The following is a 55,417-nucleotide window of genomic DNA, read 5'->3' as shown; positions in this document are numbered from 1 at the left end:
AGTGAGATGACGGTGAGCACCGGATTGGCGGCGGTGACGGCAAAGGCCACCAGGACCACGGAGAGGATGGCGAGCACCGCCAACAGCGTCCGGTCGACGTTGCGGTCTGCCGCTTTTCCGCCCAGCGTGTTGCCGGCGAAGAGTCCCACGCCGAAGACAATCAGCAGCCATGGCACGGTGGAGGCGGCGAAGCCGGACACCTCGGTCAGCGTGTAGGCGATGTAGGTGAACGCGCCGAACATTCCGCCGAAGCCGAGGATGGTCACCACGATGGACAGCCAAACCTGCCCGCAGCGGAAGGCCCGCAGCTCGGAGCGGAGGCTGCCCGCCTTGTCGGCTTCACCGGCCTGCCGGGGCACCAGGGCAAGGATTCCGGCGAGGGCGGCCACCCCGATAACCGTGATGGCCCAGAACGTAGCCCGCCATCCGGCGGCCTGGCCCAACAGCGTGCCGAACGGAACGCCCAGGACATTGGCGGCGGTGAGTCCGGTGAACATCAGCGCAATGGCACCGGCCTTCTTGCTGGGCGGAACCATGCCCGCGGCCACCACGGCGCCAATTCCGAAAAAGGCACCGTGCGACAGGGCGGCGATGATCCGGCCCAGCATCATGGGCCAATATCCGCCAGCGGTGGCGGAGAGCAGGTTTCCTGCGATGAACAGGACCAGCAGGGCAGCCAGCACCGGCTTGCGTTCAAACCTCGTCACGGCTGCGGTGAGGCCCAGCGCGCCCACCACGACGGCGAGCGCGTAGCCGGAGATGAACCATCCGGCGGAGGCCTCGCTGACGCCGAAATCCGCGGCCACCTGCGGAAGCAGTCCGGCGATGACAAATTCGGTGAGTCCAATTCCGAAGCCGCCGAGGGCGAGGGCTATCAGGCCAACAGGCATGGAAATGCTCCTTCGAATTGCAGGGGTTGGTTGTCCCGTGGAAGGGAAGGCGCCTAAGATAGTTGCAGGCGCGGTATTTATTGTTGCACATGCAAATATACCGCGCAAGCAACTATCTGCGTTCAATGATCGATGGCCGCCCGTTTGGCGCCATTGTGGTGAAGGAGCAACCATGGGCATCAAGGACGACGCCGTTGAGGTACGCGCCCAGGGGTGGCGCACCTTGGCGGCCCTGCATGGCTTGATTGAAGGTGAGCTGGAACGTTCCCTGCAGGCCGAGTCGGGGCTTTCTGTGGTGGAGTACACCGTGCTGGATGCCCTCAGCCGGCAGGACGGGTGGCATATGCGGATGCAGCAACTTGCCCGCGCCACGGCACTCAGCCCCAGCGCCACCACCCGGCTGGTGAACCGGCTGGAGGACCGCGGCCTCCTGACCCGGATCCTGTGCGACGACGACCGCCGCGGCATCTACACCGAGCTGACCGGCAGCGGCATCAACCTGCTTTCTGAGGCCCGGCCGGTCCACGATGCCACCCTGGAGCATGCGCTGGACCAGGCCCAGGCGGTCCCGGAGCTGGCGCCGTTGGTGGACGCCCTGCCCCGGTTGCACGCGCCGGCATAAAGCAGCCCCCGGAAGGATCAGCACGCGGGACGCTGCTTCCTGCGCGGTAACGGACGGGGAGGGTCAGGGAACCTTGGCCGCGGCGTCCGTGGGGTGGCCGGCGGAGACGTTCTTGAAGTAGTGCTCCAGATCCTCCAGGCTCTTGTCCTTGGTCTCCGGCACGTACTTGGCGGCGAAGCCGATGGCACCGATGCCAAAGCCGGCAAACACGAAGAAGGTGTTGGAGATCCCGATGACGGCCAGCAGCTGCGGGAATCCGAAACCGACCAGGAAGTTGACGGTCCACAGCAGGAACGCCGAAGCACCCATCCCCAGCCCCCGGATCTTCAACGGAAAGATTTCCGAGAGCATCAGCCACGTCACCGGTGAAATCGCGCCTTGCTGGAAGGCCAGGAACGTCACGGTCAGGGCCAGGATGGCGAAGCCCCTGTCCGGGCCTTCGGGGAGGATCAGCGAGAAGAGGCCGATCAGCAGCAGCGTCGTCGTGGTGCCAATTTGTCCCGTGATCAGCATCCTGCGCCGGCCCACCTTGCCCAGCAGCCAGATGCCCACGAACGTGGCAAGCACCGAGATGGCGCCGTTGGCGATATTAGCCGTCAAGGCGGCCTCGCGGCCAAAGCCTGACGTGGAGAGGATCTGGGTTCCGTAGTACATGATCGAGTTCACGCCGGTAATCTGCTGGATCACGGCAAGGCCCAGTCCCACGAAGAAGATGCGCCGGAGCCATGGGATGCCGACGTCCTTCCACGAGCCCATCGTGGACTTGCCGTCTTCCAGGGCCATGGCTTTGACTTCTTCGAACTCCCTGGCTGCTTCCTCCTGCGATCGGATCCGCTGCAGCACCCTGAGCGTCTCGCCGAAGCTGCCAGTGGACGCCAGCCACCGGGGGCTCTCCGGCATGAAGTTCATCCCGATCCACAAAGCGATGGCCGGCAGCGTGGCGATCACCAGCATCCAGCGCCAAATGCCGTGCGACCCGCCGAAGGAGTTGCCCAGGCAGGCGTTGAAGGTGAACGCCAGCAGCTGCCCGGTGACGATCATGAGTTCGTTTCGCGTGACAATGCGGCCGCGCCGGTTTCCCGGCGCCACCTCGGCCAGATACACAGGGACCGTAACGGACGCCCCGCCCACGGCGAGCCCCAGGACGAACCGGGCGGCGACCATCACCCCGGTGTTCGGCGAGAAGGTACAGGCAAGGGTGCCCGCCAGGAAGATCACGGCCAGCCCCATGAGCATCAGCCGCCGGCCGTGGCGATCCGCCAAGCGTCCGCCGAACAATGCACCGAAGGCCGCACCGAACAGCAGGGACGACGTGACCAGGCCCTCGGTCAGTGGTGTCAGGCCCAGGTCCTCCTGCATGTACGGCAGTGCCCCGTTGATTACACCGGTGTCATAGCCGAAGAGCAGGCCGCCCAAGGTGGCGATGACGGTGGCAGTCCGCAGTGCCCGCCTGTGGTTGCCCGGCGGGATGGTGGCGTGCTGCAGCCCGTGCGACGCATGCTGGTCAGGAGTGGATTTCACATAAACACTCCATTGTGGACCAGCAGGGATGCGGACACAAAAGAGGGACGGATGGCCGGCCCGTCCCCCTCCTGTCCTACTTGTACAGGTCCGGCTTTGCGGCCAACTTCACGGCCACCTTTTCACCGTTCTTCTGCGCCTCGACGCCCGCTTCGCAGCACGCGGCGGTGGCATAACCGTCCCAGGCGGAGGGGCCGCCGATCCCGCCCTTAAGTGCCGCGTCCACCCACGACTGGATTTCGACGTCGTACGCGGCTCCGAAACGCTCCTCGAACCCTGGCGTGACGTTGCCGCCCCAACGGCCGGCGCTGCGCGTGTAAGGGCCGGTGTCCCCGCCGATGCTGACGATGCCGTCCTCGAAGGTGGCCTGGGTAGCCACTTCGTAGCCGAACTTGGCATTGACGTAGATTTCGACGTCGGCCAGGACCCCTGACTCGGTTTCAATGAGGACGTGCTGGGGATCGTGCTGGCCGTTGGGCGCGGTCCTGGTTGCCTTGCCCAGGCGGACCTGGACGCTGGTGATTTCCTCGCCGGTGAAGTAGCGGATGGCGTCGAATTCGTGGACGACGGAGTCGTTGATGAGCATCTCGTTGGTGAAGCCTTCGGGGGTGGTGGGGTTGCGGTGCTGATGGTGCAGCATCAGCAGCTCACCCAATTCCTGGTTCCGGATGATCGAGCCAAGGGCCGCGTATTCGGCGTCGAAGCGGCGCATGAAGCCCACCTGGATGCGCTGGTGGCCCAAGGCAACCTCGGCCTCGACGATTTTCCAGGATGATTCGGCGTCCGGGGTGAGCGGCTTTTCGCAGAGGATCGGGATGTCCTTGGCGAGCGCTTTGAGCAGGATGTCCTGGTGGAGGAACCCCGGGGTGGCGATCAGCACCGCGTTGACGCCACCGTGAGTGAGGGCTTCCTCGGCGTCGGTGAGGGCAACGGCACCGGGGATGCCTTCGATGGCGGCCTGCGCGCGGGCAAGGTCGACGTCGACGACGGCGGCAACTTCTGCTCCGTGGATGCGCTTGCTGAGGCGCTGGATGTGGTCTGCGCCCATGCGGCCTGCCCCGATAACGGCGACGCGGAGGGATTCAGTCATTGTTCAGTCCTTCTGGTTCTGGAGGGAAGGGAGGCGCTGTCCGCCTGTGCTGGTCCGTCAGCTGACGGTCGTGCGGGAGCCGCAGGACAGCAGGTAGTTTCGGGTGCGCTTGGCGATCGGCATCGGAACGTCGAAGGCCACGGGGTACATGTCCTGCTCCACGATGCCGAAGATGGGCCGGTTCAAGGCTTCCACTGCGTCGATGACCGCACGCAGGTCGGGCAGCCCGTTCGGCGGTTCGGTCATGACTCCTGCGAGGTTCGCCGCGGCCCAGGTCATGTTCTCGTCGTTGACCTTCTTCAGGATCTCCGGGTTGACCTGCTTCAAGTGCAGGTAGCCGATCCGGTCCGGGTAGTTCTTGATCAGTTCCAGGCTTGAGGCGCCACAGTATTCGGCATGGCCGGTGTCCAGGCACAAGTTCAGGTATTTCGGGTCCGTGGCGTTCAGAAGGGTTTCAATGTCCTCCTGGGCTCCCACGTGCGAGTCTGCGTGGGAGTGGAACTGCTGCTGCAGGCCAAAGTCCTCCAGGAGGGTCTTGCCCAGGCGGTCGTGGCCGGCGAACAGGTCGCGCCAACCCTTCTCGCTCAGTGTCCCGCTCTCCACGGCTTCGCCAGTGACGTCGTCGCGCCACATGGCCGGGATGACCACCATATGCTCTCCACCCATGGCGGCGGTCAGTTCAGCGACTTTCCGGGCGGGTTCCCAGGCGGTTTCCCACTGGCCCAGGCCGCGGTGGAACGCGGTGAATACGGTGCCGGCTGTGACCTTGAGGTCACGCTGCTTCAGTTCTTCGGCAAGCCGGATGGGATCGTTGGGCAAGTAGCCATAGGGGCCCAGCTCGATCCATTTGTAGCCTGATTCGGCCACCTCGTCGAGGAAGCGTTCCCACGGGGTCTGCTGGGGATCGTCCGCGAACCAGACGCCCCAGGAGTCCGGTGCCGTGCCGATGATCAGCTTGTTCTCAGTCATGTGCCTGTTCCTTTGGAGGGTTTCGGCAGGTTAAACCACCGGTGGTTGAACCTGCCGAAACCGGATGGGGACTAGTTGGAGGGGAAGTTGTAGGAGGCGCCGGAGGCGTGGTGGGTTTCGGGCCAGCGGGAGGTGACCACTTTGCCGCGGGTGTAGAAAGAGACGCCTTCGGGACCGTACATGTGCTTGTCGCCGAAGAGGGAGGCTTTCCAGCCGCCGAAGGAGTGGTAGGCCACCGGTACCGGAAGGGGCACGTTGATGCCGATCATGCCGACGGTTACCGAGCGCTGGAACGTGCGGGCGGCCGCGCCGGAGGAGGTGAAGATGGCGGTGCCGTTACCGTAGGGGTTGGCGTTGATCAGCTTGATGCCGTCCTCGAGGGTGTCGACGCGGACCACCACCAGGACGGGACCGAAGATTTCCTCCGTGTAGGCGGTCATTTCGGTCTTGACATGGTCGAGGACGGTGGGGCCTACCCAGAAGCCGTTTTCGTGGCCGGGGACCACCAAGTCGCGGCCGTCCACCACCATGGCGGCGCCGGCGGTTTCGGCGTCGGTGACGATCCGGACAATGCGTTCCTTGGAGGCCGGGGTGATGACAGGGCCCATTTCGGCGCCGGGCGCGGTGCCGTTGTTGACCCTCACGGCTTCGGCGCGTTCCTGGACCTTTGCCACCAATGCATCGGCGGCGTCTCCGACGGCGACCGCGACGGAGATGGCCATGCAGCGTTCGCCGGCGGAGCCGAACGCGGCGGCCGCGAGGTGGTCCGCCGCATTGTCCAGGTCGGCGTCGGGCAGGACGATGGCGTGGTTCTTCGCCCCACCCAGCGCCTGGACGCGCTTGCCGTGCCGGGTGGCGGTCTCATGGACGTACTGGGCGATCGGGGTGGAGCCGACAAAGGAGATGCCGTCCACGTCCGGGTGGGTGAGGAGCCCGTCGACAGTTTCCTTGTCGCCGTGCAGGACCTGGAACACGCCGTCCGGCAGCCCGGCTTCCTTCCACAGCTTGGCCAGCAGCAGGGAGGCGGAGGGGTCGCGTTCGGAGGGCTTGAGGATGAAGGCGTTGCCCGTGGCGATCGCCATCGGGGCCATCCACAGCGGCACCATGACGGGGAAGTTGAACGGGGTGATGCCGGCGACCACGCCGAGCGGTTCACGGAAGGAGAAGACGTCGATGCCGGTGGAGACCTGGTCCGAGTAGTCGCCCTTGAGCAGGGTGGGGATCCCGCAGGCGTACTCCACCACTTCCAGGCCACGGCCGATCTCGCCCTTGGCGTCGGAAAGGACCTTGCCGTGCTCGGCGGTGACCAGGGCCGCGAGTTCATCCACATGGGCGGCGACGAGCTCGCGGAACGTGAACAGCACTGCGGTACGCCTGGCCAGGGAGGTCTCGCCCCAGGAATCGGCGGCCTTGCGGGCAGCGGCGACGGCGGTGTCCAAGTCGGCCCGGTTGGCCAGGCGCAGCTCGCCGGTGACCTGGCCGGTGGCCGGGTTGTAGACGTTCGTGGTGCGGTCGCCCTCGCCCGGGGTTTCGGCGCCGTTGATGAAGTGGTTGATCACGGTAGCTTCAGTGGTGGTGGCAGTCATGGAACTCTTCCTTGAGTAGGGGAAAGTGGGTCAGCCGAGCAGTTTGCGCTGGCGTGACTTGTGGTCGGCGTAGGCCCCGTAGGCCTGCGTGGTGGAGTCCAGTTCGGAAACCTGCGCGACCGGAACGTCCCACCAGGACTCGGAGGATGGTGCGTCCAGGAGAGGATCGGACTCGACATGGATCAGGATGGGCCCGCTGCCCTCGGGGGCGGCTTTGGCATCGCGGATGGCCTGCTCCAGTTCGGCGATCACCTTCTCCCCGGGTTCGATCCTGATGACCTTCACGCCCAGGGATTCGGCGTTCAGTGCAAGGTCCACCGGCAGGGTCTCGCCGGTGTCGAAGCTGTGCTGCTCCTCGTCCAGGGCCCGGTAGCGGGTGCCGAAGCGCAGCGAGCCCAGGGATTCGGACAGGGAGCCGATGGAGGCGTATCCATGGTTCTGGATCAGGACCACGATCAGTTTGATGCGTTCGGCGACCGCGGTGACCAGTTCGGTGTGCATCATCAGGTAGGAGCCATCGCCCACCATGACGACGACGTCCCGTACGTCCGCGCGGTCCCCGCCTGCCGCCGTCGCACGCGCCGCTTCGGCGAGCACTGCCCGCTTGACCCCGAGGCCGCCGGGAATTTCGTAGCCCATGCAGGAGTAGGCGTATTCGACGTGGTAGCCGAACGGGTCGCGGACGCGCCACATCTTGTGCAGATCGCCGGGCAGCGACCCTGCAGCGCAGATCACCACATCCGCCGCCTCCATGGCCCGGTTGGTGGCGCCGATGATTTCGTTCTGCGCCGGCAGCGGGGTGTACCGGGTGTCGAACGCCTGATCCACGGTGGCGTCCCAACGCTTCTTCTCCGCCGCGACCTTTTCCGCCAGGTCTGCGCCGGTACGGTAGCCGCCCAGGGCCGCGTTCAGCTTCACCAGCGCCTTGCGGGCGTCCGCGACGATCGGAAGGCTGGTGCCGTGCTTGTAGGCATCGAGCGGGGCGACGTTAATGTTGATGAACTTCACGTCGGGATTCTGGAACGCGGTCCGTGACGCGGTGGTGAAGTCCTCGTAGCGCGTGCCGATGCCAATGATCAGGTCTGCCTCTGCGGCAATGGCGTTCGCCGCGGTGGTGCCGGTGGAGCCGATCGCTCCGAGGGAGTGCTTGTGGTCCCACGGCAGGACGCCGACGCCGGCCTGCGTGTTGCCCACCGGGATGCCCGTCAGCTCGGCGAACTTTGCCAGTTCGTCGTTGGCGTAGGCGTAGAGGACGCCGCCGCCGGCGATGACCAGCGGGCGCTTGGCGGCGCGGATCGCCGCCGCGGCGCGGGCGATGTCGTCGTCCTCGGCCTCGGGGCGGCGGATCCGCCATTCCCGCTCGGCCAGGAATTCCTCCGGGACGTCGAGCGCCTCGGCCTGGACATCCTGCGGCAGCGAAATAGTCACCGCCCCGGTTTCGGCCGGGTCGGTCAGGACCCGCAGCCCGTGGTGGAACGCGGAGAACAGCTGCTCCGGCCGGGAGACCCGGTCGAAGAACTTGGACAGCGGCCGGAACGCGTCGTTGACCGAGAGGTCATAGGCGTACGGCTGTTCGAGCTGCTGCAGCACCGGATCCGCGACCCTGGTGGCGAACGTGTCAGACGGCAGCAGCAGGACCGGCAAACGGTTGGTGGTGGCCAAGGCGGCGCCGGTCAGCAGGTTCGAGGACCCCGGGCCGATCGAGGTGCTGATGGCGAACGTCTGGCGGCGGCGGGTGTGCCGGGCGTAGCCGACAGCTTGGTGGACCTGGGCCTGCTCGTTCCGGCCCTGGTAGTAGGGCATCAGGGACGGGTCCTGCTGCTGGTATTGCTTCAGCGCCTGGCCAACGCCGGCAACGTTGCCGTGGCCGAAGATACCGAAGGTGCCCGGAATGAGCCGCTCCCGGTAGTCCACGCCGCCAACGTTGTCAACGGTGTACTGCTTGGACAGGTATTCGACGACGGCCTGGGCCACCGTCATCCTGCGTGTTCCTGTGGTGCCCATGGGGACTACTCCGATGCTTCCGTGGTGTGGTGCAGCAGCGAGGCGGCGGTGGCGACGGCGCCGGCGACGTCCCCGTCTGCGGGATAGAGAAGGGTGCGGCCCACCGTGAGGCCTTGGACGCCGGGAAGCGCCAGCGCTGCTTCCCAGGTGGCGAAGACCTCATCCTGGGTGCCGTCCGGGTCACCGCCCAGGAGTACCGTGGGCATGGTGGTGGCCGCCATGACGCGTTCCATCTCCGCTACCACCGGCAGCTTCATCCAGGTGTAGGCGCTGGTGGAACCCAGGCCTTCGGCGATCGCAATGGACTTGATCACCGCATTGGTGGACAGGTCGTTGCGGACGCGGCCGTTTTCGCGGACCGAGAGGAAGGGCTCCACCATGGCGATCAGTTTCCGTTCGGCCAGCGAATCGATCGCGTGGGCGGTCGCCTCCAGGGTGGCGACCGTATCCGGGTCGCCCAGGCAGATCCGGGTCAGCATCTTCCCGCCGTCGGCACCAAGGGCCTCCAGCGCCGCGGCCGTGTGGCCGGTGAACCGGTCATCGATCTCGTTGACCAGCCCGGCCAGGCCGCCACGGTTCATCGAGCCGAACACGAGCTTCCCGTCCAGGGCACCCAGCAGCAGGAGGTCGTCCATGATGTCCGGGGAGGCCAGGACACCGTCGACGGCGGGGTTGGCCAACGCGATCTGGAGCCGGTCCAGGAGTTGGCGGCGGTCTGCCATGGCCACCGGATCCGCACCGACGGCAAGGGCGCCGCGGGCCGGGTGGTCGGCCGCGACGATGAAGTTCTGTCGTCCGGACTTCAGGCCCGGGTGGCGGCGGCGGGACTTCGCGGCGCGGGCCACAGCCTCCGGGTCCTCAAGGCGGATGGTGCTCAGGTGCTCATAGCGGCGCGGATCATCATCCAGGGTGCGGTTGGAAGCCATCGGGGTGAGGGTCACAGTGCTGCTCCTTCGGTGGCAAGCTGCGCGGCGGCACCGTCGCCGGGGACCGGCCGGCCGCGTTCGGCCAGCAGCGAGGTGACCTCCTCCGGCGTCGGCATGGCATCTGCGCAGGAGAGCCGGGAGGCGACGATCGCACCTGCGGCGTTGGCGTAGTCCAGGACCTGGGCCAACGGCCAGCCGGAGAGGAGCCCATGGCAGAACGCGCCGCCAAACGAGTCGCCGGCACCCAGGCCGTTCAGCGTCTCCACCGGAACGGGAGCGGACACCACCCGCTCGGTGCGGGTCTTCGCCATCACCCCTTCGGCGCCGAGCTTGACGACGGCGATCTCCACGCCCGCAGCCAGCAGGCGGTCCGCCTGCTCATCAGGAGTCCCCTCCCCCACGGCGACGGCGCACTCCTTGTCGTTGCCGATAGCGACCGTGACATACGGCAGGACTTTGGCGACCTCGGCCCGTGCCTCTTCCTCGGATGGCCAGAACATGGGCCGGTAATCCAGGTCAAGGATGGTGAACTGACCTTCAGCCAAGCGGGTGCGCGGGCGCGCTTCGTGGGCTGCGATGTGCGCTGACCGGGAGGGCTCCTGGCACAGGCCCGTCACGGTGGACCAGAAGATCCCTGCCTGGCGGATGGCGTCCAGGTCCAGCTCTTCAGCCTTGATCTGCAGGTCCGGCGCGGTGGGGAACCGGCCGTAGAAATACAGCGGGAACTCATCGGTTGCCGGCTTGATCGCGCAGAAGGTTACCGCCGTGGGCAAGTCCTTCACCGGGGTCACGAAGGTGTCATCGACGTTGAACTTGCGCAGCTCGCGGTGCAGGTAAACACCGAACGGGTCATCCCCGGTACGGGTAACGACGGCAGTGCGGCGGCCATGGCGGGCGGCGGCAACAGCAACGTTGGACGGTGAACCACCCAAGTACTTGCCGAAGGAATTAACGTCCTCCAAGCCAACCCCGATGTCGTTCGGGTAGATATCAACGCTGATGCGCCCGATCGTAAGAAGCTCGTGGGTCACGGTGATCGCGGACCTTTCTGGTGTGGAACCCGGCCCCTGTGAGGGGCTGGAGTTCCGGGACTGGCAGGCCGTGGCGTGGGCCACAGGCACTACTTTGCCGTAGATCGAATGTCCTGTCAAAAGTTTGTTCTGACATACTTACAACCAACAGCAGACCCGGCCCCCACGACCGGTAGGGGCCGGCAGTCAGTGTTTGGGGACCGCCAGCTCGCCGGTAACGTACTGCGCGCGGCCGAAACCGAACGACCAGTCACCGGCGCCATTTTCCACATAGCCGATGAAGACATCCTCGCCGGCGACCCCCAGTCCGGCGAGCTTTTCCGCCACGGCCGCGAAAAGCCCCTGCTTGGCCTCCTGCGACCGGCCCGCCTGGGTGAAAATCTGGATCATCACCACGCCCCCGCTGCGCTCGAATCCGAGGCCCGCATCCTGGGCAATGATCCAGCCCTGGGGGTGTTCCGTCAGGATGTGGAAGTAGTCCCGCTCCGGAATGCCATACTCGGCCAGGATTGCTTCATGGATCCCTCGGCTCAGCGCCTGCAATTCTTCGGCGGTGCGGCCTTCGTTGACGTCAATGCGGACCAGCGGCATGCTCATTCTCCTTTGCTTGCTTTGTCCTGACATACTAACAAGTGATGCAACAAGGGAACAAACCCTTGCAGGGAACCCGCGATGGTGCCTACAATTAATCAACCGCAAGGTTGATAAACAAAAAAGTTGATTTAAGGAAATGATGTTGATCTCCGATGACGCGGCCTTGGACGTGGCCTTCATGGCCCTGGCAGATCCCGTGCGGAGGCGCCTCATCGCCCGGCTCAGCAGGGGCCCGGCAACAGTGAACGAATTGGCGGAACCGTTCGAGATCTCCAAGCAGGCGGTCTCGAAACACATCCAGGTACTCGAGCAGGCGGAACTGGTGACCCGGACCAGGGACGCACAGCGCCGGCCCGTGCACCTGAACCCGGCCCGGCTTGAGGCGCTGACCGCATGGATTGACCAATACCGGTTGATCCGCGAAGGCCAGTTCCGCAGCCTCGACGCCGTTCTTCGATCAAGCACTGCCCACAGCGGCGGCCACCACAGTGGCGACCAATCCACCCAGGAGTCAAGATGAGCAATTCCCTGAAACTCAGCGTTCCCGAGGGCGTCCCCTTCATCGATTACGAGCGTGAGTTCGATTTCCCGGTCGCGGACGTGTTCCGCGCCCACAAAGAACCGGACCTCATTGTCCAGTGGCTGGGCCCGCGGGGCATGAAGATGGACATTGACCACTACGACTTCCGCACCGGCGGCAGCTACAGCTACCTGCACACCGGACGCGACGGTGTCGCCTACGAGTTCAAGGGCATTTTCCACACGGTCCGCGAGAACGAATTCGCCATCCAGACCTTCGAGTTCGGCGGATATCCGGATGTGGTCAGCCTGGAGTTCATGACGTTCGAGGACCTCGGCAACGGAAGGACCCGACTGCGGGGACATTCCGTCTACCCCAGCCAGGAAGCGCGCGACGGCATGGCCCAGTCCGGCATGGAGGGCGGCCTGTCCGAGGGTTACGAGCGGCTGGAAGAATTGCTGGCCGGGGCAACGGCTCCCGCCTGACGCAAAAGCACCGCCTCATCCAGGACGCGGCCCAGGTTCGCGGGGTCGTGGGCGAACCGGCCCAGGAAGAGTCCGTCCGCGGCTCCCAGCTGCGGCAACAGTCCAGGGCCGGCACTGCCGCCGTACATCACGGGGCAGCCCGGGCCCAGGGCCTCCCGGATCAGCCCGAGGACGGCGTTGACGTGGTGCGGGGCGGCGGGCTCGTCGGCGCCGATGGCCCAAACAGGTTCGTAGGCCAGGACCAGGCGGGGCAGCAGGTCCGTGTCGCCGCCCGTCGCGGCCCGGACCTGCCGCACGCAGAAGTCCGCGGCAGCACCGGCGTCGAGCCTGTCCGGTTCCCCGATGCACAGCAGCGGGGTGAGGGAATGGCCGACGACGGCACGCACCTTGCGGGCCACCACGGCGTCGTCCTCGGCGAACAGCCGGCGGCGCTCGGCATGTCCAACTTCCACCAGGCGGACGCCAAGTTCGGCCAGCATGCCGGGGCTCACTTCCCCGGTGAGCGGCCCGTCCCCCCATGCGCAGTTTTGGGCCCCGAGCAGCACCGGCGAGCCGGCCAGGATCCGCGCGGCCTGTTCCAGTACCGGAAAGGAAGGGATGACGAAGACCCGCACCGGGGAGTCCTGTGCGGCGAGTCCGGGCCTGTCATCCACGATGGAACGCACCTCCGACAGCCAGCGCAGGCTTTCCTGGTAGCCCAGGTACATCTTGGTGCTGACACCGATGTAGAGGGGGCCGTTGCCTGTGCTGCTGCCGGAGGTGCTCATGGTTTCCTTGCGTGTTGGTGGCTGCCGACGTGCTCAGTCGAGCAGGTCATCGGCCTTGTTCTTGAACCGCTTGGTGGCGTACATCATCGCGGCCGCCAGGAACGGCAGCACCCCGAGAGCGTAGACCCCCATGGATCCGGTGGGTGACTGCGTTGCCTCGTTGACTGCGGTCCGCAGGATGGGTGCTACGAAGCCGCCCAGGTTGCCGAGGGAGTTGATCAACCCGATGCCTGCCGCGGCAGCAGACCCGGCGAGGAACGCGGTGGGGTACGACCAGACCACCGGACCGACGGCAAGGAAGCTGCAGACTGCCAGGGTAATGAAGACCATGCCCAGCACCGGCTGGTGGTTGGTCCCCGCCCAGGCTGAGCCGAAGATGCACAGTCCGGTGGAGATGAACAGGATGGTGCCGAACTTCCGCCGCTTCGCCACCGTGTCCGCGGCCTTGCCGATGAAGTAGCAGGAGAAGATGCCGAAGAACCATGGCACGGCGATCAGCAGGCCGACGGCGAGTCCCACCTTCTGCCCGGTGAGGGAGGACACCTGCTGCGGCAGGAAGAAGGTCACACCATAGACCGCGACCTGCAGGCAGAAATAGATCACGGTGAAGTACCAGACGCGGCCGTTGCGCAGGGCGGCGAGGATGCCGCGGGGGCCATGCTCGTCCTTGATGGTGTCCTCCAGGGCCATGACTTCCTTCAGCGCATACTTTTCTTCGCTGCTGAGGAACTTGGCTTTCTCCGGACCATTGATCAGGAAAAAGAACGCCGCGATGCCGGCCAGGACGGCCAGCATGCCTTCGACGAAGAACATGACCTGCCAGCCGCGCAGTCCGGGGACCTGGTCGCCGATGTTGATGAGCCAGCCTGAGAGCGGGTTGCCGATCATCTGGGAGAAGGGCTGGGCCAGGTAGAAGATGGCGAACATCTGCACGCGGACCTTGTTCGGGAACCATTCGGCCAGGTACATGATCACGCCGGGAAACAGGCCCGCCTCGGTGACGCCGAGGAGGAAGCGCAGGATCACGAACGAGGTTTCGCCCTGGACGAAGGCGAAGCATGCCGAGACGATGCCCCAGGTGATGGCGATGCGTGCCAGCCAGACCTTGGCACCGACCTTCTTGAGCAGCAGGTTGCTGGGAATCTCGAAGATCGCGTAGCCGATGAAGAAGATGCCGGCGCCCAGGGCAAAGGCTGCGGCGGACACCCCCTTGTCCGCGCCCAGCGCGGCCTCGGCGAAACCGACGTTGGTTCTGTCCAGGAATGAGACGACGTAGAGGATGACCAGCATCGGCATGAGCCGGCGCGCCGCCTTCAAGATTGCCGATTTCAGGACCGGCCGGGCCAGGAGTTCCTTTGATGTTGCGGTGGTTTCAGACACAGCACTCTCCTTCGAGTGGGTGGCGGTGATGGGCCTGCGGGCCGGCGGCCCGCAGAGCTTGGTGGTGGCGGCACGGTGCCGTCAGTGCATGTACAGGCCGCCGTCCACGTTCAGCGTCTGGCCGGAGATGTACCCGGCGTCCTCACCGATCAGGAAGGAGATGGCTGCCGCAACATCCCGTGTGGTGCCTACCCGGTTCACCACGAGGTCCCTGACCAGTTCATCCTTGCGTTCCTCGCTGAGGGTGCCGCCCATGATGTCGGTGTCGATCGGACCGGGCGAAATCGCGTTGACCGTGATGTCGTACTCACCCAGTTCGCGGGCGGTGGCGCGGGTAAGACCGATCACGCCGGCCTTCGCTACGGAGTACGGGGTCTTGCTGAACGTGCCGCCGCCGCGCTGGGCGGAGACCGAGGAGATGTTCACGATCCGGCCCAGCCGGTTCTTCACCATCGATTCGGCGGCCCGGCGGGTCGCGTAGTGCACGCCGTTCATGTTGATGTTGAGCACCCGATCCCATTCGCCGGCGTCGAGCTCGAGGTAGGGGACCGGGGAGCTGACGCCCGCGATGTTCGCCAGCGCAACCAGCTGCGGAAGCTCGGCCTCGATCTCGTCGATGGCGGCGCGGACCGAGGCTTCGTCGCCGATGTTGGCGCCGGCGCCGTGGGCCTTGACACCGTGCTTTTCGGCCAGTTCCTTGGCCAGGCTCTTGCTGGCGGCGTCGTCAAGGTCGATCACGCCGATGTTCCAGCCGCGTTCGGCGAGGTAGACGGCCGTGGCGCGGCCGATGCCGCGTTCAGAGACTGCGCCGGTAACAATCACGGTGCGGTCTGCGGGGAAAACTGTCATGGAATGTTCCTTCTGGTTCAGGGAGGGGCTAGGACAGCGGGGCCGGGCCCAGGTCCTCGATGAGCTTCTGCATGGCGACGTAGGCCTTGTTCCGGTAGGCAACCAAAGCTGCGGTGCGCTCAGCCGGGACGTCGAGGAAGCCGGAGCCGGTCTTGGTGCCCAGCTGGCCGGCGTCGACCTTTTCCTGCAGGATCTGCGGGGTGGCGAACCGCTCCGGGAAGCCGGTCTGCAGCGACTTGTAGCAGAACGCGTAGACGTCCAGGCCGGCCATGTCTGCGATGGCGAAGGGACCGAAGAACGGCAGCCGGAAGCCGAAGGTGGTACGGACCAGCGTGTCCACGTCCTCGGCCGTGGCGATGCCTTCCTCCACCACCTGGGCGGCTTCGTGGAAGAGGGCGTACTGGAGCCGGTTCAGCACGAAGCCGGTGACATCCTTGACGGTAGCCGTTTCCTTGCCGGTCTCCCCCACGATGGTGCGGGCGGCCTGCACGGTCGCCTCGGAGGTCCCCTCGTGCGGAATGACTTCCACGCCGGGGATGAACGGTGCCGGGTTGGAGAAGTGGACGCCCAGGAAGCGCTCCGGGTTCTCCACCACTTCGGCCAGCTTGGCAATGGAAATAGTGGAGGTGTTGGAGCCAATGATGGCGTCCGGGCGCGCGGCGGCGCTGATCCGGCCCAGGGTGGCGTGCTTGATCTCGAGGACTTCCGGCACGGCCTCCTCGATGTATTCGGCGTCCGCCACCGCCTCCTCGATGTCCTTGGCTGCCCAGAGGTTTTCCTTCAGCAGGTCCGTGGCGTTGGCCGGGAAAAGACCGGCAGCCACGAATTCGTCGGATTCCTTCAGCAGGCGCTCGTAGTTGCCCTGGGCGATCTCGGCGGAGACGTCGGCGAGCGCCACGCGGGCCCCCGCAAGGGCCAGGACCTGGGCGATTCCGCCGCCCATGTAGCCGGAACCGACGACTGCGATATTACGGATGCTCATGTGGTTTCAAGTCCTTCCGACGCGCCCTCATAGGAGCAGATGGCGTCTACTTTGGCCGCGGATGCGGAGTTTTCATCGAAGCGGTAGTTGAGCCACTCGCCCACCAGCTTCTTGGCCAGTTCCAGGCCGATGACGCGCTGGCCCAGGGTCAGCACCTGCGCGTTGTTGGAGAGCACAGACCGCTCCACGGAGTAGCTGTCGTGGGCCGTCACGGCCCGGATGCCCGGTACCTTGTTGGCTGAGATGGCGACGCCCAGGCCGGTTCCGCAGATCAGGAGGGCACGGTCCGCTTCGCCGGCCGCCACCTTGCGGGCGGCGGCGACGGCCAGGTGGGGGTAGGCGGTGGTGTCGTCGGCGCCGACTCCCACATCCTCCACGGAAGCAACCCGGGGGTCAGCCTCCAGCAGTTCCCGCAGGGCGTTCTTGTATTCCACGCCTGCTTCGTCATTGCCGACGACGATGCGCCAGCCGGTTGGGGATTGCTCAGTCATAACGGTTCTCCTTCAGTGGCTTTCGATGGTGGCGGCGTAATCGGCCACCCTGCGGGCGATGAGGCCAAAGGACACAGCACCGGGGTCCGGGTGGCCCAGGCTCTTTTCGGCCAGCGGACGGGCCCTGCCCTTCTTCGGGCTGAGGCCGGCTGTCTCATCAGCGGCTTTTGCTGCCGCCTCCGCTGCCGCACTGAGGCTTGCAGCCAGGCTGCCGCCGTCGTCTATTGCCTTGGCGAAGGTTTCGGCGAACGGAAGCAGCGCATCCACCATGGTCTTGTCCCCGGCTTCCGCCTTGCCCAGGGTGACAATGGAGTCGCGGAGGGCGTTGACGGCCGCGGTCGCGTCGGCGGCCGTGTAGGCGTCCTTGCTGCCCAGCGTCCTGCCGACGGCGGTGACGGCCGCGCCCCAGAGGGCCCCGGAGGTACCCCCGGCCCGCTCGGCCCACTGCTCCCCTGCCGCCGCAAGGACTTCCTCCAGGCCGGCGCCGCCGGCGTGGGATTGCTCCGCGGCGGCTACGGCAGCGTCCACGCCGCGCCGCATGCCGATGCCGTGGTCGCCGTCCCCGGCGATGGCGTCCAGCTTTCCCAGGGCGTCTTCGTGTTCGACGACGACGGCGCGGGCCTCCTTCAGCGCGTCAACCGCGGTGGCTGCCAGGGCGGTTGAGGCCGGGGTGGCGGCCAGCGAAGTGATGGCTGCCGCCTCGGCCAGGGATTCGACGGCCCGGGCCCGGCGGCGTGCCAGGTTGCCCTTCCGGAAGGCCGGCGTGTCAGCGGGGGCGGCCCAGAACTTCTCCAGCTCGGCGTCCAGCCAGAACAGCGTGAGGGACAGGCCGGACATGTCCAGGCTGGTGACCAGCTCACCGCACTCGGGCTCGACGATCTCCAGTCCGGCCTCGGTGAGCAGGGCTTCGATCCTGCCGAACAGCAGGAAGAGTTCGTCGTACTTGACGGTCCCCAGGCCGTTGAGGATGGGTACTACCCGCTGGCTTGCGGTTTCAGGCTTGTCCTTCAGCAGGCCGTCCACCAGCAGCTTGGCCAGTTCACTGGCGGTGGGAAGCGGCTGCTCGGAGATGCCCGGTTCGCCGTGGATACCCAGCCCCACCGACATCATGCCTTCGGGCACGGTGAAGAGGGGCTCTGCTGCTCCGGGAAGGGTGCACCCCGCGAACGCCACGCCCAAGGAGCGGGTGTGGTGGTTCGCCTTGGTGGCAAGCCGCTCCACCTCGTCCAGGTCCAGTCCGGCTTCTGCCGCCGCGCCGGCAACTTTGAAGACCGTGAGGTCGCCGGCGATACCGCGGCGCTTGCCGATTTCTTCGACCGGTGCGCTGGCGATGTCGTCGGTGACCAGCACGGTCCGGGTCTGGATGCCTTCGGCGTTCAGCTTGTCCTGGGCCTGGCCGAAGTGGAGGACGTCGCCGGCATAGTTTCCGTAGCTGAGGAGGACGCCGCCGCCGGTCTGGGCTGCCTTGGCAACGCGGTAGACCTGCCCCGCGGAGGGGGAGGCAAACATGTTGCCGCAGGCGCTTCCGGCGGCGAGCCCGGCCCCCACCAGGCCGGCGAAGGCGGGGTAGTGGCCGGAGCCGCCACCGATGACCACTGCCACCTGGTTCTCGGGAGTTTCGGTGGAACGGACAACACCGCCGTCGACACGCGCCACATACTGGCGGTTGGCGGCCACGAAACCGTCGAGGGCGTCGTCTGCGAACTGCGCTGGATCGTCAAATATCTTTGTCATGATTCCTCGTTGAACCCGTTGGATCGGTTGGGAGCCGGCCGGCTAGCGTGCAGGGACTGCCGCGGGGGTTTGCCGGCCCTGCGCCACCAGGCTGGTGCCCAGGGCATAGCCGTCGCGCTTGGGCAGGACCTGGCGCCGGAGGTAATCCTGGTTGGCGGCGGTGACGCTCAGGCCGTCGCCGCCGTAGTGCTCCGTGCAGATGATGCCCTGGAAGCCGACGGAGATGGCGAACTGGAACGCCTCGCGGTAGCTGATGAGGCCTGATTCCATGGGAGCCGGCATGGCGACGTACTGGTTGCGGGCCTGGTTTTCATCGCGGATGTAGTTCTTGACGTGCCAGTAGTTGGAGTAAGGCAGGGTCTTGTGCACCAGCTCCCGCCAGTCTTCGATGGGGCGGTGCAGGCGGATCAGGTTACCCAGGTCCGGGTTCAGCCCTACGTTGGGCAGGTCGATGTCCTGGACCAGCTGCACGGAGGAATCGCCGGTGCCCAGGTACGTGTCCTCGTACATCTCCAGCGACACCAGGAGGCCAAGTTCGGCGGCGTGCTTGCCCACTTCGCGGATACGGGTGACGGCGTTGTTCCAGCTTTCCTTGTCCCCCACCGGATCTTTGTGGCCCTCGACGGTCCAGAACCACAGCTGCTTCCGCTGCTCGGGGGTAATGGCCTGGTGCAGCCCGATCGAGACAACCTCGCAGCCAAGCTGTGCTGCGGCGTCGAGCGTGCGGTGGGTGTAGGCAAGGTTTTCTTCCCAGTTGCCTTCCTCGATCACGCTGCGGCGGATGGCCGAGATGGAGGGAAGTCCGAGGCCGGCGGCCGTGGCAGCGGCTTTCAGCTCGTCCAGCCGGGCGCTGGAAAGGTCGCCGGGGCGGACCCAGCTGTCGGTGAGGTCGGCATTGGTGAAACCGGCGTCGGCGACTTCTTCGAAGACCTGCTGCCAGTCTCCGGCAGGGGCGTCCTGGACGGCGGTTCCGTCCGGCCGGGTTCCGGGGAACTGCAGCAGGGCAGCGGCGATGGGCCAGTTTTCAGCGGTGTACGGCATTGTCACTCCAGATCATGAATCGCATTTCCTATAGGATCTATGCTGTTCGACGGCATTGTCAAGGGGTCTTGTGAAGGCCAATGGGCCATGAGGTGGCGACCGGGGGCCGCGGGGCCGCCAGGACAGCGCCGGGCGGTGCTGCTAGTTTCGCACTTCGCTGTCGTGTTGCGAGCGCTGCTTGACGCCTTCGATGTGGTCGATCATCTTCTGCCGGGCAAGCTCGGCGTCGCCGGCTTCAAAGGCTTTCAGGATCTCCGTGTGCTCGGCAATGGCGTAGTCGGCGTCCGTGACGCCCAGGCCCCCGAAGAAACGGAAACGCTGCACCTGGCCACCAAGGGCGTTGTACGCGGACAGCAGGAACTGGTTGTTCGCCGATTCGGCGATCATGCGGTGGAAGCGTTCGTCCGCTTCCCAATAAGCGCGGAACTCGGCGAACGATGGGCCGCGGGGCGCCGCTTTGAGGTCCTCGATGGCCTGCTGGAGCCGCCCGGTGAGTTCCTGGTTCGCGTGTTTGCAGGCCATGAAGGCATTGGCCGGTTCGATCACCAGCCGCGCGTCCATCAGGTCTGCAAGCTCTTCCGGAGAGAACAGGGGCGCCACCCGGTATCCGCGCAGGGCCATCCGCCGGACCATACCGGTGGCTTCCAGCCGCGCGAGCGCCTCACGGACCGGGGTCGGGGAAACGTCCAGTTCCCGGGCCATGCCATCAATGCTGACGGGGGTACCGGCTTCCAGCCGGCCGTCCATCAAGGCACCCAGGAGCGCCTCGTAAACGTGGTCGGCGAGGACCTGCCTGCTGACGCCGCCCGAGGCCTGGTTTTTGGTTGCCATGTAGAAATCCTATAGCCGGTGAACTGGCGGGAACGCTGCGGAGCCGGGTGTCCCCGGGCACACCCACGCCGGTGCCGTGCGGCCGCCACGCCGCACGGCACCAGTCCCGGCTGCGCGGTCAGGAGACCTGCAGGCCGCCGTTGATGTCGTAGGTGGCCGCAGTGATGTAACCGGCGTCCTCGCCCAGGAGGAAGGCGATCAGGGCACCCACTTCTTCCCTGGTTCCCACCCGGCCCATCATGATGCCCTCCGACATTTGGGCTTTCCGCTCGTCGGTCAGCGTGCCGCCCATGATGTCCGTGTCGATCGGGCCCGGCGCGATCGCGTTCACGGTGATGTTGTGCTCGCCCACTTCCCGGGCCAGGGCACGGGTGAAGCCCAGGATTCCTGCTTTGGAGGCACTGTATGCCACTTTGGAGTAGGTGCCGCCGCCGCGCTGGGCGGAGATGGAGGAGATGCTGACGATCCTGCCCAGTCCGCGTTCGATCATGCCTTTGAGGACGCGCTGGGACACGATGAACGTGCCGCGCATGTTGATGGCGAAGACCTTGTCCCATTCCGCCACCGTGGTCTCCATGAAGGGGGTGGGCGAACTGATTCCGGCCAGGTTGACCAGTCCCACGATGGGTGGAAGGGCCTGCTCGATCTCCGTGATGGCCCGGTCCACGGATGCTTCGTCCGACACGTCGGCTCCCACGCCGATCGCTTTGACCGCCCGGCTGGAACCGATTTCGGCGGCTGCCGCCTGGGCGTCCTCGGCATTGATATCCAGGATCGCGATGGACCAGCCCTCGCTGGCCAGCCGGTCAGCCGTGGCTCGGCCGATGCCGCGCGCCGACGCCGCACCGGTCAGGACGGCGGTGCGTTCCGCGGGGAAGATGTGCTGTGTGGTCATGGGGGTCTCCTAGTGGGTTTCGGGGGCAGGGACGGTGGCTCCGGCGGCGGAGGCACCTTCGGGCCGCTTGCGTGCGTAGAGGTAGGTGGCGGCGGCGGTCACGGCCAGGCAGGCGGCCAGGAACACCAGGCCGGTCTGGCTGTTCCCCGTGGCGTCCTTGAGGATGCCCACGATGTAGGGGGCCACGAAGCCGCCCAGGTTGCCAAGGGAGTTGACCATGGCAAGGCCCGCTGCGGCCGCAGCGCCGGTGAGGGCGGCCGACGGCATGGCCAGGAAGGGTGCGATCGCCGAGTAGATCCCCATGGCCGCGAGCGTCAGGAAAACCATGGCCAGCACGGCATTGACCGGGAGCAGGTACCCGGCGCCCAGGAGGCCGACGGCGGCGAGCACCATGCTCATGCTGGCGTGCCACACACGGTTGCCGGTGCGGTCCGAGCGCTTGCTCCAGAAGTAGACGAACACGGCTGCGATGGCGTAGGGGATGAAGACGATGAATCCCACCTGGGTGGAGTCGAACGTACCAAGCGCCTTGACGATGGTGGGCAGCCAGAGCCCCAGGCCATAGATGCCGCAGACCAGGCCAAAGTACAGCGCCGAGTAGGCGATGGTGCGCGGGTCCTTCAGGCCGGCCAGGAAGTTGTGGTTGCCGGACTTCTGCTTGTCCGCCAGTTCCGCGGCCATGGTCGTAGAGAGCCATTCGCGCTCCTCCGGCTTGAGCCACTTGGCGTGTTCCGGGCGGTCCGTCATGACGAAGGGCGTGATGATGCCCAGGATGATGGCGGGGATGCCTTCAAGGATGTAGAGCCACTGCCAGCCGTGCAGGCCCGCGACGCCTTCCAGGTTCAGGAGCATGCCGGAGACGGGAGCACCGAGGGCGTTGGAGATGGGCTGGGCCAGGATGAAGATGCCAAGCACAGTCACGCGCTGCGCCGCGGGGAACCACAGGGTCAGGTAGAAGAGGATGGCCGGGAAGAAGCCGGCTTCGGCCGCTCCAAGCAGGAAGCGGATCACGTAGAAGGTGGCTTCGCCGTTGACCAGGAACATGGCCGTGGCGAAGATGCCCCAGCTGATCAGGATGCGGGCAATCCACTTGCGGGCACCGTAGCGGTACATGCCGCCGTTGCTGGGGATTTCCAGCAGGGCGTAGCCCAGGAAGAAGATGCCGGCACCCAGGCCATAGGCAGCCTCGGTGAGGCCGATGTCGCCCTGCATGCCAAGCTTGGCGAAGCCGACGTTGTTCCGGTCGAGGTAGGCGATGAAGTACAGAAGGACGATCAGGGGCATCAGCCGCCGACGGACCTTGCGGAGGGTGGTCTCGCCCAGTTCGCTGAGTGCGGGGGCGGCGGTACGGGAGCTCATCGCTGGCCTCCCGCGGTGGCGTGGGGACCTTTATGAGGGGAATGCGCGCACATAACGACTCCTTTGGCTGGCGGCATTTCGGGGGATTTTGATATCAGATGTCTGATGTCTGACTGCGATTCTAGCCACAGGGAGATGTGGGCGTCAACACATGCGGGAGGCTGCCCGCGGGCGGCAGGGAGAACGGCGTGCAACCCGGGTTTCACCCGGCAGTGCCTAGCGGGCAGTCGCGCCGTTTCGGCTCGAGACGGCGAGGTAGTTCTCGTAGTCCTCGAAGGTCTGGGTGATGTGGGCGTCCATTGTGGAGCGCGCCGTGGCAGGATCGCCCTCGGCGATGGCGGCAAGGACCATTTTGTGGTGGTGGATGGCGTGGCGCTGCACGTCGGGGAAGGCTGAGGTCTCGCGGCGCATGGCATACAACAGGGTGGAAAGCTGGCCCAGCAGGGCGGGGACAAACGGGTTGCCGGACGCGCGCAGCACGGTGTCATGGAACGCGATGTCGGCGACGGTCAGGGCATCGACGTCTCCGGCATTGTGCGCCGCTTCCATCTGCTCCACGCTCTCCCGCAAGGCTGCAAGGTCAGCCGGGCGATGGCGGGAGGCGGCGAGTTCCGCCGCACCTGTCTCCACCATCCGGCGGACCTCGAGCAGGCGAAGGGCCACCTGGTCGGAGGCTACTCCCCTGGAGGCCGCCTGCATGATGGCGTCCATGCCGGTCCAGCGTTCGGGCGGGTTGACGAATGTGCCGAGGCCGCGTTTGACGTACACCACGTTCTGGGCCTTCAGCACTTTCATGGCCTCCCGGGCCGTCAGCCTGCTGACCCCGGATTCCTTGGCGATGTCCGCCTCCGGCGGCAGGGCGTCGTCGGCCTTGATCTCCCCGCTGAGAATGTGCTCAAGGACCTTGTCCACGACGACGTCAACCAGCGTGCGCCGCGCCTCTGCCATCCTGCTCCCCTGCCTGGGCACCGTGGCCCCTCTTGCCATTCAACCCTACTCGACGCAGGGAGTGCGGCGACGTCGGTTACGAGACCCGCTTAAACGCCGAACGCGGGGCCATGCCCGCCCGCCCCATCTGATGGGGCGGGCGGGCATGGCCCCGCGCTGAGTGCAAGTCCCCTAGAGGGCTGCGAAAACCTCGCGCAGCAGCTTGGCGGTCTCGGACGGCGTCTTGCCGACCTTGACGCCGGCGGCCTCGAGGGCTTCCTTCTTGGCCTGGGCGGTACCGGCGGAACCGGAGACGATGGCGCCTGCGTGGCCCATGGTCTTGCCTTCGGGAGCCGTGAATCCGGCCACGTAGCCAACAACCGGCTTGGTGACGTTGGCCTTGATGAAGTCGGCAGCACGCTCTTCGGCGTCGCCGCCGATTTCACCGATCATCACGATGGCCTTGGTCTCGGGGTCAGCCTCGAACGCGGCCAGGGCGTCAATGTGGGTGGTGCCGATGATGGGGTCGCCGCCGATGCCGATGGCGGTGGAGAAGCCCAGGTCGCGCAATTCGTACATCATCTGGTAGGTCAGGGTGCCGGACTTGGAGACCAGGCCGATCGGGCCCTTGCCGGTGATGTTGGCGGGGGTGATGCCCACCAATGCTTCGCCGGGGGTGATGATGCCGGGGCAGTTCGGGCCGATGATGCGGGTGACCTGGTTGCCGTCGGCGTCCACCTTGGACTGGGCCAGCGCCCAGAATTCGGCGGAGTCCTGGACGGGAACGCCTTCGGTGATGACCACGACCAGGCCGATGCCTGCCTCGATGGCTTCGACGACCGCGTTCTTGGTGAAGGCCGGCGGCACGAAGACGATGGAGACGTCGGCGCCGGTTTCAGCCATGGCTTCCTTGACGGTGCCGTAGACGTTGATTTCCTTGTCGCCGTGCAGGACCGTGGTGCCGGCCTTGCGGGCGTTGACGCCGCCAACAATGTTGGTGCCGGCCTTGAGCATCAGGGCGGTGTGCTTGGTGCCTTCGCCGCCGGTGATGCCCTGGACGATGACCTTGGAATCCTTGTTGAGGTAGATAGACATGGTGCGTCCCTTACTTAGCTGCGTTGGCGAGCTCGGCGGCCTTGTCGGCGCCCTCGTCCATGGTGGCGGCCAGGGTTACCAGCGGGTGGTTGGCCTCGGTGAGGATGCGGCGGCCTTCCTCGACGTTGTTGCCGTCAAGGCGGACTACCAGCGGCTTGTTCGCGGAGTGGCCCAGCTCGGCCAGCGCGCCAACGATGCCCTTGGCGACGGCGTCGCAGGCGGTGATGCCGCCGAAGACGTTGACGAACACGGACTTGACCTGCTCGTCGCCCAGGATGACGTCCAGGCCGGCGGCCATGACCTCGGCGGAGGCTCCGCCGCCGATGTCCAGGAAGTTGGCGGGCTTGACGTTGCCGTGGTTTTCGCCGGCATAGGCCACGACGTCGAGGGTGGACATGACCAGGCCTGCACCGTTGCCGATGATGCCTACTTCGCCGTCGAGCTTGACGTAGTTGAGGTCCTGCGCCTTTGCCTTGGCCTCAAGGGGGTCTGCAGCATCCTTGTCCTCGAGCTGCGCGTGCTTGGCGTGCCGGAAGCCGGCGTTCTCGTCGAGGGAGACCTTGCCGTCCAGGGCGACGATGTCGCCGGCGCCGGTCTTGACGAGGGGGTTGACCTCCACCAGGGTGGCGTCTTCCTTCTTGAAGACATCCCAGAGCTTGAGGATCACGGCGGCGACCTTGCCGCGCAGTTCCTCGGCGAAGCCTGCGGCTGCGACGATCTCGTCGGCCTTGGCCTGGTCGATGCCCACGGCGGGGTCGATGGCGATCTTGGCCAGCGCTTCGGGGCGTTCGACGGCGAGCTGCTCGATTTCCATGCCGCCCTCAACCGAGCACATGGCCAGGTAGTTGCGGTTGGCCCGGTCCAGCAGGACGGAGAAGTAGTATTCCTCGGCGATGTCTGCACCCTGGGCGATCATCACCTTGTTAACGGTGTGGCCCTTGATGTCCATGCCCAGGATGTTGGTGGCGTGCTCAAGCGCTTCGTCGGCAGACTTTGCGACCTTGACGCCGCCGGCCTTGCCGCGACCGCCAACCTTGACCTGTGCCTTGACAACAGTCACGCCGCCGATCTTCTCGGCAGCTGCCTTTGCTTCTTCTGGGGTGTACGCCACGATGCCGGCAAGCACGGGTACACCGTGCGCCTCGAACATATCGCGCGCCTGGTATTCAAACAGGTCCACGGTTTAGTGTCCTTCTACGTCGAAGTAGTTTCTGTACAGTCGGACACCATCGGAAGGACGATGACCGGGCTGCGGATTGCACGCACCGGCGGCCTGTCTGGAAACGAGCCACGCGGCGTAATGCTCCATGGGGAACTCTAGTCCTTTGGAGCGGCCGGGCCGTCCCAGAGTACCTCTTATGTGAGTAAGCACACTATTCTATGGGGCGTAGAAAAACCGCGGATTTACGGGGTTTTTGAGGCCCCTGCCTGCGGCGGGGCGGTGCTTTTGTCCGGTCCGGGAATCAGCTCGTAACGTTCAGTTGAAACGAAGAATCCGACGCCGGCGGAGACGTTTCCGCACGCCACACCGCCGTTGTAGGCCGAACAGCGCAGTCCGTTGCGCTCCAGGTTCTGCCCGTCGGCAAGCACGGGCAGCTGCGTCAGCGGTCCTGCCTTGTTTCCCTTGGGTCCGTAGGTTGCCTCGATGGTCGTCACGCCGGAACGGCACTCGCCGTAGCGTGCACTGTCCGGCGCCAGCAGGGCTGTGCCGCCGAGGTAGCCCAGGTGGGTTCCTGCGCAATCGTCCTTGATATCGGCGGCTTTTGGCGCCGGATAGGCGGCCAATTCACAGTGGGCCACGGGGACGATGGGCAGCTTGTTGTTGGCCGCGTTGCTGTAGCTGTTCTGCTCGTACGGCAGGTTCAGGTGCTCTCCACGGGCGGAGGTCAGCGAGCAGGCGACGGTCCGGTCGGCGGTAATGAAGGAGAGGACATCGCCGCCGCTGGAGAACTGCTTCGCGTCGGCCAGCGGCGCGTTCGCCAGCTGCTCCATCGGCGGCCGCGGAGGCGGCGGGACATAGGAAGGGTCGCTGGTTGTCACCGAGCATCCGGTGCCGGCCATCAGGAATAGGGCAGCGAGCATCCCCCACGTAGTCCGTCGCATGGCCTCCATTATGCCCCGCCACCGGAAGACGGGGCGCGCTCAGCTGCCTGCTGTTGCAGGCACCGCGGAGAGCAGGTCCCGGTATCGCCGGGAATGCGCCGCCAGTTGTTCCGGCGTCGCCCCATGCGCCCCGTGCAGGACCACGGGCTCGGCCATGTCCAGCCCGCAGAGGTGTGCGGTGGCCTCCAGGGGCCGCAGCAGCTCGGCCATGGTGAAACGGTTGTGGCCTGCTGGCGAGTACGAGGATTCCGGTCCCCCGGTTGAGGTGACAAGCTGCAGGCGCTTCCCGTGCAGCGCGTCCCCACCGGCGCCGTAGGCAAAACCGCGGGTGAGCACCTGGTCCATCCATTCCTTCAGCAGTCCGGGAACCGAATACCAGTGCCAGGGAAACTGCAGCACGATGGTGTCGTTTTCCCGCAGGTACCGCTGTTCCAGCTCGGCGTCCACGCGACGGTCAGGGTAGAGGGACGCCAGGTCCCGGACTGTGACACCATCAAGGTCCCCGATGGAGGCGGCGAGATGGGCGGTGACCCGGGATCCTGCCAAATCGGGGTGGGCAACAATGACAAGGGTGCGTTGGTTGGTCATGGAGAGTCCGTATGTCCTTCCGGTGCAGCTTCGGGTTCCGGCGCCAGGGGCCTAGTCATTGGTCAGGACGACGCGGAAGCGCGCCCGGCCGGACATCATCCGGTTGAAGCCCTCGGCTGCCTGCACGAGCGGGTAGGTTTCGATCATGGGGCGCACCCCGGTCATCGCCGCGAAGCGAAGCGCGTCCTCGGAGTCTTTCGCCGTCCCGGAGGCATGCCCGGCGATCGAGCGGCTGCCGCCCACGAGGAGGCCGGCGTCAACCGGGACTGGTTCGTGCGGGACGCCAAGGACCACGAGCCGGCCACGGGCCGCGAGCCCCGGAACGGCGGCAGACATCGCATGGGCGTCGGTGACGGCGGCGAGGACGACGGCGGCACCGCCGAGGCCCCTCAGTTCCGCGGCGACGTCGGAACTGAGGCTGTCAACGTAGTGGTGGGCGCCGAGGTCACGGGCAAAGGGTTCCTTTTCGGCGCCGCGCGCAATGGCGACGGTTTCGAATCCCATCCTGGCCGCGAACTGGACACCGAGGTGTCCCAGGCCACCCAATCCAAGGACGGCAACGAGGTCTCCCGGTCGGGCACCGCTGTGGCGCAATCCGTTGAAGGTGGTGACGCCTGCGCACATCAACGGAGCAGCTTCAGCAAGCGTGAGTGCGTCGGGGACGGCAGCGAGGGCATCAGCCGGGGCGAGGACGTACTCCGCATAGCCACCATCGGCAGTCAGCCCGGTGATTTTTCCGGCCTCGCAGGAGATGAAATCCCCACGCCGGCATGGGTCGCACTGGAAGCACGCCCCGCCGAACCATCCGACGCCCACGCGCTGGCCGGGCGCCCACCGGGTCACACCGTCGCCCACCAGCTCGACGGTTCCGGCGACCTCGTGGCCGGGGATGCGCGGGTAGGAAGATGCCATACCTGCTCCGGGCATGGCATCACTGTGGCAGATGCCGCTGGCTGCAACCTTGATGAGTACATGTCCGTGGGGAACTTCCGGGCGATCGGTTTCAGCGAGCTGCAGGCTCGCGCCCGGAGCGGTGATGTGGACGGCTTTCATGGTGGTTGTCCTGTCAGCGGACGATCTTGAAGTTGAAGGCAGGCGTTCCGAGTGCGCCCCACAGGCGGAGCCAGACGGGCAGCAGCATTTCGGTTCCGCGCGCCGTGGTGATGTCGCCGAGGTCGATGACGTCCTGGTGGCCGAAGTCCTTCAGGAGTCCGGTGACCACGGCCTTGGCTTCGGCGTCGTTGCCGGAGACGAAGACGGATCCGGGGTCGGACAGCTGTCCGGGATAGGCCATCAGGTCCGCGTTCATGGTGTTGAGGGCCTTGACGACGCGGGCCGCGGGGAAGGCCCGCTGGATTTGCTCGGCCAGGGAATCGGTATCCTTGACGAAGAGGGTGGGAGGCATGCCGTTGCTGAAGTCGAGCGGGTTGGCGATGTCCAGGACCACCGCGCCGTCGAGGTTTTCCGGGCCGACCTGCTCCAGCACCTCGAGCGATGCACCGCCGTTGGTTGCGTTGATGATCAGCCCTGCGCCTTCCGCCGCATCCGAGAACCGTGCCACCTTGATGGCCGGGTTCTCAGCGGCCCAGGTCCCAAAGGCCGGGTTGCCCATGGCGTCAGCTGCGGTCCGGGACATGGCGGCCGCGGGGTCGCGGGTGCCGATGGTGACGGAATGGCCGAGCTCCGCGAGGCGTGCGGCAATGGTCCGGCCAACCATTCCGGTTCCAAGTACTGCTGTCTTCATGGTGTTCTCCTGGTGATGGCGGGGCCGCCATTCAATGTGACGGATCGTTCCCAAGTTTGTGACGGATCGTTCCGTCTGTCAAACTGGGTCAGTCGGTATCGGAGCACACTGGAGGAGAATTGTGGCGCGCAGGACGGCTGAGGAAAACCGGCGCAATGTACTTGGGGTGGCCACGCGGCTGTTCTACGCCCACGGCATACGGGCCGTGGGCATGGACACCGTGGTCAAGGAGTGCGGGGTGGGCAACGCGACCGTCTACCGCCAGTTCCCCACCAAGGACGCCCTGGCCACGGCTTATGTCCAGGGCCGGGCAGACGCCTGGTTCGAGCGCATGCGTGAGGCCGCCGGCGGGCAAGGATCTCCGCAGGACAAACTCATTGCCGTGTTCGACATACTGGCCTCCGACTGCGCCGGAAGCAGCTACCGGGGGTGCCCCATGCTGAACACCAACACGGAGTTCCCCGACGGCGTGCACCCGGCCCACCTCGCCGCGGTCGCCCACAAGCAGCAGGTCCGCGACTGGTTCCACACCCTGGCGGCCGAGGCGGGGGCCGAGGAACCTGACCGGCTCGCCGAAGAACTCCTCATTGTCCTCAACGGCGCCTACGCCACGGCCGCGGTCCTGGACGGCGCGGTGTATGGGTCGCGTGCGGTGGAAATGGCCCGCCGCCTGGTGGCCGAGTCCTGCCCGGCCCGCAGTTAACGCCGCAACGGTGGATGCTCTTGGCGGGAGCCCGCGCGTCCGCCCGCTCGTCCGCCCCTAGGCGTCGAGCTTGGTCAACGGCGCGTAGCGCAGCAGCAGGCGCTTCTCGCCGACGTCGAACTTGACCTTCGCGACCGTCTTGTCCCCCGCCCCTTCGAGCGCCAGCACCGTACCGTTTCCGAAGCTGGTGTGGTTGACCTTGTCCCCCACGCTGACGGCAATGATTTCCTTCTGCGGTTGCACCCGGGTCTTGGCAAGGAACGCCGGAACGTCGGCATTGAATCCGGCGGAAGAATCCGCCGCCGCTCCGCGGGAGGTGCCGGCGCCCCAGAAGGACCCGCTGTAACGGCCGGACCCGATGGAACCTCCGCCGGCCCACGACTGCCGGCTGGTGCCCTCACGTTTCCACTCAAGGAGCTCTGCGGGAATCTCCTCGAGGAACTGGCTGGCTGGGTTGTACTGGCTCTGGCCCCACATGCTGCGGACCTCGGAGCGGGTCACGTACAGCCGCTTGCGGGCACGGGTGAGTCCCACGTACGCAAGCCGGCGTTCCTCTGCCAGTTCCTTGGGATCGGTGGCGGATCGCTGGTGCGGGAACAATCCATGTTCCATGCCAGTGAGGAACACCACCGGGAATTCCAGGCCCTTGGCCGTGTGCAGGGTCATCAGCGTGACCACGCCGAGACGCTTCGCCTCGGCCACGGCGGCATCGATGTCCGCGCCGGGGGCGTCCGGGATTTGATCGGCGTCGGCCACCAGCGAGACTTGCTCCAGGAACGCGGCCAGGCTGCCTTCCGGGTTCTCCTGTTCATATTCGCGGACCACGGCAACCAGTTCCGCCAGGTTTTCCACGCGGGATTCGTCCTGGGGATCGGTGCTGGAGCGCAGAGCGGCCAGGTATCCGGTCTGTTCCAGGACAGCTTCGAGTGCGGCGGCGGCGCCGGACCCCACCGCAACTTCGGCGAGGTCGTCCAGCATCTTCACGAAGCCCAGGACGGCATTGACGGACCGGGTGGCCATCCCGGGTGCCTGGTCGGCGCGGCGGGCGGCTGCCATGAAGGAGGTCCGCTCACGCTCGGCCAGCGCTGCCACCGCACCTTCGGCGCGGTCGCCGATGCCGCGTTTTGGCTCGTTCAGCACCCGGCGGAGATTGACGTCGTCGTCCGGGTTGACCAGGACCCGAAGGTAAGCCAGGGCGTCCTTGATTTCCTTGCGTTCGTAGAAGCGCGTGCCGCCCACCACCTTGTAGGGCAAGCCCACGCGCACCAGCACATCCTCAATGGAGCGGGACTGGGCATTGGTCCGGTAGAAGATGGCAACATCACCGGGCCGCAGGTTGTCTTCGTCCTGGAGCCGGTCGATCTCCTTGGCGATGAACTGCGCTTCGTCGTGCTCGTTCTCGCCCACGTATCCGATGATTTTGTGGCCTTCGCCCTCGGCCGTCCAGAGCCGCTTTTCGGGCCGGTTGGGGTTGCGCGAGATCACCGAGTTGGCGGCGCTCAGGATGTTTTGCGTGGAGCGGTAGTTTTGCTCCAGCTTGATGGTCCGGGCTTCCGGGTAGTCCTTTTCGAATTCCACGATGTTGCGGATGTCGGCGCCGCGGAAGGCGTAGATGGACTGGTCGGAATCGCCCACCACGGTCAGTTCCGAGGCGCCCGGCCCTTCGCCCACAATTTCGCGCACTAGCGCGTACTGGGCGTGGTTGGTGTCCTGGTATTCGTCCACCAGGACGTGGCGGAACCGGCGGCGGTAGGACTCTGCCAAGGCCGGGAAGGCACGGAACATGTAGACGGTTTCGGCGATGAGGTCGTCAAAGTCCATCGCGTTGGCCTGCCGGAGGCGCTGGGTATAACCCTTGTAGACGTCCGCAACGGCGTGCTCGAACGGATCGTTGTAGTTGGCCTCGGAGGCAAAGGAGTCGGCGTCGATGAGCTCGTTCTTCAGCGCGGAGATCTTGTGCTGTATGGCCTTGGGCGCAAACTTCTTGGGGTCCAGGTCAAGGGACTTGGAGACCTGGGTAACCAGCCGCAGGGAGTCGGCGGAGTCGTAAATGGAGAAGTTCGATTTCAGCCCGACGTTGGCCGCCTCCTGCCGCAGGATGCGCACGCAGGACGAGTGGAACGTGGAGATCCACATGATCTTGGCGCGTCCGCCCACCAGCGCTTCGATGCGCTCCCGCATTTCGGCGGCCGCTTTGTTGGTGAAGGTAATGGCCAGGATTTCGCCGTGGTGGGCTCGGCCGGTGGCAATCAGGTAGGCGATCCGGTTACTGAGCACGCGGGTCTTGCCGGATCCTGCACCGGCGACGATCAGCAGCGCCGGGCCTGAGTGCTTGACTGCCTCTTCCTGCTGCGGGTTCAACCCCTCCAGCAAGGCTGCGGCATCCGGGCGGTGGCCCCGGGAATGCCCTTCCGGTGCCTGTCCTGCGCGCACGCCTCCCCCGCCCCCGGGGACCGCAACGGCGCCTTCGGAGGGCGACTTGGTGCGGGCGGTGGTGGCAGGAGCGGCCTTGAACGGCCCGTCAGAGTATGGGTCAAACAACATATCCATGATGCCTACAAGTCTAGGCGGTGGGACTGACACCGCCTTCCAGGCTGTGGATTACTGGCTGTGTGCCCGCGGTGGTGCTACGCCACCGAGCCTGACAGGAGGGCCGCACGCAGCTCCCGGACCGCCGTCGTTCCTCCTGCGATGAACCACTCCAGCCCGTTGACGTGGACGGTGTCCACGGCCCCGCCGGCTGCAAGAACGATCGCCTTGCCCGGCAGCCAGTCCCACTCCGGGCAGCTGTGCTGGAACCAGCACCCCAACTGGCCGTCCGCCACCCGGCCAAGGTCGCAGGAACCCGAGCCCAGCATGCGGAGGGACGCTGCGGACGTTGCCGCGGCGTGCCACGGCATGGCGCACAGGGGATCCATCAGCCACGTGGGGTGGATGTAGGTGGCGGCGCCGAGTTCGGCCACGGGAGTGGTGTTCCGCTTGCCGCTGTCGTCGGCGAAGACGGTGAGCGCTTCGCCGTTACGGGTGGCGGGCCGGTCCCGTCCGCCGAGCCAGAGTTTGTCCTCCTCTGGCTGGAAGACGGCGCCGAGCAACACGTCGGCGGAATCCTTGAGCGCTATGGCTGAACACCAGTAAGTGGAGCCATGCAGGAAGTTGTAGGTGCCGTCCACGGGGTCGATCACCCAGGTCCGGCCGCTCGCTCCCTGGACGGACGCGCCCTCCTCGCCCAGGATGCCGTCGTCCGGCCGGCAGCGCCGCAATTGCTCCAGCACGTAGGCCTCCGCGGCGTGGTCGGCCGCAGTCACCACGTCCGAGACGGAGGTCTTCTGTTCCGGTTCCAGGCCGGCCATGCGCATGAGGAGCGCCAGCTGTCCTGCTTCACGGACCAGCGCCGCCGCCAGCTCGTAGTCGTCCAATGCGGGGTCAAGAACAGCTGCGCTGTGTCGGCCAGTGGTCATGGGTTCAGTTTATGGGGCGGGATAATGGTGCCATGGCCAAAACCCCTGCCCAGCGGATCAAGAAGCACGGCGCCAACGCGGTTGTGCCGCAGCATCACCTGCCACCGGTGGTCAACCCCTCCACCGCGCGCACGCCGGAGAAGGCGCAAGGCAACAGCAACCTCATTGTCATTGCCGGCGTGGTGGCCAGCCTGTTCCTGTTCTGGTACCTGCACCTGCTGACCCTGACCCAGATGACGCAGCTCTCCCAGGAGATGGCCATGCCGGATTCTCTGGTGGGCGGCTTCGATGCCGGCTACATCGGCCGGCTGCAGGCGGTCATGAACGGCGACGCCCTGGGCCAGCTGAGCTACGTCCACAAGACTGCCGGGACGCTCTTCCCGCTGATTTTTGGCTTTACCTGGCTTCTCCTCATCGGGACCAACGTGGCGCGGAAGGCGCTCCGCTGGGCGCTCTGGGCTTTGCCCATGATGTTCGTGGTGGTCCGGTTGGGCGGCAACGTGGCCATTGACGCCATGATGGCTTCCAGCGGACCCGACGCCGGCCAGGTCGCCTTGGCGTCCGGCCTCACCGTTGCCGGCTGGGTACTTCTGGTGCTGAGCCTCTTGGCCGGGGCCGCGGCGGTGTTCCTCAACAGGCGGCAACGGAAAGGGCGTTAGGCAGCTGTTGCCCTGGCGCGCGCCGCTGCCCGCCGTTCCTTCCGGTGCCGCCGCACGCGCTGCGCAATGACCAACCCGGCGGCGGCCATCCCCACCGTGACCGGATAGCCCATCAGCCGTTCCAGCGTGCCGGGCTCGGGCACCTCCATGCGGGTAAGGCCGCCGGTCGCCACGGCCGCCAGCGACACGCCTCCGCAGACCAGCAGGAACCACGCCATGCCGGTCTGCCGCCGCCACAGGATGCCCAGGACCAGCAGGGCACACCCGCCGGCCAGGAAGTAGGTTATGGCCCCCACGTAATGCAAGGGTGAGCCGGCGTCTTCCGGGACCAGGCCCACCACCACGGTCCCTGCCCCCGCGGCCCCGGTCAGCACCCGCACCCACACGGCGGCCAGCAGCGGCCTCCTGTGTGCATGGTCAACCCGGGCACCATGCCGTGCCGCGACGCACAGCAACCCCGAGCTCAGCAGCACCGCACCCAGCAGCAGTCCAAGGCCCTGGAGGACGAACGAGCCGTTCATCAGCCAGTTCAGCGGCGAGCACACCTGCCGCCCGGCATGGACGCCGCAGTGCAGCGCACCAAGGTCGCTGATGTAGCCGGTCCTGAGGTCATACGGACGCGGGCCGGCCCAGGCAAGGGCCACCACCGCCTCGGCGAGGAAGTACTGCAGCACGCTCAGCACGGACCAGGCGCCGATGTAGTGCCGGGTGGACGCGGTGTCCGGCAGGTAGGCGGCAGCGGGAGTGGCAGTCGGGGCTGGACTCATGGTTTGAGCGTAGTACGGCCCGGCACCTTGTATGCTTGTAACCGTGTTCGGACCAGCCGGCCCCGCCGGTTGCCGAATGCCCGCCCTCGTAGCTCAGTGGATAGAGCACGGCTCTCCTAAAGCCGGTGTCGTTGGTTCGATTCCAATCGAGGGCACTTGAACTCCAGTTCCCCGCAGTCCGTCCTTCGCGCCTACCTCCTGGGCAGCCCGGCGGACGGTCCCTCCGCACCGGAGCGGCCGGGACGCTGGCGGGTGGAGCGCGATCTGCTGGACAGGTCGGACGGCACCCGCGGAACCTTTACCGGCGTCGTGCTCTACACCCCAACGGACGACGACGGCCTGGCCCTTCGCGAGGAAGGCACCATGCGCTGGCCTGCTTTCACCGGCCCCGCCTCACGGGAGTACGTGCTGAAGGCGTCCCCGCGGAAGGACGCCCTGGACATGTTCTTCCCGGACGGCCGCCCGTTCCACCGGATGAGCTTTACCCCGGATGCCAGCCATGACGCGCACTGGTGCGACCCCGATACCTACCGCGTGACCTACACCTGCCAATCACCTGACCGGTTCAGCTACAGCTGGGACGTTACCGGTCCCCGTAAGGACCTGCTGCTGGTCTCGCACTTGGAAAGGATTCCCGCATGAAGGACAGGATCGTGGTGTCCGCCGTCTGTGTGTTCGATGACGCCGGGCGGCTCCTGACCGTCCGGAAACGCGGCACGGCCATGTTCATGCACCCCGGCGGCAAACCGGAGCCGGGTGAAACCGCCGTTCAAGCCGCAGCCCGCGAGCTGGCCGAGGAGGTGGGGATCGTGGTCCCGCCGCAGGAGCTGGAACTAATGGGGGTCTGGGTGGCCGATGCCGCCAACGAGGCCGCCACCGACATCGAGGCAACCGTTTTCCTCGCCCCGGGTACCTGGCAGGCCAACCCGGCCGCGGAGATCGCCGAGATCCGTTGGCTGGACTACGCCGGGAGGGACGGCGCATCCCTCCCGGCGGACCTCGCACCGCTGCTCACGGACCACATCCTCCCCGTGCTGGCCGCGCGGCCGCTCCGCCGCTAGAACTCAGGGACGGCTTCCTCCGCGACGGCGGTGGCTTCGGCGAACTGGGTCCGGTAGAGCTCCGAGTAGCGGCCGCCCGCGGCCAGGAGCTCGGTATGGGTTCCGCGTTCGACAATCCGGCCGTCTTCCACCACCAGGATGGCGTCGGCGGCACGCACGGTGGAGAGCCGGTGGGCAATCACGACGGCGGTCCGGCCCTCGAGCGCGGCGCCCAGGGCCGCCTGGACGGCGGCTTCATTCGTCGAGTCCAGTGCTGCGGTGGCCTCGTCCAGGATGACCACCCGCGGCTGGGCGATCAGCAGGCGCGCGATGGTCAACCGCTGGCGTTCACCACCTGAGAGCCGGTAGCCCCGCTCCCCCACCACGGTGTCCAGTCCGTCCGGCAGGGACCGGATCATGCCTTCAAGCCGCGCCTGCCGGAGCACGTCCCACATGTCCTTCTCGGTGGCGTCCGGCCGGGCCAGGCGCAGGTTGGAGGCGATGGACTCGTGGAACAGGTGCCCGTCCTGGGTCACCATGCCCAAGGTGTCGCGCAGGGAATCGAAGGTGGTGTCCCGCACGTCCAGGCCAGACCCCGGCCTGGTACCGCCCAGCCGCACCGCGCCCGAATCGACGTCGTACAGCCGTGACAGCAGCTGGGCGATCGTGGACTTGCCCGCCCCGGAGGAGCCCACCAGTGCCACCGTCTGGCCAGGCTCCACCCGGAAACTGATGCCGTGCAGCACTTCCTCGCCGCCGCGGGTGTCCAGCGTTGAGACTTCTTCGAGCGATGCAAGGGAGACCTTGTCCGCCGACGGGTATGCGAAGCGGACGTTGTCGAATTCGACCGACACAGGACCGGCAGGCACGGGCACGGCGTCCGGTTTCTGCTGGATGAGCGGCATCAGGTCAAGGATTTCAAACACGCGTTCAAAGCTCACCAGCGCACTCATGACCTCCACCCGGGCGTTGGACAGCGCCGTAAGCGGGGCGTAGAGCCTGGTCAGGAGCAGCGCCAGGACCACCACGTCACCGGGCGCCAGTTGTCCGCCAAGGGCAAGCCAGCCGCCCAGGCCGTACACCAGGGCCAGCGCCAGTGCGGACACCAGGGTCAGGGCCGTGACGAACGTGAACTGCAGCATGGCCATCCGGACGCCGATGTCGCGTACGCGGCCGGCCCGGGCGGCAAACTCCCGGGACTCTTCGTCCGGGCGGCCGAACAGCTTGACCAAGGTGGCACCCGGTGCGGAGAACCGCTCCGTCATCTGGGTGCCCATGGCGGCGTTGTGAGCTGCGGCTTCGCGGCGCAGGTCTGCCAGTTTGGAGCCCATGCGCCGGGCCGGGATCAGGAAGATCGGCAGCAGCACCATGGCGAGGACGGTCACCAGCCAGGACCGGTTGAGCATTACGGCCAGCGTCAGGATCAGCGCCACCGAGTTGCTCACGACGCCGGAGAGGGTTCCGGCGAAAGCGGACTGTGCCCCGATGACGTCATTGTTGAGGCGGCTGACCAGGGCTCCCGTCCGGGTGCGGGTGAAGAAGGCAATGGGCATCCGCTGCACGTGGTCGAAGACCCGGGTGCGCAGGTCAACGATGACGCCTTCGCCGATGGTCGAGGACAGCCAGCGGGTCAACAGGCCCACCCCGGCCTCCGCGACGGCGACGATGGCGATCAGGACCGCCAGCCAGATCACCGTGCCGGCGGCGGCCTTGGCGATGATGGCGTCAACCACCTGGCCGGCGAGTACCGGGGTTGCGACGGCAAGGATCGCCGCGACGATGGAGGACAGCACAAAGGCGATGAGCTTGCCCTTGTGCGGGGCGGCGAAGGCCAGCACCCGTTTCAGGGTTTCCTTGGAGAACGGCTTCGAGCCGCTCTTGGCGGTGCTGATGTTATAGAGCGAGCTCCAGGCCACGCGGTCCATGCTCATGGTTATTTCTCCTGGCTTGCAGTGTGGTGGAGCTCCTGGACCTTGCCGTCTTCCAGGTGCCACCGTGAGTCGAGCCGAACATTTTCGAGCAGCCTGCGGTCGTGGGTGACCAGCAACAGGGCGCCGTCGTAGCTTTCCAGGGCCTCTTCCAGTTGCTCAATGGCGGGCAGGTCCAGGTGGTTGGTGGGTTCGTCCAGGACCAGCAGGTTCACCCCGCGGGCCTGGAGCAGCGCCAAAGCTGCCCGGGTCCGTTCTCCGGGCGACAGGGAATCCACGCTCCGGGACGTGTGGTCCGCCTTGAGGCCGAACTTGGCCAGGAGGGTGCGGACGTCGGCGCTGTTCCAATCGGCCAGGACGGCCTCCACGGCGTCGCCCAGGGGCCGGGCACCGTCAAGCAGCCCGCGGGCCTGGTCGATTTCGCCGACGGCGACGGAGGCACCCATGGAGGCTTCGCCGTCGTCCGGTTCCTGGGTGCCCAGCAGCAGCCGCAACAGGGTCGACTTCCCGGCGCCGTTGGGCCCGGTAATCCCGATGCGTTCCCCGCCGTTGAGCTGGAGGTTCACCGGGCCCAGCGTGAAGTCCCCCTGGCGGGCCACCACCCCGCGCAACGTGGCGACGACGGCGCTGGAGCGGGGTGCCTGGCCGATGCTGAACTGGAGCTGCCACTCCTTGCGGGGCTCCTCCACCACGTCCAGCCGGGCGATGCGGGACTCCATTTGCCGGACCTTTTGGGCCTGCTTCTCCGAGGACTCCGTGCTGGCGGCGCGGCGGATCTTGTCGTTGTCCGGGCTCTTCTTCATGGCGTTCCGGACGCCTTGGGAGCTCCACTCGCGCTGGGTCCGTGCACGGGACACCAGGTCTGCCTTGGTGGCGGCAAAGTCCTCGTACTTCTCGCGGGCGTGCCGGCGGGCCACCGCGCGTTCCTCGAGGAAGGCGTCGTAGCCGCCGTCATAAACGGCCACGCTGTTCTGGGCAAGGTCCAGCTCGACCACGCGCGTCACACAGCGGGCCAGGAACTCACGGTCGTGGCTGACCAGCACCACGCCGCCGCGAAGCCCCTGGACGAAGTTTTCCAGGGTGGCCAAACCGGCGAGGTCCAGATCGTTCGTGGGCTCATCGAGCAGCACCACGTCGAACCGGCTCAGCAGCAGCGCGGCAAGGGCGACCCGGGCGGCCTGGCCGCCGGACAGTCCGGTCATCAGCGCATCCGGGCCGGCGTCCAGTCCGAGGTCGGCGAGCGCAGCCGGAATGCGGTCATCGAGGTCCGCAGCGCCGGAGGCCATCCAGCGGTCGAAGGCCCGTGAGTAGGCATCGTCGGCCCCGGGTTCGCCGGAACCCAGGCCCTCCGCGGTGGTTTCCATCTGCAGGGTCGCTTCCGCGCAGCCGGTCCGGCGGGCAATGTAGCCGGCCACGGTCTCCCCGGAGAGGCGTTCGTGCTCCTGCGGCAGCCAGCCAACGAAGGCGTCGGCCGGGGCCAGGCTGATTGAACCGTCCTGCGGCTGGTCCACGCCGGCGAGGAGGCGCAACAGGGTGGACTTCCCGGCGCCGTTTGCTCCCACCACCCCGACGACGTCGCCCGGGGCGACCGTCAGCGAAAGCCCGGAGAAGAGCACACGGTGGCCGTGGCCGCCGGAAACATCCTTGGCAACGAGGGTTGCAGTCATTGATTCGTCCTTTCGCCACTGCCCGGGCAGCCAATATGCGGCCGGCGCAGCAGCGGTTACGGGGCCGCGGTGCCGCTGGGGCTGCAGGACATAGAAGAACCCGCTGGTCCGGACTTGGGGGGTGTACGGACCAACGGGCTCGACCATCAACTATAGACGAATGTGGGGCGCGGGCAAAATCCGCGGCACGGGTCCGGGCCGGCCGGCACGGTAAAGTTATCCACACCACCATACGTTCTGCAGAGGGCTTTCCATGACCATTCCCGCCAAGGCGTTTCAACGCTGGCTGCAAAGCATCGCACCCGATGCCAGCACTGCGGACGTCTGCCGGGTTTCCGGGATCAAGCGCACCACCCTCGCCCAGCAGCTGGTCCGGGGAAAGGTGGCCGTCCACACCGTGGTCAGCATCAGCCGCGCCTATCACGCGAATCCGGTCGCTTCGCTGGCCGTCTTCGACGATTACCGCGTCCTGGCCGGCCCACCCCACCCGCCGACGAAGTGTGAGCTGGTAAGCCAGATTTCCACGCCCGATCTCCTGCGGGCCCTCCTGTCCCGGTCCGCCATGGACCCTGCCCCGGGATCTGCCGCACCCGCCCTGGGCCCGGCCCCGCACGCCACTTCGGTGAAGAACTGGGTTGATGCGATCGACGACGGCGAGGTCCGGCAGCGGGTGTCGGCCAGCACCGGGGTGGCTCCGCAAAACTATTCAGCCCAGCTGACGGCCAACCGGCTCTCCCCCGAACTCGCCATGGCCACCGCCGTGGCGGCGGGGGTGGGCCCCGTGGGCGGCCTGGTGGCGACGGGACTTGTCACCGAGGAGGAAGCCGGCTGGCCCGCGGGGGCCCGGCAGGCCGCACTGGACAGCCTCTCCGACGGTGAACTCACCGTGCTCGCGGGAGACCGGCTGCAGGCCCTGGGCAAAGTGCTGCGCCGGCATGAACATGACCAGGCGCAAACGGAAAAAATATGGGAGAACCTGGGATGATCGAGACTCTCCAGTGGAGCACGCTGGCCATTTGCGGCCTCGTCGCCGCAGCACGCATTCCCAGTGCCCTCCGCGGCGAAAACCGTTCCTTGTTCGGCATCTTCGCTCTGATGACGCTTGCCATCCTCTTGAGCATCCAAGGCCCTTACCTCGTCATCGACCAGGCGATGGGCGGAATCAACCTGGCCAACCTGCTGCTGCGCTTCGTCGTCTTCGGCGCCATCTTCTTCCTGGGCATCCGCGTCTCCAGGGGCTTCGGGGCGGACGGCGCCTACCGGCTGATCACGGGAAAGACCGGGCTCATGGTCCTGCTCACCATCTCCGCCGTAATGGTTGCCCTGTTCCTGCTGATGGACACGTCGGGCTCCTCCGCCGGCTTGATGGCCATTTCCGCCAAGGGCGGACGCAACTCCGCCGTCGTCGAGTATTACGGCGCCGCCGGCCGGGCGTACCCCGCGTTCGTTGCACTCGCCCTGGTTCCGCCGATGGTGCGCGCAGTGCGGGAACGCCTGCCCCTCCTGGTGCGGATTGCCGCCGGATTGCTGGCACTGGGCGGGGCAGCCGTTGCGCTGACCCTGCTCTTTCCCTTGATCCCGCCGTCGATGAGCGCGGCGGAATTCATCATCAATTACTCGGCAGTCCTCTGCTACGTCGTCGGCCTGGCCCTGATCTGGACAGCCCGGATCGTCAACCGGCATTCGGGGTCCCGAAAGACATCTACCGAAATGTGACCTTTTCCGCTTTCACAAAATCATTAGCGTGTGACACAATCATGAATGTGTGAAGGCGGGCGGACCAGGCGCTTTTGAACGGGGATAAATTCTGAATCGCCGGGCTGTCCAAGATGCCTTCGCACACATTGGGGGGATGAGTGGTGGCGGATCGTTGGGGACCGCCCCCACTCAGCCTGTTTAAGGGCTCTGTACCGGGCCGTGCAGGTGCTATTGCCGGGTGAAGCGCAGGGTGACCAGCTGGAACGGCCGCAGGCTGAGCCCGGCCCCGCTCGCGTCCGGATCAACTCCCGGCGCGTCACCTGCCCGCTCCAGCAGGTCGGTGGCCACCACTCCACTAACCGGGAAATTGGCGGTGATACGCCCGGCTGAGCGCTGGCCCAGGGACTCATAGAGCCGCACCACCACATCGCCGGAGCCGTCCTGCGCACACTTGACCGCTTCGACCACCAACGCAGGATTGCTGACCGTGAACAAAGGCTCCACCGGCGCCGCACCGCGAACCAGCCGGGGCGCCAGGTTGGTCCGGTACCCCTCCTCGATGGCGTCCGCAATGCCGGCCCCCGGGCGGATGGACACGGTCAATTCGTGGCGGCCGCGGTCGGCGTCGGGGTCGGGGAACTTGGGTGCCCGCAACAGGGACAAACGCACCGTCGTGGTGGTTCCCCCGTCGGTGTCCCTGACGCTCCTGCCCACATCATGGCCGTACGTGGAAGAGTTCGAAACTGCCACCCCATAGCCGGGCTCGCCAACGTGGATCCACCGGTGGGCGCAGATTTCGAACTTGGCGGCCTCCCAGGAAGTGTTGGTGTGGGTGGGCCGGAAGACATGGCCGAACTGGGTTTCCGCTGCGGACCGATCGGCCCTCACATCCAGGGCGAAGCCCAGCTTGAGCAGCTTCTCCCGCTCCTGCCAGTCGACGGTGGTGGTGATTTCCAGTGAGGGGCTCCCGGGCGCAAGGGTGATGCGCTGCGTGAGCGGCGAGGCGCCTGCCAGCCGGTCCACGACGACGACGGCGGCCGCCCCGTCGGTGGACAGCCGGACCGATTCCGCGTGCCGCAAAGGTGTGACGTTCCGGCGGTAGAACTCGTCGATGTCCCAGGCATCCCATTCGTTGGGCGTGTCCCGGTGCAGCTCCAGCAGGTTGCCGCGCTGGCCGGGGGCGATGGCCTCCCGGCCGGTGGCATGGTCGCGGAGGGAGACCAGCAGCCCGTCGGCGTCCACCACTGCGCGGATGATGCCGTTGTCCAGGATGCAGCAGTCGCCGTCCCGGGTGGCCTGTACGGCGTCCGTCGCGGCCGCGGGCGTGGCCGCGGCGAGCGCCGGAACACCCTGCCGCGCGTGCGGAGCCGCGTTGAGCAGGAACTCCTGTTCGCCCGCACCCAGCATGGCTGATCCCGCCTGGCCAATGATTGCTTCGAGGGCGGTGTCGATGGCCCGGTAGTTCCGCTCGGCATCCTGGTGCACCCAGGCAATGGAGCTGCCCGGCAGGATGTCGTGGAACTGCTGCAGGAGCACCAAGTGCCAAAGCCGCCGGAGTTCAGCGGCGGGGTACTCGTAGTCGCCGCCGGTACGGACCGAAGCCGTGGCGCACCACAGCTCCGCCTCGCGCAGCAGGTGCTCACTGCGCCGGTTGCCTTTCTTGGTGCGCGCCTGGCTGGTGTAGGTGCCGCGGTGCAGTTCCAGGTACATCTCGCCCACCCAGACGGGCAGCCCCTGGTAGTCCTCCTCGGCCTGCCGGAAGAAGCTCTCCGCCGACCCGATCCGCACCTTGGGCGAACCTTCAAGGTCCCGGGTGCGGGCCGCGGCAGCCAGCATCTCCCGCGTGGGACCGCCGCCGCCGTCGCCGTAGCCAAACGGCACCAGGGACACGGTGCCGCGTCCGTGGTCCCGGTAGTTGCGTTCTGCGTGGGCCAGGTCGCGGCCGCTGAGGTCCGAGTTATAGGTGTCCACCGGCGGGAAGTGGGTGAACAGCCGGGTGCCGTCGATCCCCTCCCAGTTGAAGGTGTGGTGGGGCATCCTGTTGGTCTGGTTCCAGGAGATCTTCTGCGTGAGGAACCAGCGGCTGCCTGCCGCTTTGACGATCTGGGGAAGCGCCGCGCTGTACCCGAACGAGTCCGGCAGCCAGGCTTCCCTGCACTCGATGCCGAACTCGGAAAGGAAGAAGCCCTTGCCCTCCACGAACTGCCGGGCCATCGCTTCGCCGCCGGGCATATTGGTATCCGATTCCACCCACATGCCGCCGACCGGAACGAACTGGCCGGCGCGCACCTTCTCGCGGATCCGCCCGAACAATTCCGGGTAGTACTCCTTGATCCAGGCCAGTTGCTGCGCGGAGGAACAGGAGAAGACAAAGTCCGGGTTCTCGTCCATCAGGGCCACGACGTTGGAGAACGTCCTGGCGCACTTGCGGATGGTTTCGCGGACGGGCCAGAGCCACGCCGAGTCAATGTGCGCGTGCCCGGTGGCCACCAGCTGGTGGGCGGAGGCGTACGCTGGCCGGCGCATGACCTCGGCGAGGGCCTCACGCCCTGCCGCCGCAGTCCCGGCGACGTTGTCCGGGTCCATGACGTCCATCATGCGTTCCAGCGCCCTGAGGATCTCGTGGCGGCGCGGCAGTTCCAAGGGCAGCTGTTCCATCAGGCCGGACAGGGTCCAGATGTCCTGCTGGAGTTCCCACACGCACTGGTTCAGTTCGGCGATGGCGATGGTCCCGAGCCGGTACTGCGGCGCTCCGCCGGCTGTTGCCTTGTCGCCGAGCGGAGTGGCCGCGAAGGTCCAGCCCTGCGCCATGTCGGGGTTCGCAGCGGCCTCCACGTAGAAGTCCACGGCCATGCCGCTGCCCAGGAGCTTCAGCGGGATGTGCTGGTTGCGGGGTGAGATTGCCTTGATGATGGACCCGTCTGAACGCCAGGCGATTCCCTCGCACTGGAATCCGGGCGCCTCCGTGGTGAACCCGAGGTCAACCATCACCTCCACGGTGGTGTCCGGGCCGCCGCCCCACGATTCCGGCACCCCGCCCTGAAGCCGCAGCCAGGTGGTCCCCCACGGCTTGCCCCAGGGCGCGCCGTGTTCCTGCGGCTGGAACTGCTGCCGCATCGCTTCCAGCGCGGGGACCGGCTCGCCGGGAACTTCCCAGCTGCTCAGGGCAAGCGGAACCGTCCTGCTGTAGACGGCCGGGGTGATGCGCTCGCGCACAAACCTTGCCAGGCGGACTTCCGTGATCCTGCGGTCGTCATGCAATATTGGTCCTCTTTAAGCTTGGAACTGGATCATTGTGTCCATTCGATGGACAAATCTACCCGTTGGCTTCGCGGCATCCAACCCCTCGAGCCGGACGTTCACCCCTGAGCCTGCGGGACGGCGGCTTCCGGTCGCAGGATCCGGGTTTCACCGGAGTAGACGTTGAAGCTCGAGCCCCGGCTGAAGCCCGCCACGGTCAGCCCGTTGGCCTCGGCCAGCTCCACGGCAAGGCTCGACGGTGCGCTGACGGCGGCCAGGACGGGTATCCCGGCGAGGGATGCCTTCTGCACCAGTTCGAAGGACGCCCGTCCGGACACCTGCAGGATTGTGCCGGTCAGCGGCAGGAGGCCTTCGCGCAATGCCCACCCCACCACCTTGTCCACGGCGTTGTGCCGCCCCACGTCCTCGCGCAGGCACAGGAGGCGCGGCTCGCCGTCGTCCCCAATCCTGAAGAGGCCCGCGGCATGCACTCCGCCGGTATTGTCAAAGAGGCGCTGGGATTTCCGCAGCAGCCCGGGCAGCGACGCCAGGACCTCCGCATCGACTCTCAGCGGATCCGACTGCGGGCTGAAGTGCGAGGACTTTTGGACCGCATCGATGGAGTCGGTTCCGCAGATGCCGCAGGAGCTTGAGGTGTAGACCTTACGCCCGGTATCCGGAACCTCGACGTCGGGCCGCAGCTGGGCCTCCACCACGTTGAACGTCTGGACGCCGTCCTCGTCCTCGCCGGCACAGAATCGCAGCGATACCAGTTGCTCCGGAGCCCAGATGACGCCCTCGGACACCAGGAATCCGGCCACGAGGTCAAAGTCGTCCCCGGGAGTCCGCATGGTCACCGAGTAGGAAAGCCTGCCGAGCCGGATTTCCAGCGGCTCCTCCACCGCGAGGACGTCTTCGCGGTGGCGGACCGGGTACTCCAGGGCGCCCGGCGATCCATCCAGTACGAATTTGTGCACCTTTCGGCGCTGGGTTACGCGTCCCATGTTCCAGCCTGCCTCGTCATGACTCCATCATGGCACTTTCGGCGCCCGGCTCAGTCCAGCAGCGCGCTCCAGTCGACGGGGCCGCTGAGTGCGGGCTTGCCCTTGGGCTGCCCGGTCCGTCCGGCGGTTCGGGGCTTGGGCTTGGCCGCCGCGTCCGCGGGGGGCGGGAGGGGCGGCCCCCAGGGCAGTGCGAAGGCCGGCACCGGCTCCCCCAGTTGCACGCCGTGCGGCGGTACCACCAGGACGCCGTCGGCGGCAGCCAGTCCCCGCATCATTCCCGGTCCTGTGTGCTGGGCCGGCGACGCCATGCCGTACAGCAGCCGGAACGGCATCAGCCGGGTGCGCCCCGGGTCCGGTTCGATCATGGTGCCGCACGGCACCTCCTGGACGGCGGGCATGGCGGCGTGGCCCAGCGCTGCGAGGAGTGGTGCGCCCACAGTGGACAATGCCATCATGGCCGCGAGCGGGTTGCCCGGGAGGCCCAGGACAAAGCGGCCGTCCGGAAGTTCGGCAAGGACGGCGGGGTGCCCCGGACGCATGGCCACGCCGTCGATGACCAGCCGGCCGCCAAGTTCAGCCACGGCCCGGCGGAAGTGGTCGGTCCCGGAGCGCCCGGTTCCTCCGGTGGTAATGACGACGTCGGCCGGCAGGTCCGGCGCGTCCGGCACCTCCGGCACAACGTCTTCGAGCGCCGCAAGCCATTCCTCGTAGGAGTCGCCGATTCGCTGCTGGCCGCCCGGTATGCCACCCAGCATCGCTACGACGTCCTGCAGCTGGGGCCCAAAGGTATCCCGCACCTTGCCCGGATCGGGGGTTCCTGAGTCCACCACCTCGGAGCCTGTCAGGACGAGGCGCACCACGGGCTTTCCCTGAACCTGGAGTTCATCGTGTCCGGCCAGTGCGGCCAGTGCCAGGTGTGCGGGGTTGAGGTCCACGCCGGCTTTGACCAGGACGTCCCCTTCCAGGGCCTCTTCGCCCGCTTTCCTGATGTGCTCACCGGCGCGAGGTTCCCCCGGGCGCGCCTTTCCTCCGGCCATCAGCAGCGGGAGTCCCTCGTCGTCCGTGGCCAGGACCGCATTCTCGGTCCTCAGGACCGCTTTGCCTCCGGCCGGGATCAGGCCTCCCGTAACGATGATGCTTGCTTGGTGCGGGGCAAGGCGGTTCCCGGGGTCCACCGGAATCCAGGGGCCGCTGCCGTTGACCGCCCAGCCGTCCATGGCTGAGGACGCATAGTGCGGCATGTCCTGGAGTGCCAGGATGTCCTGGTCGAGCCTGCGGCCGAGGGCCATGCGCAGCGGCACCGGCCCTGCCGGGATCGGGGTGGCCGCATCGAACGCAGCCTGCCGGGCTTCTTCCCAGGTGTGCGCCAGGTGGTGCCCGCTGGTTTCAGCCTCCGGTTCCGTGGTTTCCGGTCCAGGTGTTTCGTGCCCGGCGGTCCCCGGTGGTGCTTCGGGCTCGTCGGCAGGTGGGACCTCCGGCCAGTCGCGGGGTTCTGCCGTCATTCGCCGGGGGTCCCGGCGGCAGCTTCATTCTCGTAGTCGGCAGCCAGGGACCGAGCCACGGCCATCGCCGCTTCCATGGACGCCGTGTCCATTTCCCTGCCCGGTGCGGCAGCCAGCCCCGCGGCGAATCCTGCGATGAACGTGGTGAGTGGAGCAGCCGGCCGGACCACGGCGTGGGCTGCGACGCCGGCAAGGGACAGCACTGCGTTCACGTCCACCTGGACGTCCTCCAGCTTGTATGCCTGGAGCAGGGCCCTGCACCATTCCTCCAGCGTCTCGTCCTGGCTTTTCACGACTTGCCTCCCACGTTGGCTCCGCACGTTTTGGTCAAAGTCTTCACGCTGGCTCCCGGCGGCGATCCCCAGCGTGGCAGCATCACCCCACGTATCCACGTCGGCAGTGGACCCGGCTGGGACTGTGACAAGCTGCACGTCCAGATTAGCAAGGAGGGACCTCACGGAGCCGTTGACCAGGGCGTCCCGGCGGGACAACTCACCGCACGATCTTTTTAACTCATCAGTGTTATATATGGCTGCCAGCGGCTGTTCCCTGCCGTCGGCCGAGCGGGCCACGGCGCCCCGGCCATCGCCCGCAGCTGCCACCGCGTCCCGGAGCATCGCCACCGCCCGGGCTGCCAGCGGCATGTCGCAGGCGAGAACCAGAGTGAAGGGCGCCCCTCCCCCAGAGGTGGCAAGGGCATCTAGGCCGGCTGAGATCCCGGCGGCAGGACCGGCAAACTTCGGCTCCTCCCGGCAGGACAGGACGCCTGGCGGCAGGGCCTGGGCGGGCCCGGCCTCATCGGCAGCCCCGCGGGACGGAGGGCCGCCGGCGGAAACGTCGCCCACAACAACCGTACGGCGGGCACCGGCAGCGGCGTCAAGGGTCCATGCCAGGAGGGTTCTTCCCCGGAGGACCAACGATTGCTTGGGTACTCCACCCAGCCGTGATGACCGGCCGCCCGCCAGGATCAGGGCGTCAAAGATCAACGGGTCCGTTTGCACCCACCCAGCCTAGCGAACAGCAACCGGCCTGGAAGCCGCTTGTCAGGCGGCGCGCTCGGGAAGCAGGAATGGATCCCAGGCGGGGGTTGGCTTCTCCAGTTCCTTGATCTGCCAGATGGTTCCGTGCGGCGGCTCCGGCACGAAGCGCAGGGTCCATCCCATCTCGCCGGGGGTATGGTCACCCTTGACGTTGTTGCACCGCAGGCAGGCAGCCACGAGATTCTCCCAGGAATCGGCTCCGCCCCGCGATTTTGGGTGGACATGGTCGATTGTGTGCGCTGCCTTTCCGCAATATGCACACTTGTGCCCGTCACGTCGAAGCACACCACGGCGGCTGACGGCCGTTGAGTGGTTGTACCGCGGGCGGATGTAGCGGTTGAGGAGGATCACGGACGGGCGGCCCAGGACGTCAGTGGGGCCCACCACGGGATCATCCCCCTCGGCCACCACGCTCGCCTTGCCTGTGAGCACAAGCACCAGCGCCCGGCGGAAGGTGATAACCGCCAGCGGTTCATATCCAGCATTCAGAACGAGAGTGCGCATGCACGTACCTCTTCACGGCCGCACCCGTCAGGGGCACGAGGGCCGGCTGCCCTCGGCATGTCCGGGCTATGGATCGACATCACAAGAGTAAACAGAGAATTGCAATATCAGGTAATCGGTATACGCGGAGGCCGGATCCCCACCCCGGTGGCGGGAGCCGGGATGCACGCAGAATGGCGGGAGTTAAACGGGAAAAGACCCCCGCCTCAAGGGCAGGGGTCCTTCCGGGCACATCTTATGCGGCGCCGCGTGCGGCGGGCGGCAGTGGTTACCGAACGTGGATGAAGACCGGTCCGGAGCCAACGTTGGCGCTGAACACAACGGTGTCGTTGCCGTTGAAGCCGCCGTGGACGGCCATCCCGTTTCCGGCGTAGACGGCGATGTGGGCCATTCCTCCGCCACCGTCGGCGTAGTAGATGAGGTCGCCGGGCTGGGCCTGGGATGCGGACACCCTGTCACCCAATGACAGGTAACCGGCGGGCCAGTCGTGGAAGTGGATGCCGACGGCAGCCAGTGCGTTGGTCACCAGCATGGTGCAGTCCTGGTGTACGCCAAGCTGGGCGTAGGCAGCGGACAGGATGGCAGCACCCTTTCCGCTGGCGGAAACCTGGGCGGCGGGGGCAGCCGTGGCATCGGCAGTTGCAACCTTGGCAGTCACCTTGGGAGCGGCAACGGCCTGGGCAACGGGAGCGGGAGCGGCTTCCTGCACCGCAACCTCGGGCTCGGGAGCCGGTGCCGGAGTGGTGGTAACGGCCGGCTTTTCGAAGCTGATGGCAATGGTGGAAGCCGCTGAGATCGGAGCGTCGACGGCGGATTCAACTTCCATGGCGGATGCCGGAGCCGAGTCGCGCTTGACGTTGGTGTCGGCTGCGTTGGCTGCGATGCCGCTGGTCAGGACCAGGCCGGAAGCTGCAGCGATTACTGCAGCCTGGCGGCCCATGCCGCCGGCGTTGTCGCTGACAGCCTTGGCAATGATCGCGATCGAGTTGGTTTTGGTGACCTCGGCGCGGTGCCGTGCGGTAGCACGAGTCGTCATCAGTTCTCTCTTTCGTTTTCCTCTGGACCGCGGTGGCCTGTCCGAGGGGGTTGGATGCGCCGGCATCTTGGGGGTACGCCGGCGCGTCCCGAACGGGGATGTTGGTTTCTAGCGAAAAAGCTTTGGGCAAAGAAATAGCCCTTGGAGCGTGGAGCCCAAGAACTACTTGTTCAGGTGGTAGTACGTGGAAGTACCGGTGGCTGCGGGAGAGTGGAGCATGGTTCCCTGCGACGGGTTGAGCGCGCTGATCATCATGCCGTTGCCGACGTAGATGCCGACGTGTGCGCCGCCGTTCTGGACCACGAGGTCGCCCGGCTGGGGGGTGGAGGTGGGGGTCATGATGCTCCACGCGTTCGTGCGGGGAATGCTGATTCCAGCCTGCGCGTAGACCCACTGAACGAAGCCGGAGCAGTCCCAGCCGTTGGGGGTGGTGCCGCCCCAGACGTAGGGGTGGCCGATGCCGGTGTAGGCGATCGCGGCGATACCCGAGGTGGCTGCGGACGAAACGGCTTCTACTGCCTGTCCGGCCTTGGACGCCTCCTGGCCGGCAGTGGTGGCGGTGCGGTCCGCGGACGCGGTGGACTGGGTGCGCACGGTTTCCACCTTCGGGGCGGCGGTGGTCTTGACCGCCGGACGCTCGAAGGAAACGGTGGCCGTGGGGGCCGCGGTGACAGCAAGGGCGGTCTGCGCGGAACCGGACTCCGTGGAGGCCGAGATGCCGGCAGTGGTGTCCGCGGCGTTGGCCGGCAGGCCCATGCTCAGGATGAGGCCTGAAGCCGCTGCCACAACGGCAGCCTGGCGGCCCACGGTCCCGGCATTGGCGCTTACGGCCTTGGACATGGCGTCCAAGGGGTTGACGCGAACCGTTTGCGCACGGTGGCGCGCAGAATTATGGCGTGAAGACACGAAGGTAGCCTCTCCCAATGCCTGCGAGGTGAGCTGTCGGATTCGGATGGGAGTCACCCGGCCACTTCGCTTCCTGGGAAGCTCATGACTTAACCCCAAGGCCTTCCAGAACGCAGAAGGCCAAAATTGGTTCCCCCGCCCCTGCCAGACGATGAAATGCGAACGGACCTTGAGCGGTGGCAGAGTTAGGCAATCCACTCAAGAGCGTCAACTTCGGAAAAGTTGACGCGAGTTAGACGGTACAGCAGTTTTGCTTCAATGTCACATTCAGGTCACGGCGGGTCACGGCGATCTGGGAGTGCGCAATCAAACGGTTACAGCCAGCCCATCGGATCGACCACTTCGCCGTTGACCTGGACTTCGAAGTGCAGGTGGCAGCCGGTGGACGCCCCGGTGGTCCCGCTCAACGCCACGACTTCGCCGCGGGAGACCGTTTGGCCCACCTTGACGTTGAAGGACGAGAGGTGGTTGTACGTGGTCTCCAGGCCGTTGCCATGGTCGATCACCACCCGGTTTCCACCGCCGAACTGGTGCCAGCCGGCGAAGGTCACGGTTCCTGTTGCGGCTGCCAGGACGGACGTCCCGCACTGTGCCACGAAGTCCTGTCCGCGGTGGAAATCTCCGGTGCCGCCGGTGATTGGGCTGACCCGGTAGCCGAAGGGCGACGCGGTCACGAGGGATGCCAGCGGCGCGGCCAGGGTCCCGGCGGAAGCCGCACGCGTTACCGATCCGGCCGACTGGGCGCTCAGCAGTTGCTTCAGCTTCCCGTCGGGGTCCGCCTGCGTTACGACGGCTGAGCGGCTGAAGTCGATCTGGGCGCCTACATCCGCGGAAATCTGGGGCTGGGGGCTGACTGCGGAGGCGGCCTGGGGCGCGATTCCGGCCGCATCCGTCGCCATAACGGGGCTGGTGGCGGGCATGGTCACCGTGAGCACCAGGCCGGTGGCGGCGAGGGCGATGCCGGCCTTTTGGCCGATGCCGCTGGCCGCGGCAAAGTCGGTGATTTGCCGGAACGGACCCCGGCGGCGGCGCGCATCCCGTTGCGGGTCGCGGGGGCGCTCCGCGGCGGCTACTTCGACAACCCGGGGTGCCTCAGGGGGGCCCGCCGCGCGACGGCGGCCCCGGGAGGTCTGCATGGTCAAGAAGGGTTCCTCTCTGGAATAGCCTGCGGAGTTAGCTGTCGGATTCGGGTCAGAGAGATCAAAGACCCGGTCCGTCATGGGCAAACTTCTACACAGGGGTATTCCCGGAAGAATCCTTCACTGGAGAGGCTTGCTGCTGACGGACTTCACCCCAAGGCAGTCCCCCGCTGCCGGTTGTGGTTCCCCCGCCTCTGCCAGTAACGACTCGTACACCTGGCCCGCTGGCAGAGCTCGGCTCCGGATCAGGTAACGCTTAAGTATCAACGCTGGGTTCCACTATAGGGGCTTAAGACCCTAGGTAACAATTCCGTTATCTTTGCGTGGAATCCCCCGGGTGGGGTATGGAAACGCGGCGTCAGGCCTGGTTCACGGCGACGAAAACGTGTGCCGCCACCTCGGGAGGCAGCTCCAGCGCGCCCTCGATTCCCGCCACCCGTACAGAAATGTAGTCACCGACGCGTTCCAGGGAGACAGACGCGCCGGGGCGGATACCGCCCTCGTCGAGCTGGGTCAGCAGTTCCGGCTCCACCTGGATCGGTTCCGCCAGCCGGCTGATGGTCACTGCCGATTCAGGCCCGTAGGCCTTCATTGCCTCCACCAGGCTGATGGCGCCGTCGCCGAACCCGGGTCCGGGCTGTCCGCCCAGGGCGGCAAGGCCGGGGATGGGATTTCCGTAGGGCGACTCCGTGGGGTGGTCCAGCATCTCGTAGATGCGCCGCTCCACCCGTTCGCTCATAACGTGTTCCCAGCGGCAGGCTTCGTCATGGACATAGGCCCAGTCCAATCCGATCACGTCGGCCAGCAGGCGCTCGGCCAGCCGGTGCTTCCGCATGACCTCAGTGGCACGCTTGCGGCCGGTGTCGGTCAGTTCCAGGTGCCTGTCACCGGAGACGACGACCAGGCCATCGCGCTCCATCCGGCCGATGGTCTGGGAAACGGTAGGCCCCGAGTGGCGCAGGCGTTCGGCGATACGGGCCCGGAGGGCAACGATGTTCTCTTCCTCAAGCTCCAGGATGGTCCTGAGGTACATCTCCGTAGTGTCGATCAGATCCGTCATCCAGCTCAGCTCCTCGAGCGCAGTACCTTGCGTTGTCCCACCGTATCGCCTCTTCCCGCGACGTAGTCCGGGGAAGAGTTTAGCCTATTTTGATTTAGTCCGAATAGGGCCTGCCGCCTGCGGCGTCTCATTGGCTGGACATTGGCGCCGCCCGCTCCCGCCACCCTGCGCGCTTCAGGCAGAATTGGGGAAGGTTTGCACTGCAGCCATGGCCGGCTCCCGGCCACCCACCACCCGGACCACAGCTTTCGTCCCCGCCGAATGGAGCACCTGTGAGCGACACCAGCATCACGATTCCCGCCAACCTCCTGCCCCAGGACGGGCGGTTCGGGGCCGGCCCCTCAAAGGTCCGGCCGGAACAGATCGATGCCCTGTCCGCTGCGTCGAAGACTATCCTCGGCACATCCCACCGGCAGGCTCCGGTCAAGAACCTGGTGGGCTCCGTACGCGAAGGACTCAGCCAGTTCTTCCGTGCTCCCGAGGGCTACGAGGTGGTCCTCGGCGTGGGCGGCTCCACCGCGTTCTGGGACATCGCGGGCTTCGGCCTCGTGTCCAAGAAGGCGCAGCACCTGTCCTTCGGGGAGTTTGGCTCCAAGTTTGCCTCCGCCACCAACAAGGCGCCGTTCCTGGAAGCGTCCTCGATCATTAAGTCCGAGCCGGGCACCCGTCCTGCAGCGCAGGCGGAGGCGGGCGTGGACGTCTACGCGTGGCCACAGAATGAGACCTCCACGGGCGTCGCCGCCCCGGTCAAGCGGGTGCCGGGCGCCGACAAGGACGCCCTGGTCCTGGTGGACGCAACCTCCGCTGCCGGCGGCCTGGACGTCGACATTGCCGAAAGCGACGTTTACTACTTCGCCCCGCAAAAGAATTTCGCTTCCGACGGTGGCCTTTGGCTCGGCCTCTTCTCCCCCGCCGCCCTGGAGCGCGCTGCCGCCATCAAGGCAAGCGGCCGCTGGATCCCGGACTTCCTGGACCTCCAGACCGCCATCGACAATTCACGGCTGAACCAGACGTACAACACCCCGTCGCTGTCCACCCTGGTAACCCTTGGCGCCCAGGTCCAGTGGCTGAACGCCAACGGCGGCCTGGACTTCGCCTCTGCCCGCACCGCCGATTCCGCCGGCCGCATCTACAGTTGGGCTGACGCCTCGGAGTTCGCCACCCCGTTTGTGGCCAACCCGGAGGAGCGCTCCAACGTCATCGCCACCATCGACTTTGACGAGTCGGTGGACGCGGCAACGGTGGCGAAGGTCCTGCGCGCCAACGGCATCGTGGACACCGAGCCCTACCGGAAGCTGGGCCGCAACCAGCTGCGCATCGCCACCTTCGTCGCCATCGAGCCCGACGACGTCTCGGCACTGCTGTCCAGCATCGACTATGTGGTGGGCGAGCTCCGCAAGTAGTCCAGGCACACGCGAAAGGCGCCGCCCGGGATAACCCCTGGACGGCGCCTTTCGCGTGTGGCGGAAAATTCTTGCTTAGTCTTTTGGCTCCGCGTCGTCGTCGGCATCCTCTTCATCCCCGGGCGCCTGCTCCGTTGCGGACGGCTCTTCCTGGCGGGCTTGTTCGGGTTCCTGCTGGTGCTCGTCCTCGGGGCGCACGCGTTCGGCCCACGGCACCCACTCCGGGGCGAGGATCGATTCTTCGGACGGCAGCAGGCCCAGCTCATCGACGGTAACCACCTTGGAGCGGGAGTTGCGGGTCAGCACCGCGTACCACTGCCAGCCGCCGTAGCCGGCCAGCCGGGACTCGAACAAGTGCGTGACCAGCCGGTCGCCCTCGCTTTTGGCACCAAGGTGCGGCCCGATGGTGGCAGCGGGCGTGATGCCCTCAACCGCGGCCCGTGCAACATCGACGGCTGCTGCCAGGAACGCGTCAGGCTTGCCCGTCCGCCATACCGGAACCCCGGCCTTGCGCTTTGGCGCAGCCTTGGCAGCTTGCTCCTGTGGAGCCACGCCCGGTTGTTCAGCTTGGGGGTTCATCGGCGCCTAGACGTCCAGCTCGTCGGCAACCTTGCGCAGGGCGGCCGCGATTGCCTTGCCCTTGTTGCCGTCCGGATACTTGCCCTTGGACAGCGTCCCGGACAGGTTGTCCAGGACGGTCACCAGGTCCTGGACCAGCGGCGCGAGGTCCTTGGCGCTGGGACGCTTTGCTTTGGCAATGGACGGGGTCTTGTCCAGCACCCGCAGGCCCAGTGCCTGGGCGCCCTTGCGGCCGTCCGCGACGCCAAACTCCACGCGGGTGCCGGCTTTGAGCTCCGTTACACCCTCGGGCAACGACGACTTGGGCAGGAAGACCTCCTGGCCGTCCTCGCCCGCGAGGAATCCAAAGCCCTTGTCCTTGTCATACCACTTGACCTTGCCGGTAGGCACGTAATCAACCTTCTTCGTTCTGCTGTCATGAGACACGGCCAGGTGCCACCGCGTCCGCATTGTTGTGCGGGTTCAAGGTATGGCCCCTGCAAACCGTGTTGGTCTGTATGCTTCAAGGTTATCCTGCCGCATGCCCTAATCATGCTTCCGGCCGTACTGTTCCGCCCCGGGCGCAAGCCCGGGGCTTTAGCGGCACGCCGGACGCCGCTGTAGCGTTACCTCTATGACACCCTTGCGTTTCCGCCGGCCCCTGATGGTGCTTGCAGCTGTTATTGCCCTGCTTTCCCTGGTAGCGGTGGGAACGGTCATGGCGCTTGCCTTCGCGGGGTCCGTCGCTCCCACCTGGGTCACGTACTCAGCGCTGTACGGCCTCCCGGTGGCCTTCATCCTGATGCTCCTGCTGGTCCTCGATGGCGTGGCCGCCCGGCGGCGGGCGGGAAGGCGGGAGCCGCGGTAACGTTGGACTGATGTCCCTCATTCGTGCGCTCGGCAAGGACCTGGAGGCACGCAGCGACGATTCGTTGCGGGCACTGTTCGCCGCGCGGCCGGACCTGATCTCCCCCTCGGTGCCGGATTTCGCGGCACTCGCAGCCCGGGCGAGCTCCCGGGTCAGCGTCCAGCGGGCCCTTGAACGGCTCAACCGGCCCCAGATGCAGGTGCTCGAAACCCT

General features: G+C 66.5%; 54 protein-coding genes, 1 tRNA gene and 2 riboswitches (2 of these 57 running past the window's edge). Of the genes, 13 read left to right on the top strand and 42 right to left on the bottom strand.

Annotated elements, in window-relative coordinates:
- On the bottom strand, nt 1-890 hold the 5' portion of the coding sequence (locus tag AC4EEV_RS15585) for an MFS transporter (RefSeq protein ID WP_491329378.1). Its footprint begins 313 nt before the window's first position; only the first 890 of its 1,203 coding nucleotides appear in the window; it begins with the start codon at nt 888-890; the stop codon falls past the left edge of the window.
- Nucleotides 891-1,062: 172 nt separating this feature from the next.
- Between AC4EEV_RS15585 and AC4EEV_RS15580 the strand changes: the two genes are divergently transcribed.
- Nucleotides 1,063-1,512 (top strand): MarR family winged helix-turn-helix transcriptional regulator, encoded by a 450-nt coding sequence (locus AC4EEV_RS15580; RefSeq protein ID WP_491329377.1) that lies wholly within the window; start codon nt 1,063-1,065, stop codon nt 1,510-1,512.
- 63 nt (nt 1,513-1,575) lie between these two features.
- Here the strand turns inward: AC4EEV_RS15580 and AC4EEV_RS15575 are convergent, their stop codons facing one another.
- The 8 genes from AC4EEV_RS15575 to AC4EEV_RS15540 all read right to left on the bottom strand — a co-directional run bounded on the left by AC4EEV_RS15575 (nt 1,576) and on the right by AC4EEV_RS15540 (nt 11,230).
- Nucleotides 1,576-3,033, bottom strand: a complete 1,458-nt coding sequence (locus tag AC4EEV_RS15575) for a sugar porter family MFS transporter (RefSeq protein ID WP_491329376.1) — start codon at nt 3,031-3,033, stop codon at nt 1,576-1,578.
- Nucleotides 3,034-3,109: 76 nt separating this feature from the next.
- Nucleotides 3,110-4,123: a Gfo/Idh/MocA family protein gene (locus AC4EEV_RS15570; RefSeq protein ID WP_133832500.1), complete on the bottom strand. Its 1,014-nt coding sequence runs from the start codon at nt 4,121-4,123 to the stop codon at nt 3,110-3,112.
- A gap of 57 nt (nt 4,124-4,180) precedes the next feature.
- Nucleotides 4,181-5,092 (bottom strand): sugar phosphate isomerase/epimerase family protein, encoded by a 912-nt coding sequence (locus tag AC4EEV_RS15565; protein ID WP_491329375.1) that lies wholly within the window; start codon nt 5,090-5,092, stop codon nt 4,181-4,183.
- 71 nt (nt 5,093-5,163) lie between these two features.
- Nucleotides 5,164-6,678, bottom strand: a complete 1,515-nt coding sequence (locus AC4EEV_RS15560; RefSeq protein WP_018762194.1) for a CoA-acylating methylmalonate-semialdehyde dehydrogenase — start codon at nt 6,676-6,678, stop codon at nt 5,164-5,166.
- Nucleotides 6,679-6,708: 30 nt separating this feature from the next.
- Nucleotides 6,709-8,658, bottom strand: a complete 1,950-nt coding sequence (gene iolD / locus AC4EEV_RS15555) for a 3D-(3,5/4)-trihydroxycyclohexane-1,2-dione acylhydrolase (decyclizing) (RefSeq protein WP_491330900.1) — start codon at nt 8,656-8,658, stop codon at nt 6,709-6,711.
- A 29-nt stretch (nt 8,659-8,687) separates the two neighbouring features.
- Entirely contained in the window at nt 8,688-9,608 is a 921-nt protein-coding gene (locus tag AC4EEV_RS15550) for a Cgl0159 family (beta/alpha)8-fold protein (RefSeq protein ID WP_166651750.1), read from the bottom strand.
- Between the two features lie 11 nt (nt 9,609-9,619).
- The gene (iolC, locus tag AC4EEV_RS15545) at nt 9,620-10,639 is read right to left on the bottom strand and encodes a 5-dehydro-2-deoxygluconokinase (protein WP_491329374.1); all 1,020 of its coding nucleotides are present in this window, start codon (nt 10,637-10,639) and stop codon (nt 9,620-9,622) included.
- Between the two features lie 186 nt (nt 10,640-10,825).
- Nucleotides 10,826-11,230 (bottom strand): tautomerase family protein, encoded by a 405-nt coding sequence (locus tag AC4EEV_RS15540; RefSeq protein WP_491330899.1) that lies wholly within the window; start codon nt 11,228-11,230, stop codon nt 10,826-10,828.
- A 142-nt stretch (nt 11,231-11,372) separates the two neighbouring features.
- On the opposite strand from AC4EEV_RS15540, the gene AC4EEV_RS15535 reads away from it, so the two are divergent.
- Together AC4EEV_RS15535 and AC4EEV_RS15530 are read left to right on the top strand one after the other, a co-directional pair.
- Nucleotides 11,373-11,753 carry an ArsR/SmtB family transcription factor gene (locus AC4EEV_RS15535; protein ID WP_240617841.1) on the top strand — a complete coding sequence of 127 codons (381 nt, stop codon included), beginning with the start codon at nt 11,373-11,375 and terminating at the stop codon, nt 11,751-11,753.
- The gene (locus tag AC4EEV_RS15530; protein ID WP_018762188.1) at nt 11,750-12,238 is read left to right on the top strand and encodes an SRPBCC family protein; all 489 of its coding nucleotides are present in this window, start codon (nt 11,750-11,752) and stop codon (nt 12,236-12,238) included. The genes AC4EEV_RS15535 and AC4EEV_RS15530 overlap by 4 nt, the downstream gene beginning before the upstream one ends.
- Here the strand turns inward: AC4EEV_RS15530 and AC4EEV_RS15525 are convergent.
- From AC4EEV_RS15525 to AC4EEV_RS15445, 17 genes are all read right to left on the bottom strand, one after another.
- Entirely contained in the window at nt 12,190-13,005 is an 816-nt protein-coding gene (locus tag AC4EEV_RS15525) for a triose-phosphate isomerase family protein (protein ID WP_109863836.1), read from the bottom strand. The two genes, AC4EEV_RS15530 and AC4EEV_RS15525, sit on opposite strands and share 49 nt — an antisense overlap.
- Before the next feature lie 33 nt (nt 13,006-13,038).
- The gene (locus AC4EEV_RS15520) at nt 13,039-14,385 is read right to left on the bottom strand and encodes an MFS transporter (RefSeq protein ID WP_491329373.1); all 1,347 of its coding nucleotides are present in this window, start codon (nt 14,383-14,385) and stop codon (nt 13,039-13,041) included.
- An 81-nt stretch (nt 14,386-14,466) separates the two neighbouring features.
- Nucleotides 14,467-15,234 carry an SDR family NAD(P)-dependent oxidoreductase gene (locus AC4EEV_RS15515; protein WP_018762185.1) on the bottom strand — a complete coding sequence of 256 codons (768 nt, stop codon included), beginning with the start codon at nt 15,232-15,234 and terminating at the stop codon, nt 14,467-14,469.
- Nucleotides 15,235-15,262: 28 nt separating this feature from the next.
- The gene (locus tag AC4EEV_RS15510) at nt 15,263-16,216 is read right to left on the bottom strand and encodes a 3-hydroxyacyl-CoA dehydrogenase family protein (protein ID WP_175317639.1); all 954 of its coding nucleotides are present in this window, start codon (nt 16,214-16,216) and stop codon (nt 15,263-15,265) included.
- A complete protein-coding gene (locus AC4EEV_RS15505; protein WP_018762183.1) occupies nt 16,213-16,707 on the bottom strand; it encodes a ribose-5-phosphate isomerase in 495 nt (164 codons plus the stop codon). Before AC4EEV_RS15505 ends, AC4EEV_RS15510 begins: the two co-directional genes overlap by 4 nt.
- A 12-nt stretch (nt 16,708-16,719) precedes the next feature.
- Nucleotides 16,720-18,441: a dihydroxyacetone kinase family protein gene (locus AC4EEV_RS15500; RefSeq protein WP_491329372.1), complete on the bottom strand. Its 1,722-nt coding sequence runs from the start codon at nt 18,439-18,441 to the stop codon at nt 16,720-16,722.
- Nucleotides 18,442-18,483: 42 nt separating this feature from the next.
- Nucleotides 18,484-19,482 carry a sugar phosphate isomerase/epimerase family protein gene (locus AC4EEV_RS15495; RefSeq protein ID WP_491329371.1) on the bottom strand — a complete coding sequence of 333 codons (999 nt, stop codon included), beginning with the start codon at nt 19,480-19,482 and terminating at the stop codon, nt 18,484-18,486.
- Nucleotides 19,483-19,623: 141 nt separating this feature from the next.
- Nucleotides 19,624-20,313, bottom strand: a complete 690-nt coding sequence (locus AC4EEV_RS15490; RefSeq protein WP_491329370.1) for a GntR family transcriptional regulator — start codon at nt 20,311-20,313, stop codon at nt 19,624-19,626.
- 118 nt (nt 20,314-20,431) lie between these two features.
- Nucleotides 20,432-21,208: an SDR family NAD(P)-dependent oxidoreductase gene (locus tag AC4EEV_RS15485; protein ID WP_133832510.1), complete on the bottom strand. Its 777-nt coding sequence runs from the start codon at nt 21,206-21,208 to the stop codon at nt 20,432-20,434.
- Nucleotides 21,209-21,217: 9 nt separating this feature from the next.
- Nucleotides 21,218-22,567 (bottom strand): MFS transporter, encoded by a 1,350-nt coding sequence (locus AC4EEV_RS15480; RefSeq protein ID WP_018762178.1) that lies wholly within the window; start codon nt 22,565-22,567, stop codon nt 21,218-21,220.
- A gap of 216 nt (nt 22,568-22,783) precedes the next feature.
- Nucleotides 22,784-23,515 (bottom strand): FadR/GntR family transcriptional regulator, encoded by a 732-nt coding sequence (locus AC4EEV_RS15475; RefSeq protein ID WP_018762177.1) that lies wholly within the window; start codon nt 23,513-23,515, stop codon nt 22,784-22,786.
- Nucleotides 23,516-23,686: 171 nt separating this feature from the next.
- Nucleotides 23,687-24,589 carry a succinate--CoA ligase subunit alpha gene (gene sucD / locus AC4EEV_RS15470; protein ID WP_018762176.1) on the bottom strand — a complete coding sequence of 301 codons (903 nt, stop codon included), beginning with the start codon at nt 24,587-24,589 and terminating at the stop codon, nt 23,687-23,689.
- A 10-nt stretch (nt 24,590-24,599) separates the two neighbouring features.
- Nucleotides 24,600-25,769 (bottom strand): ADP-forming succinate--CoA ligase subunit beta, encoded by a 1,170-nt coding sequence (gene sucC, locus AC4EEV_RS15465; protein WP_018762175.1) that lies wholly within the window; start codon nt 25,767-25,769, stop codon nt 24,600-24,602.
- A 224-nt stretch (nt 25,770-25,993) separates the two neighbouring features.
- Nucleotides 25,994-26,671, bottom strand: a complete 678-nt coding sequence (locus AC4EEV_RS15460) for a hypothetical protein (protein WP_491330898.1) — start codon at nt 26,669-26,671, stop codon at nt 25,994-25,996.
- A gap of 60 nt (nt 26,672-26,731) precedes the next feature.
- Entirely contained in the window at nt 26,732-27,280 is a 549-nt protein-coding gene (locus AC4EEV_RS15455) for an NAD(P)H-dependent oxidoreductase (RefSeq protein WP_018762173.1), read from the bottom strand.
- A 51-nt stretch (nt 27,281-27,331) separates the two neighbouring features.
- Nucleotides 27,332-28,333 carry an alcohol dehydrogenase catalytic domain-containing protein gene (locus tag AC4EEV_RS15450; RefSeq protein ID WP_491329369.1) on the bottom strand — a complete coding sequence of 334 codons (1,002 nt, stop codon included), beginning with the start codon at nt 28,331-28,333 and terminating at the stop codon, nt 27,332-27,334.
- 13 nt (nt 28,334-28,346) lie between these two features.
- Nucleotides 28,347-29,024 carry an NADPH-dependent F420 reductase gene (locus AC4EEV_RS15445; RefSeq protein ID WP_491329368.1) on the bottom strand — a complete coding sequence of 226 codons (678 nt, stop codon included), beginning with the start codon at nt 29,022-29,024 and terminating at the stop codon, nt 28,347-28,349.
- A gap of 121 nt (nt 29,025-29,145) precedes the next feature.
- On the opposite strand from AC4EEV_RS15445, the gene AC4EEV_RS15440 reads away from it, so the two are divergent.
- Nucleotides 29,146-29,727 (top strand): TetR/AcrR family transcriptional regulator, encoded by a 582-nt coding sequence (locus tag AC4EEV_RS15440; RefSeq protein ID WP_240617838.1) that lies wholly within the window; start codon nt 29,146-29,148, stop codon nt 29,725-29,727.
- Nucleotides 29,728-29,784: 57 nt separating this feature from the next.
- Here the strand turns inward: AC4EEV_RS15440 and pcrA are convergent, their stop codons facing one another.
- Nucleotides 29,785-32,277: a DNA helicase PcrA gene (pcrA, locus tag AC4EEV_RS15435; RefSeq protein ID WP_491329367.1), complete on the bottom strand. Its 2,493-nt coding sequence runs from the start codon at nt 32,275-32,277 to the stop codon at nt 29,785-29,787.
- 77 nt (nt 32,278-32,354) lie between these two features.
- Nucleotides 32,355-33,185 carry an inositol monophosphatase family protein gene (locus AC4EEV_RS15430; protein WP_491329366.1) on the bottom strand — a complete coding sequence of 277 codons (831 nt, stop codon included), beginning with the start codon at nt 33,183-33,185 and terminating at the stop codon, nt 32,355-32,357.
- Nucleotides 33,186-33,217: 32 nt separating this feature from the next.
- Here AC4EEV_RS15430 and AC4EEV_RS15425 point away from each other — a divergent pair, with 32 nt between their 5' ends.
- Nucleotides 33,218-33,844, top strand: a complete 627-nt coding sequence (locus tag AC4EEV_RS15425; RefSeq protein WP_491329365.1) for a hypothetical protein — start codon at nt 33,218-33,220, stop codon at nt 33,842-33,844.
- On the opposite strand, the gene AC4EEV_RS15420 is transcribed toward AC4EEV_RS15425, so the two are convergent.
- The gene (locus AC4EEV_RS15420) at nt 33,841-34,611 is read right to left on the bottom strand and encodes a DUF998 domain-containing protein (RefSeq protein ID WP_491329364.1); all 771 of its coding nucleotides are present in this window, start codon (nt 34,609-34,611) and stop codon (nt 33,841-33,843) included. The genes AC4EEV_RS15425 and AC4EEV_RS15420 overlap by 4 nt on opposite strands.
- Before the next feature lie 82 nt (nt 34,612-34,693).
- Here AC4EEV_RS15420 and AC4EEV_RS15415 point away from each other — a divergent pair.
- The 3 genes from AC4EEV_RS15415 to AC4EEV_RS15405 all read left to right on the top strand — a co-directional run bounded on the left by AC4EEV_RS15415 (nt 34,694) and on the right by AC4EEV_RS15405 (nt 35,672).
- A tRNA-Arg gene (locus tag AC4EEV_RS15415) sits at nt 34,694-34,766 on the top strand.
- Between the two features lies 1 nt (nt 34,767).
- A complete protein-coding gene (locus AC4EEV_RS15410) occupies nt 34,768-35,253 on the top strand; it encodes a DUF6314 family protein (RefSeq protein WP_491329363.1) in 486 nt (161 codons plus the stop codon).
- Complete coding sequence (locus AC4EEV_RS15405; protein WP_133832518.1) at nt 35,250-35,672, top strand: NUDIX hydrolase; 423 nt, start codon at nt 35,250-35,252, stop codon at nt 35,670-35,672. Before AC4EEV_RS15410 ends, AC4EEV_RS15405 begins: the two co-directional genes overlap by 4 nt.
- Here the strand turns inward: AC4EEV_RS15405 and AC4EEV_RS15400 are convergent.
- Together AC4EEV_RS15400 and AC4EEV_RS15395 are read right to left on the bottom strand one after the other, a co-directional pair.
- Nucleotides 35,669-37,582: an ABC transporter ATP-binding protein gene (locus AC4EEV_RS15400; RefSeq protein WP_491329362.1), complete on the bottom strand. Its 1,914-nt coding sequence runs from the start codon at nt 37,580-37,582 to the stop codon at nt 35,669-35,671. The genes AC4EEV_RS15405 and AC4EEV_RS15400 overlap by 4 nt on opposite strands.
- Nucleotides 37,583-37,584: 2 nt before the next feature.
- Nucleotides 37,585-39,246, bottom strand: coding sequence for an ABC-F family ATP-binding cassette domain-containing protein (locus AC4EEV_RS15395; RefSeq protein ID WP_018762162.1), 1,662 nt, complete (start codon nt 39,244-39,246; stop codon nt 37,585-37,587).
- A 253-nt stretch (nt 39,247-39,499) separates the two neighbouring features.
- Between AC4EEV_RS15395 and AC4EEV_RS15390 the strand changes: the two genes are divergently transcribed.
- Both AC4EEV_RS15390 and AC4EEV_RS15385 read left to right on the top strand, forming a co-directional pair.
- Nucleotides 39,500-40,231: a hypothetical protein gene (locus tag AC4EEV_RS15390; protein ID WP_491329361.1), complete on the top strand. Its 732-nt coding sequence runs from the start codon at nt 39,500-39,502 to the stop codon at nt 40,229-40,231.
- On the top strand, nt 40,228-40,962 hold the full coding sequence (locus tag AC4EEV_RS15385) for a hypothetical protein (RefSeq protein WP_491329360.1): 735 nt from the start codon (nt 40,228-40,230) through the stop codon (nt 40,960-40,962). Before AC4EEV_RS15390 ends, AC4EEV_RS15385 begins: the two co-directional genes overlap by 4 nt.
- 210 nt (nt 40,963-41,172) lie before the next feature.
- Here AC4EEV_RS15385 and AC4EEV_RS15380 read toward each other — a convergent pair whose 3' ends face one another.
- The 9 genes from AC4EEV_RS15380 to AC4EEV_RS15340 form a co-directional block, all read right to left on the bottom strand.
- Entirely contained in the window at nt 41,173-44,205 is a 3,033-nt protein-coding gene (locus tag AC4EEV_RS15380; protein WP_491329359.1) for an alpha-mannosidase, read from the bottom strand.
- A 98-nt stretch (nt 44,206-44,303) separates the two neighbouring features.
- On the bottom strand, nt 44,304-45,188 hold the full coding sequence (gene fdhD / locus AC4EEV_RS15375; protein WP_491329358.1) for a formate dehydrogenase accessory sulfurtransferase FdhD: 885 nt from the start codon (nt 45,186-45,188) through the stop codon (nt 44,304-44,306).
- A 50-nt stretch (nt 45,189-45,238) separates the two neighbouring features.
- Complete coding sequence (locus AC4EEV_RS15370; RefSeq protein WP_491329357.1) at nt 45,239-46,690, bottom strand: molybdopterin molybdotransferase MoeA; 1,452 nt, start codon at nt 46,688-46,690, stop codon at nt 45,239-45,241.
- Complete coding sequence (locus tag AC4EEV_RS15365; RefSeq protein WP_240617839.1) at nt 46,687-47,691, bottom strand: NTP transferase domain-containing protein; 1,005 nt, start codon at nt 47,689-47,691, stop codon at nt 46,687-46,689. Before AC4EEV_RS15365 ends, AC4EEV_RS15370 begins: the two co-directional genes overlap by 4 nt.
- Nucleotides 47,692-47,733: 42 nt before the next feature.
- The gene (locus AC4EEV_RS15360; protein WP_018762155.1) at nt 47,734-48,234 is read right to left on the bottom strand and encodes an HNH endonuclease; all 501 of its coding nucleotides are present in this window, start codon (nt 48,232-48,234) and stop codon (nt 47,734-47,736) included.
- 268 nt (nt 48,235-48,502) lie between these two features.
- Complete coding sequence (locus AC4EEV_RS15355) at nt 48,503-49,270, bottom strand: NlpC/P60 family protein (protein ID WP_018762154.1); 768 nt, start codon at nt 49,268-49,270, stop codon at nt 48,503-48,505.
- Between the two features lie 162 nt (nt 49,271-49,432).
- Nucleotides 49,433-50,110: a C40 family peptidase gene (locus AC4EEV_RS15350; RefSeq protein WP_109863860.1), complete on the bottom strand. Its 678-nt coding sequence runs from the start codon at nt 50,108-50,110 to the stop codon at nt 49,433-49,435.
- 70 nt (nt 50,111-50,180) lie between these two features.
- A riboswitch (cyclic di-AMP (ydaO/yuaA leader) is annotated at nt 50,181-50,362 on the bottom strand.
- A gap of 128 nt (nt 50,363-50,490) precedes the next feature.
- Nucleotides 50,491-51,312 (bottom strand): M23 family metallopeptidase, encoded by an 822-nt coding sequence (locus AC4EEV_RS15345; RefSeq protein ID WP_109863882.1) that lies wholly within the window; start codon nt 51,310-51,312, stop codon nt 50,491-50,493.
- 12 nt (nt 51,313-51,324) lie between these two features.
- Nucleotides 51,325-51,555: riboswitch (cyclic di-AMP (ydaO/yuaA leader) on the bottom strand.
- A 118-nt stretch (nt 51,556-51,673) separates the two neighbouring features.
- The gene (locus AC4EEV_RS15340) at nt 51,674-52,375 is read right to left on the bottom strand and encodes an iron-dependent transcriptional repressor DtxR (protein WP_018762151.1); all 702 of its coding nucleotides are present in this window, start codon (nt 52,373-52,375) and stop codon (nt 51,674-51,676) included.
- 272 nt (nt 52,376-52,647) lie between these two features.
- Between AC4EEV_RS15340 and serC the strand changes: the two genes are divergently transcribed.
- Nucleotides 52,648-53,778 (top strand): phosphoserine transaminase, encoded by a 1,131-nt coding sequence (serC, locus tag AC4EEV_RS15335; protein ID WP_018762150.1) that lies wholly within the window; start codon nt 52,648-52,650, stop codon nt 53,776-53,778.
- Between the two features lie 75 nt (nt 53,779-53,853).
- Here the strand turns inward: serC and AC4EEV_RS15330 are convergent, their stop codons facing one another.
- Nucleotides 53,854-54,357, bottom strand: coding sequence for a DUF3027 domain-containing protein (locus AC4EEV_RS15330; RefSeq protein WP_018762149.1), 504 nt, complete (start codon nt 54,355-54,357; stop codon nt 53,854-53,856).
- Nucleotides 54,358-54,363: 6 nt separating this feature from the next.
- On the bottom strand, nt 54,364-54,747 hold the full coding sequence (locus AC4EEV_RS15325; RefSeq protein WP_018762148.1) for a cold-shock protein: 384 nt from the start codon (nt 54,745-54,747) through the stop codon (nt 54,364-54,366).
- 223 nt (nt 54,748-54,970) lie between these two features.
- Between AC4EEV_RS15325 and AC4EEV_RS15320 the strand changes: the two genes are divergently transcribed.
- The gene (locus AC4EEV_RS15320) at nt 54,971-55,204 is read left to right on the top strand and encodes a hypothetical protein (RefSeq protein WP_026264694.1); all 234 of its coding nucleotides are present in this window, start codon (nt 54,971-54,973) and stop codon (nt 55,202-55,204) included.
- 10 nt (nt 55,205-55,214) lie between these two features.
- A protein-coding gene (locus AC4EEV_RS15315; RefSeq protein ID WP_491329356.1) for a helicase-associated domain-containing protein crosses the window boundary here: on the top strand, nt 55,215-55,417 show its beginning. Its footprint extends 2,275 nt past the window's final position; the window shows 203 of its 2,478 coding nt (coding positions 1-203); the start codon lies at nt 55,215-55,217; its stop codon lies off the right edge, out of view.

Source organism: Pseudarthrobacter sp. MOO14, assembly GCF_058267675.1.
This window is presented reverse-complemented; position numbering and strand designations above follow the sequence as displayed.

Coding starts and splice junctions, on each gene's coding strand:
- AC4EEV_RS15580 (WP_491329377.1), top strand. CDS start 1,063: ATGGGCATCAAGGACGACGCCGTTGAGGTACGCGCCCAGGGGTGGCGC.
- AC4EEV_RS15570 (WP_133832500.1), bottom strand. CDS start 4,123: ATGACTGAATCCCTCCGCGTCGCCGTTATCGGGGCAGGCCGCATGGGC.
- AC4EEV_RS15565 (WP_491329375.1), bottom strand. CDS start 5,092: ATGACTGAGAACAAGCTGATCATCGGCACGGCACCGGACTCCTGGGGC.
- AC4EEV_RS15560 (WP_018762194.1), bottom strand. CDS start 6,678: ATGACTGCCACCACCACTGAAGCTACCGTGATCAACCACTTCATCAAC.
- iolD (WP_491330900.1), bottom strand. CDS start 8,658: ATGACGGTGGCCCAGGCCGTCGTCGAATACCTGTCCAAGCAGTACACC.
- AC4EEV_RS15550 (WP_166651750.1), bottom strand. CDS start 9,608: ATGGCTTCCAACCGCACCCTGGATGATGATCCGCGCCGCTATGAGCAC.
- AC4EEV_RS15540 (WP_491330899.1), bottom strand. CDS start 11,230: ATGCCGCTGGTCCGCATTGACGTCAACGAAGGCCGCACCGCCGAAGAA.
- AC4EEV_RS15535 (WP_240617841.1), top strand. CDS start 11,373: ATGTTGATCTCCGATGACGCGGCCTTGGACGTGGCCTTCATGGCCCTG.
- AC4EEV_RS15530 (WP_018762188.1), top strand. CDS start 11,750: ATGAGCAATTCCCTGAAACTCAGCGTTCCCGAGGGCGTCCCCTTCATC.
- AC4EEV_RS15525 (WP_109863836.1), bottom strand. CDS start 13,005: ATGAGCACCTCCGGCAGCAGCACAGGCAACGGCCCCCTCTACATCGGT.
- AC4EEV_RS15515 (WP_018762185.1), bottom strand. CDS start 15,234: ATGACAGTTTTCCCCGCAGACCGCACCGTGATTGTTACCGGCGCAGTC.
- AC4EEV_RS15510 (WP_175317639.1), bottom strand. CDS start 16,216: ATGAGCATCCGTAATATCGCAGTCGTCGGTTCCGGCTACATGGGCGGC.
- AC4EEV_RS15505 (WP_018762183.1), bottom strand. CDS start 16,707: ATGACTGAGCAATCCCCAACCGGCTGGCGCATCGTCGTCGGCAATGAC.
- AC4EEV_RS15500 (WP_491329372.1), bottom strand. CDS start 18,441: ATGACAAAGATATTTGACGATCCAGCGCAGTTCGCAGACGACGCCCTC.
- AC4EEV_RS15495 (WP_491329371.1), bottom strand. CDS start 19,482: ATGCCGTACACCGCTGAAAACTGGCCCATCGCCGCTGCCCTGCTGCAG.
- AC4EEV_RS15490 (WP_491329370.1), bottom strand. CDS start 20,313: ATGGCAACCAAAAACCAGGCCTCGGGCGGCGTCAGCAGGCAGGTCCTC.
- AC4EEV_RS15485 (WP_133832510.1), bottom strand. CDS start 21,208: ATGACCACACAGCACATCTTCCCCGCGGAACGCACCGCCGTCCTGACC.
- AC4EEV_RS15480 (WP_018762178.1), bottom strand. CDS start 22,567: ATGAGCTCCCGTACCGCCGCCCCCGCACTCAGCGAACTGGGCGAGACC.
- AC4EEV_RS15475 (WP_018762177.1), bottom strand. CDS start 23,515: ATGGCAGAGGCGCGGCGCACGCTGGTTGACGTCGTCGTGGACAAGGTC.
- sucD (WP_018762176.1), bottom strand. CDS start 24,589: ATGTCTATCTACCTCAACAAGGATTCCAAGGTCATCGTCCAGGGCATC.
- AC4EEV_RS15460 (WP_491330898.1), bottom strand. CDS start 26,671: ATGCTCGCTGCCCTATTCCTGATGGCCGGCACCGGATGCTCGGTGACA.
- AC4EEV_RS15455 (WP_018762173.1), bottom strand. CDS start 27,280: ATGACCAACCAACGCACCCTTGTCATTGTTGCCCACCCCGATTTGGCA.
- AC4EEV_RS15450 (WP_491329369.1), bottom strand. CDS start 28,333: ATGAAAGCCGTCCACATCACCGCTCCGGGCGCGAGCCTGCAGCTCGCT.
- AC4EEV_RS15445 (WP_491329368.1), bottom strand. CDS start 29,024: ATGAAGACAGCAGTACTTGGAACCGGAATGGTTGGCCGGACCATTGCC.
- pcrA (WP_491329367.1), bottom strand. CDS start 32,277: ATGGATATGTTGTTTGACCCATACTCTGACGGGCCGTTCAAGGCCGCT.
- AC4EEV_RS15430 (WP_491329366.1), bottom strand. CDS start 33,185: ATGACCACTGGCCGACACAGCGCAGCTGTTCTTGACCCCGCATTGGAC.
- AC4EEV_RS15425 (WP_491329365.1), top strand. CDS start 33,218: ATGGCCAAAACCCCTGCCCAGCGGATCAAGAAGCACGGCGCCAACGCG.
- AC4EEV_RS15420 (WP_491329364.1), bottom strand. CDS start 34,611: ATGAGTCCAGCCCCGACTGCCACTCCCGCTGCCGCCTACCTGCCGGAC.
- AC4EEV_RS15405 (WP_133832518.1), top strand. CDS start 35,250: ATGAAGGACAGGATCGTGGTGTCCGCCGTCTGTGTGTTCGATGACGCC.
- AC4EEV_RS15400 (WP_491329362.1), bottom strand. CDS start 37,582: ATGAGCATGGACCGCGTGGCCTGGAGCTCGCTCTATAACATCAGCACC.
- AC4EEV_RS15395 (WP_018762162.1), bottom strand. CDS start 39,246: ATGACTGCAACCCTCGTTGCCAAGGATGTTTCCGGCGGCCACGGCCAC.
- AC4EEV_RS15390 (WP_491329361.1), top strand. CDS start 39,500: ATGACCATTCCCGCCAAGGCGTTTCAACGCTGGCTGCAAAGCATCGCA.
- AC4EEV_RS15385 (WP_491329360.1), top strand. CDS start 40,228: ATGATCGAGACTCTCCAGTGGAGCACGCTGGCCATTTGCGGCCTCGTC.
- fdhD (WP_491329358.1), bottom strand. CDS start 45,188: ATGGGACGCGTAACCCAGCGCCGAAAGGTGCACAAATTCGTACTGGAT.
- AC4EEV_RS15370 (WP_491329357.1), bottom strand. CDS start 46,690: ATGACGGCAGAACCCCGCGACTGGCCGGAGGTCCCACCTGCCGACGAG.
- AC4EEV_RS15360 (WP_018762155.1), bottom strand. CDS start 48,234: ATGCGCACTCTCGTTCTGAATGCTGGATATGAACCGCTGGCGGTTATC.
- AC4EEV_RS15355 (WP_018762154.1), bottom strand. CDS start 49,270: ATGACGACTCGTGCTACCGCACGGCACCGCGCCGAGGTCACCAAAACC.
- AC4EEV_RS15350 (WP_109863860.1), bottom strand. CDS start 50,110: ATGTCCAAGGCCGTAAGCGCCAATGCCGGGACCGTGGGCCGCCAGGCT.
- AC4EEV_RS15345 (WP_109863882.1), bottom strand. CDS start 51,312: ATGCAGACCTCCCGGGGCCGCCGTCGCGCGGCGGGCCCCCCTGAGGCA.
- AC4EEV_RS15340 (WP_018762151.1), bottom strand. CDS start 52,375: ATGACGGATCTGATCGACACTACGGAGATGTACCTCAGGACCATCCTG.
- AC4EEV_RS15330 (WP_018762149.1), bottom strand. CDS start 54,357: ATGAACCCCCAAGCTGAACAACCGGGCGTGGCTCCACAGGAGCAAGCT.
- AC4EEV_RS15320 (WP_026264694.1), top strand. CDS start 54,971: ATGACACCCTTGCGTTTCCGCCGGCCCCTGATGGTGCTTGCAGCTGTT.